Annotated in this window: 55 protein-coding genes (1 of these 55 only partly in view); 29 read left to right on the forward strand and 26 right to left on the reverse strand. The window is 50.3% G+C overall.

The annotated features are described in order from the left end of the window. Window positions 1–51: 51 nt before the first annotated feature. The 3 genes from BGK46_RS08665 to BGK46_RS08675 all read right to left on the reverse strand — a co-directional run bounded on the left by BGK46_RS08665 (window position 52) and on the right by BGK46_RS08675 (window position 3,353). Window positions 52–1,023 (reverse strand): TAXI family TRAP transporter solute-binding subunit, encoded by a 972-nt coding sequence (locus BGK46_RS08665; RefSeq protein WP_069588547.1) that lies wholly within the window; start codon window positions 1,021–1,023, stop codon window positions 52–54. A gap of 142 nt (window positions 1,024–1,165) precedes the next feature. Then, complete coding sequence (locus tag BGK46_RS08670; RefSeq protein WP_069588548.1) at window positions 1,166–1,996, reverse strand: 3-keto-5-aminohexanoate cleavage protein; 831 nt, start codon at window positions 1,994–1,996, stop codon at window positions 1,166–1,168. A 28-nt stretch (window positions 1,997–2,024) separates the two neighbouring features. Then, window positions 2,025–3,353, reverse strand: a complete 1,329-nt coding sequence (locus BGK46_RS08675) for an aspartate aminotransferase family protein (RefSeq protein WP_069588549.1) — start codon at window positions 3,351–3,353, stop codon at window positions 2,025–2,027. Between the two features lie 98 nt (window positions 3,354–3,451). Here BGK46_RS08675 and BGK46_RS08680 point away from each other — a divergent pair, with 98 nt between their 5' ends. Both BGK46_RS08680 and tcdA read left to right on the forward strand, forming a co-directional pair. Next, window positions 3,452–4,372 carry a LysR family transcriptional regulator gene (locus BGK46_RS08680; RefSeq protein ID WP_168174069.1) on the forward strand — a complete coding sequence of 307 codons (921 nt, stop codon included), beginning with the start codon at window positions 3,452–3,454 and terminating at the stop codon, window positions 4,370–4,372. 27 nt (window positions 4,373–4,399) lie between these two features. Then, the gene (gene tcdA / locus BGK46_RS08685) at window positions 4,400–5,218 is read left to right on the forward strand and encodes a tRNA cyclic N6-threonylcarbamoyladenosine(37) synthase TcdA (RefSeq protein ID WP_069588552.1); all 819 of its coding nucleotides are present in this window, start codon (window positions 4,400–4,402) and stop codon (window positions 5,216–5,218) included. Here the strand turns inward: tcdA and BGK46_RS08690 are convergent, their stop codons facing one another. From BGK46_RS08690 to BGK46_RS08725, 8 genes are all read right to left on the reverse strand, one after another. After that, on the reverse strand, window positions 5,219–6,004 hold the full coding sequence (locus BGK46_RS08690) for a substrate-binding periplasmic protein (protein ID WP_069588554.1): 786 nt from the start codon (window positions 6,002–6,004) through the stop codon (window positions 5,219–5,221). 60 nt (window positions 6,005–6,064) lie between these two features. Beyond that, a complete protein-coding gene (locus BGK46_RS08695; RefSeq protein WP_069588556.1) occupies window positions 6,065–6,829 on the reverse strand; it encodes a substrate-binding periplasmic protein in 765 nt (254 codons plus the stop codon). Between the two features lie 124 nt (window positions 6,830–6,953). Then, window positions 6,954–8,768, reverse strand: a complete 1,815-nt coding sequence (locus BGK46_RS08700; protein WP_069588558.1) for a class I poly(R)-hydroxyalkanoic acid synthase — start codon at window positions 8,766–8,768, stop codon at window positions 6,954–6,956. Between the two features lie 81 nt (window positions 8,769–8,849). Next, complete coding sequence (locus BGK46_RS08705; RefSeq protein WP_069588559.1) at window positions 8,850–9,197, reverse strand: phasin family protein; 348 nt, start codon at window positions 9,195–9,197, stop codon at window positions 8,850–8,852. 55 nt (window positions 9,198–9,252) lie between these two features. Continuing rightward, window positions 9,253–10,464 carry an acetyl-CoA C-acetyltransferase gene (locus BGK46_RS08710; protein WP_069588560.1) on the reverse strand — a complete coding sequence of 404 codons (1,212 nt, stop codon included), beginning with the start codon at window positions 10,462–10,464 and terminating at the stop codon, window positions 9,253–9,255. A gap of 14 nt (window positions 10,465–10,478) precedes the next feature. Beyond that, on the reverse strand, window positions 10,479–11,219 hold the full coding sequence (locus BGK46_RS08715; protein WP_069588562.1) for an SDR family oxidoreductase: 741 nt from the start codon (window positions 11,217–11,219) through the stop codon (window positions 10,479–10,481). Between the two features lie 501 nt (window positions 11,220–11,720). Then, window positions 11,721–12,146 (reverse strand): cysteine desulfurase sulfur acceptor subunit CsdE, encoded by a 426-nt coding sequence (gene csdE, locus BGK46_RS08720; protein WP_069588564.1) that lies wholly within the window; start codon window positions 12,144–12,146, stop codon window positions 11,721–11,723. A 22-nt stretch (window positions 12,147–12,168) separates the two neighbouring features. Continuing rightward, window positions 12,169–13,380 (reverse strand): aminotransferase class V-fold PLP-dependent enzyme, encoded by a 1,212-nt coding sequence (locus BGK46_RS08725; RefSeq protein WP_069588565.1) that lies wholly within the window; start codon window positions 13,378–13,380, stop codon window positions 12,169–12,171. A 382-nt stretch (window positions 13,381–13,762) separates the two neighbouring features. Between BGK46_RS08725 and BGK46_RS08730 the strand changes: the two genes are divergently transcribed. From BGK46_RS08730 to rlmM, 4 genes are all read left to right on the forward strand, one after another. Beyond that, window positions 13,763–14,668, forward strand: coding sequence for a transcriptional regulator GcvA (locus BGK46_RS08730; RefSeq protein ID WP_069588567.1), 906 nt, complete (start codon window positions 13,763–13,765; stop codon window positions 14,666–14,668). Beyond that, window positions 14,665–15,300 carry an alpha/beta fold hydrolase gene (locus tag BGK46_RS08735; RefSeq protein WP_069588568.1) on the forward strand — a complete coding sequence of 212 codons (636 nt, stop codon included), beginning with the start codon at window positions 14,665–14,667 and terminating at the stop codon, window positions 15,298–15,300. The genes BGK46_RS08730 and BGK46_RS08735 overlap by 4 nt, the downstream gene beginning before the upstream one ends. Next, window positions 15,300–15,680 (forward strand): DUF423 domain-containing protein, encoded by a 381-nt coding sequence (locus tag BGK46_RS08740; RefSeq protein ID WP_069588571.1) that lies wholly within the window; start codon window positions 15,300–15,302, stop codon window positions 15,678–15,680. The genes BGK46_RS08735 and BGK46_RS08740 overlap by 1 nt, the downstream gene beginning before the upstream one ends. 108 nt (window positions 15,681–15,788) lie before the next feature. Beyond that, complete coding sequence (gene rlmM / locus BGK46_RS08745) at window positions 15,789–16,877, forward strand: 23S rRNA (cytidine(2498)-2'-O)-methyltransferase RlmM (protein WP_069588573.1); 1,089 nt, start codon at window positions 15,789–15,791, stop codon at window positions 16,875–16,877. Here rlmM and xni read toward each other — a convergent pair. The 5 genes from xni to queF all read right to left on the reverse strand — a co-directional run bounded on the left by xni (window position 16,874) and on the right by queF (window position 24,149). Next, complete coding sequence (gene xni / locus BGK46_RS08750; RefSeq protein ID WP_069588574.1) at window positions 16,874–17,659, reverse strand: flap endonuclease Xni; 786 nt, start codon at window positions 17,657–17,659, stop codon at window positions 16,874–16,876. The genes rlmM and xni overlap by 4 nt on opposite strands. 77 nt (window positions 17,660–17,736) lie before the next feature. Continuing rightward, window positions 17,737–19,092 carry a nucleotide 5'-monophosphate nucleosidase PpnN gene (ppnN, locus tag BGK46_RS08755; RefSeq protein ID WP_069588576.1) on the reverse strand — a complete coding sequence of 452 codons (1,356 nt, stop codon included), beginning with the start codon at window positions 19,090–19,092 and terminating at the stop codon, window positions 17,737–17,739. A 103-nt stretch (window positions 19,093–19,195) separates the two neighbouring features. Then, complete coding sequence (locus BGK46_RS08760; RefSeq protein ID WP_069588577.1) at window positions 19,196–20,755, reverse strand: GGDEF domain-containing protein; 1,560 nt, start codon at window positions 20,753–20,755, stop codon at window positions 19,196–19,198. A gap of 73 nt (window positions 20,756–20,828) precedes the next feature. Then, window positions 20,829–23,180: a tetratricopeptide repeat protein gene (locus BGK46_RS08765; RefSeq protein WP_069588579.1), complete on the reverse strand. Its 2,352-nt coding sequence runs from the start codon at window positions 23,178–23,180 to the stop codon at window positions 20,829–20,831. A 120-nt stretch (window positions 23,181–23,300) separates the two neighbouring features. Next, window positions 23,301–24,149 (reverse strand): NADPH-dependent 7-cyano-7-deazaguanine reductase QueF, encoded by an 849-nt coding sequence (gene queF, locus BGK46_RS08770; protein WP_069588581.1) that lies wholly within the window; start codon window positions 24,147–24,149, stop codon window positions 23,301–23,303. Window positions 24,150–24,212: 63 nt separating this feature from the next. Here queF and syd point away from each other — a divergent pair, with 63 nt between their 5' ends. After that, window positions 24,213–24,761, forward strand: a complete 549-nt coding sequence (gene syd / locus BGK46_RS08775; RefSeq protein WP_069588582.1) for a SecY-interacting protein — start codon at window positions 24,213–24,215, stop codon at window positions 24,759–24,761. Then, on the forward strand, window positions 24,758–25,537 hold the full coding sequence (locus BGK46_RS08780; RefSeq protein WP_069588584.1) for a Zn-ribbon-containing protein: 780 nt from the start codon (window positions 24,758–24,760) through the stop codon (window positions 25,535–25,537). The genes syd and BGK46_RS08780 overlap by 4 nt, the downstream gene beginning before the upstream one ends. Here BGK46_RS08780 and BGK46_RS08785 read toward each other — a convergent pair. From BGK46_RS08785 to BGK46_RS08805, 4 genes are all read right to left on the reverse strand, one after another. Beyond that, complete coding sequence (locus BGK46_RS08785) at window positions 25,505–25,801, reverse strand: hypothetical protein (RefSeq protein ID WP_069588585.1); 297 nt, start codon at window positions 25,799–25,801, stop codon at window positions 25,505–25,507. The two genes, BGK46_RS08780 and BGK46_RS08785, sit on opposite strands and share 33 nt — an antisense overlap. A 66-nt stretch (window positions 25,802–25,867) precedes the next feature. Next, the gene (locus BGK46_RS08790) at window positions 25,868–26,101 is read right to left on the reverse strand and encodes a DUF2789 domain-containing protein (RefSeq protein WP_069588588.1); all 234 of its coding nucleotides are present in this window, start codon (window positions 26,099–26,101) and stop codon (window positions 25,868–25,870) included. Between the two features lie 845 nt (window positions 26,102–26,946). Beyond that, window positions 26,947–27,255 carry a DUF3301 domain-containing protein gene (locus tag BGK46_RS08800; RefSeq protein ID WP_069588591.1) on the reverse strand — a complete coding sequence of 103 codons (309 nt, stop codon included), beginning with the start codon at window positions 27,253–27,255 and terminating at the stop codon, window positions 26,947–26,949. Next, the gene (locus BGK46_RS08805; protein ID WP_069588646.1) at window positions 27,245–28,297 is read right to left on the reverse strand and encodes a DUF3549 family protein; all 1,053 of its coding nucleotides are present in this window, start codon (window positions 28,295–28,297) and stop codon (window positions 27,245–27,247) included. Before BGK46_RS08805 ends, BGK46_RS08800 begins: the two co-directional genes overlap by 11 nt. A gap of 140 nt (window positions 28,298–28,437) precedes the next feature. Between BGK46_RS08805 and BGK46_RS08810 the strand changes: the two genes are divergently transcribed. Next, window positions 28,438–28,758 (forward strand): YqcC family protein, encoded by a 321-nt coding sequence (locus BGK46_RS08810; protein WP_069588592.1) that lies wholly within the window; start codon window positions 28,438–28,440, stop codon window positions 28,756–28,758. Beyond that, the gene (gene truC, locus BGK46_RS08815) at window positions 28,755–29,510 is read left to right on the forward strand and encodes a tRNA pseudouridine(65) synthase TruC (protein ID WP_069588595.1); all 756 of its coding nucleotides are present in this window, start codon (window positions 28,755–28,757) and stop codon (window positions 29,508–29,510) included. Before BGK46_RS08810 ends, truC begins: the two co-directional genes overlap by 4 nt. Before the next feature lie 67 nt (window positions 29,511–29,577). On the opposite strand, the gene BGK46_RS08820 is transcribed toward truC, so the two are convergent. The 3 genes from BGK46_RS08820 to map all read right to left on the reverse strand — a co-directional run bounded on the left by BGK46_RS08820 (window position 29,578) and on the right by map (window position 33,525). Continuing rightward, window positions 29,578–29,955 carry a DUF3461 family protein gene (locus BGK46_RS08820; protein WP_069588596.1) on the reverse strand — a complete coding sequence of 126 codons (378 nt, stop codon included), beginning with the start codon at window positions 29,953–29,955 and terminating at the stop codon, window positions 29,578–29,580. Between the two features lie 100 nt (window positions 29,956–30,055). After that, the gene (gene glnD, locus BGK46_RS08825) at window positions 30,056–32,677 is read right to left on the reverse strand and encodes a bifunctional uridylyltransferase/uridylyl-removing protein GlnD (RefSeq protein WP_069588598.1); all 2,622 of its coding nucleotides are present in this window, start codon (window positions 32,675–32,677) and stop codon (window positions 30,056–30,058) included. A 53-nt stretch (window positions 32,678–32,730) separates the two neighbouring features. Continuing rightward, a complete protein-coding gene (gene map, locus BGK46_RS08830) occupies window positions 32,731–33,525 on the reverse strand; it encodes a type I methionyl aminopeptidase (protein WP_069588600.1) in 795 nt (264 codons plus the stop codon). A gap of 458 nt (window positions 33,526–33,983) precedes the next feature. On the opposite strand from map, the gene rpsB reads away from it, so the two are divergent. From rpsB to BGK46_RS08925, 19 genes are all read left to right on the forward strand, one after another. Then, on the forward strand, window positions 33,984–34,712 hold the full coding sequence (gene rpsB, locus BGK46_RS08835) for a 30S ribosomal protein S2 (protein WP_069588601.1): 729 nt from the start codon (window positions 33,984–33,986) through the stop codon (window positions 34,710–34,712). A 132-nt stretch (window positions 34,713–34,844) separates the two neighbouring features. Beyond that, window positions 34,845–35,687 (forward strand): translation elongation factor Ts, encoded by an 843-nt coding sequence (tsf, locus tag BGK46_RS08840; RefSeq protein ID WP_069588603.1) that lies wholly within the window; start codon window positions 34,845–34,847, stop codon window positions 35,685–35,687. An 83-nt stretch (window positions 35,688–35,770) separates the two neighbouring features. After that, window positions 35,771–36,499 carry a UMP kinase gene (pyrH, locus tag BGK46_RS08845; RefSeq protein WP_069588604.1) on the forward strand — a complete coding sequence of 243 codons (729 nt, stop codon included), beginning with the start codon at window positions 35,771–35,773 and terminating at the stop codon, window positions 36,497–36,499. Window positions 36,500–36,552: 53 nt separating this feature from the next. Beyond that, window positions 36,553–37,110 (forward strand): ribosome recycling factor, encoded by a 558-nt coding sequence (gene frr, locus BGK46_RS08850; RefSeq protein ID WP_069588606.1) that lies wholly within the window; start codon window positions 36,553–36,555, stop codon window positions 37,108–37,110. Between the two features lie 75 nt (window positions 37,111–37,185). Further along, on the forward strand, window positions 37,186–37,956 hold the full coding sequence (locus BGK46_RS08855; protein WP_069588608.1) for an isoprenyl transferase: 771 nt from the start codon (window positions 37,186–37,188) through the stop codon (window positions 37,954–37,956). 15 nt (window positions 37,957–37,971) lie between these two features. After that, a complete protein-coding gene (locus tag BGK46_RS08860) occupies window positions 37,972–38,823 on the forward strand; it encodes a phosphatidate cytidylyltransferase (protein WP_069588609.1) in 852 nt (283 codons plus the stop codon). An 18-nt stretch (window positions 38,824–38,841) separates the two neighbouring features. After that, a complete protein-coding gene (gene ispC / locus BGK46_RS08865) occupies window positions 38,842–40,038 on the forward strand; it encodes a 1-deoxy-D-xylulose-5-phosphate reductoisomerase (RefSeq protein ID WP_069588611.1) in 1,197 nt (398 codons plus the stop codon). Continuing rightward, entirely contained in the window at window positions 40,035–41,390 is a 1,356-nt protein-coding gene (gene rseP, locus BGK46_RS08870) for a sigma E protease regulator RseP (protein ID WP_069588612.1), read from the forward strand. The genes ispC and rseP overlap by 4 nt, the downstream gene beginning before the upstream one ends. Window positions 41,391–41,422: 32 nt before the next feature. After that, a complete protein-coding gene (bamA, locus tag BGK46_RS08875; protein WP_069588614.1) occupies window positions 41,423–43,855 on the forward strand; it encodes an outer membrane protein assembly factor BamA in 2,433 nt (810 codons plus the stop codon). Window positions 43,856–43,875: 20 nt separating this feature from the next. After that, window positions 43,876–44,385 (forward strand): OmpH family outer membrane protein, encoded by a 510-nt coding sequence (locus BGK46_RS08880; RefSeq protein ID WP_069588615.1) that lies wholly within the window; start codon window positions 43,876–43,878, stop codon window positions 44,383–44,385. An 18-nt stretch (window positions 44,386–44,403) separates the two neighbouring features. Further along, window positions 44,404–45,429, forward strand: a complete 1,026-nt coding sequence (gene lpxD, locus BGK46_RS08885; protein ID WP_069588617.1) for a UDP-3-O-(3-hydroxymyristoyl)glucosamine N-acyltransferase — start codon at window positions 44,404–44,406, stop codon at window positions 45,427–45,429. Window positions 45,430–45,513: 84 nt separating this feature from the next. Next, a complete protein-coding gene (gene fabZ / locus BGK46_RS08890) occupies window positions 45,514–45,966 on the forward strand; it encodes a 3-hydroxyacyl-ACP dehydratase FabZ (RefSeq protein WP_069588651.1) in 453 nt (150 codons plus the stop codon). 2 nt (window positions 45,967–45,968) lie between these two features. Beyond that, window positions 45,969–46,757, forward strand: coding sequence for an acyl-ACP--UDP-N-acetylglucosamine O-acyltransferase (gene lpxA, locus BGK46_RS08895; RefSeq protein ID WP_069588619.1), 789 nt, complete (start codon window positions 45,969–45,971; stop codon window positions 46,755–46,757). Beyond that, window positions 46,757–47,914, forward strand: coding sequence for a lipid-A-disaccharide synthase (gene lpxB, locus BGK46_RS08900; RefSeq protein WP_069588621.1), 1,158 nt, complete (start codon window positions 46,757–46,759; stop codon window positions 47,912–47,914). Before lpxA ends, lpxB begins: the two co-directional genes overlap by 1 nt. Further along, window positions 47,904–48,503 (forward strand): ribonuclease HII, encoded by a 600-nt coding sequence (rnhB, locus tag BGK46_RS08905; protein ID WP_069588623.1) that lies wholly within the window; start codon window positions 47,904–47,906, stop codon window positions 48,501–48,503. Before lpxB ends, rnhB begins: the two co-directional genes overlap by 11 nt. A gap of 46 nt (window positions 48,504–48,549) precedes the next feature. Beyond that, window positions 48,550–52,029 carry a DNA polymerase III subunit alpha gene (dnaE, locus tag BGK46_RS08910; protein ID WP_069588625.1) on the forward strand — a complete coding sequence of 1,160 codons (3,480 nt, stop codon included), beginning with the start codon at window positions 48,550–48,552 and terminating at the stop codon, window positions 52,027–52,029. A gap of 55 nt (window positions 52,030–52,084) precedes the next feature. Next, window positions 52,085–53,044, forward strand: coding sequence for an acetyl-CoA carboxylase carboxyl transferase subunit alpha (gene accA / locus BGK46_RS08915; RefSeq protein WP_069588627.1), 960 nt, complete (start codon window positions 52,085–52,087; stop codon window positions 53,042–53,044). Window positions 53,045–53,144: 100 nt separating this feature from the next. Further along, the gene (gene tilS / locus BGK46_RS08920; RefSeq protein WP_069588652.1) at window positions 53,145–54,461 is read left to right on the forward strand and encodes a tRNA lysidine(34) synthetase TilS; all 1,317 of its coding nucleotides are present in this window, start codon (window positions 53,145–53,147) and stop codon (window positions 54,459–54,461) included. Window positions 54,462–54,584: 123 nt separating this feature from the next. Further along, window positions 54,585–55,934, forward strand: coding sequence for a sodium-dependent transporter (locus tag BGK46_RS08925; RefSeq protein WP_069588629.1), 1,350 nt, complete (start codon window positions 54,585–54,587; stop codon window positions 55,932–55,934). Between the two features lie 76 nt (window positions 55,935–56,010). On the opposite strand, the gene BGK46_RS08930 is transcribed toward BGK46_RS08925, so the two are convergent. From BGK46_RS08930 to BGK46_RS08940, 3 genes are all read right to left on the reverse strand, one after another. Then, window positions 56,011–56,199 (reverse strand): DUF4250 domain-containing protein, encoded by a 189-nt coding sequence (locus tag BGK46_RS08930; protein WP_069588631.1) that lies wholly within the window; start codon window positions 56,197–56,199, stop codon window positions 56,011–56,013. Window position 56,200: 1 nt separating this feature from the next. Then, a complete protein-coding gene (locus BGK46_RS08935; protein ID WP_069588633.1) occupies window positions 56,201–56,404 on the reverse strand; it encodes a YaeP family protein in 204 nt (67 codons plus the stop codon). 61 nt (window positions 56,405–56,465) lie between these two features. Further along, window positions 56,466–56,946, reverse strand: partial view of a GGDEF domain-containing protein gene (locus BGK46_RS08940; protein WP_069588634.1) — the 3' portion only. The gene runs 374 nt beyond the window's last position; 481 of the gene's 855 nt are visible here — the last part of the coding sequence; the start codon falls outside the window, past its right edge; its stop codon occupies window positions 56,466–56,468.

Genomic DNA, 56,946 nt, shown 5'->3' on the forward strand with positions numbered 1-56,946 from the left:
ACTGATCGGCATTAAGCATTGAATGCTCGCTTTTCCTTTGAGCGTGATTGATTACTCAATCAAGCCAGCTTCACGATAGTAGCGTGCTGCGCCGGGATGAAGCGGTGCAGACAAGCCATCTTTTACCATTTCTTCTTTCTTCAGATTCGCAAAGGCAGGGTGCAAACGGCGGAAATCATCGAAGTTCTCAAACACCGCTTTCACGACGTTGTAAATCACGTCGTCTGGTACTTGAGTCGATGATACAAAGGTCGCACCGACACCGAACGTAGTGACATCGCCATCGTTACCACGGTACATGCCACCTGGGATCACGGCTTTACGGTAGTAATCACGGTCAGCAATCAGCTGTTTAGCAGCATCGTTCGCCACTTCCACTAGCACGCTATCACAGGCGGTAGTCGCTTCTTGGATTGCGCCACTTGGGTGGCCGACTGTGTAGACCATGGCATCAATTTTATTGTCACACAATGCCTTGGATTGTTCCGCCGCCTTTAGCTCAGAGATTTGGCCGAACTTGTCCATATCCCAACCCATTTGGTCCATCAATACTTCGATGGTACCGCGTTGACCTGAGCCTGGATTACCAATGTTGACGCGTTTGCCAGCCAGATCATCAAAGGTTTTAATCCCTGCGTCCGCACGTGCGACCACAGTAAAGGGTTCAGGGTGGATCGAGAAGACCGCGCGCAGATCTTTGAACTCGCCTTGGTCTTTAAACTTGCTGGTGCCTTTGTAAGCGTGATATTGCCAGTCAGACTGGGCGATACCCATATCTAGCTCGCCAGCACGGATAGTATTGATGTTGTAAATAGAACCGCCCGTACTCTCTACTGAGCAGCGAATACCATGGTCATCTTTGCTTTTATTGACCAGACGGCAGATTGCACCACCCGTAGGGTAATAAACACCAGTAACACCACCGGTACCAATGGTCACAAACTGATTTGCTTGAGCGGTTGCTGCGGTTCCTAGTGCAGCGGAAAAGCTGAGCGCAATCAGAGTTGGTTTCATCGCTTTCATGCTTAAGATTCCTTTTTAGTTAGAGGTTGCTATCCGGGCGCACCCTCGAAGATGGTATGACACTCGATGCAAATATGACAAAAAAGTGTCACCGCGCTATTTTTTCAATCTTTTAACAATATTTGCAAGCAATAGTATTGGGTTAAAACGACTGGGTCATGGTTTGCCTCAATGCTTGTACAGGTTTAGTACAATATCCCAGCTTTTCCAGCGTGTTGCGCAGTTGTGTGATCTGGTATGCGTTATTGGGGGCTGCGCGACCATGGACATCGAAGGTGTTGTTTTCAAAACCAATCCGCATATCTCCTCCTAGCAAGGCAGCCGTGGTTAAACAGGAAAGCTCACGCTGGCCAAATGCACAGACAGACCACGGAACAGTGTCATCTAAGTGACGAGCTTGATACATGGCGACGATATCTTCCGGTGTGCCTCTGGGAGGCGTTCGGTCGCGGCCCGCAACAAAAAGCAGGTGATGACCTTGCGAGGGAAGAATGTCTTGTTCTCGCAACGCGTAATAGCGTGCCAATTCTTGAGGGTGATAGAGAATAAACTGACTGTAGATGCGCGCCTCCACTGTCCAAGCAAAAAAATCTTTCACGGCTTGGTGAGCCGGTTGATGATCAGGAACAAGCTCTCTGAGCGCAAAGGAAGCGGCCTCCGGTTTGACGGCTCGGATCAGAGCCATTTGTTGCTGGGGAGAATAGCGGCCCACGGCTTCGGTGGTGAGTTGAATCACCATGCGATCGCCGACGGCATCCATCACTTGCTGATATAGCGTTTGGTTTAGCGCGGGATCAAGGCTATGAGCCCCCTGTGTATCTCGGGCGTGGATATGTGCCATGGTTGCGCCTGCCTCTGCACATTCGTGCAGGCAGTGAATAAGCTGTTCGCTGGTGACAGGCACACTCGGATGGTGTGAGGGCTGTAAGCGTGCACCATTGGGGGCAACCATGATCGTCCTTGCGTCTTGCATTCTTTTCCCCTCGTCTATCAATGTATCGTTATTGAGAAGGCAAGCACATCTCTAATGTTAGTGCTAACTTGTCGGTGATGGCCGCGATATGAGTTGATTCAATGATATAGGGCGGTGCGAGTAAGATGTGATGCCCCTGCTTACCATCAATGGTACCGCCCATGGGATAACACATCAGCCCGTTATGCATGGCGGTGTGTTTTATCGTTTGATGGAGCGCGAGATCAGATGAAAAGGGACGTTTACTGGTTTTGTCTGCTACGAGCTCCAACGCGACAAACAGTCCACGTCCGCGAATGTCGCCGACAAAAGGGTGTGAATCAAACTGATGATGTAGCGCCGTTTTAAGCGCCTCACCTTGTTTTTCCGCCGCGTCAACTAATCCTTCTTGCTCAAGTGTGGTGAGTGTTGCTAAGGCAGCGGCACATGCCGTTGGATGAGCCATAAAAGTATGGCCGTGTTGAAAAAAGCCTGACCCAGATGCAATCGCTTCATAGACTCTATCCGTGACTAAGGTCGCGCCAATGGGTTGATAACCGGCAGCCAGCCCTTTAGCGATGGCAACAATATCTGGAACGATGCCTTCATGCTCAAAGGCGAAAAAACGCCCAGTGCGTCCCGTACCGCACATGACTTCATCGAGGATCAGCAAAATATTGTACTGGTCGCAGATCGCGCGGATACGAGAAAAATAGCCAGCTTCTGCGGTCAATGCACCGGCTGTCGCGCCCACCACAGGTTCTGCGACAAACCCAATGACGGTATCTGGGCCTTTTTCTAACAGCATGGCTTCAAGCTCATTGGCCACCCGTTGACCATACTCGTAAGCGGTCTCATCGGGACCTTGATCGCGATAGGCGTAACAGGGGGCAATCAGACTGGTATCCATCAATAAAGGCGCAAATGGAGCACGTCGCCACGCATTCCCTCCCACAGACAAGGCGCCCAAGGTGTTGCCATGATAACTCTGTCGCCGAGCAATAAAATGTTGGCGCTGGGGCTCGCCGACTTCCACCCAGTACTGGCGAGCGAGCTTGAGGGCGGTTTCCATTGCCTCAGATCCACCACTGACCAAGTAAGCATGGTTGATGGAAGAAGGGGCAAGATCAGCCAGCTTTTCGGCAAGTGCTTCACTCGGTGCGGAGGTAAAAAAGCCGGTATGCGCATAAGGAATAGCATCCAGTTGACGGTGGATAGCCTCTAACACGGTAGGGTGGTTGTGCCCAAGGCAAGAGACGGCTGCGCCTCCGCATGCATCGAGATACTCGTTACCTTGAGTGTCGATTAAGTACATCCCATTACCACTGGCAATGGTAGGGGGAAGATGATGACAGTGACGGTGAAAGACATGACTCATACGAGGGCCTCAATGCAAGCGTGATAACTCAGTATGGTGAACTTGTGTTTTAAACCGCAAAGGATATATTTTCACCAGGCATGCAAAAAAGGAATGGAATGATGAATGTGCGTTTGCCGTCGATGCGCTCTCTTCAAACACTGATTGCGGTGGCTCAAACAGGAAGTTTTTCAGAAGCCGCGAAGGTATTGCATGTCAGCCAAAGTACGGTGAGCAAGCAAATACAGCAGCTCGAAGAAGGAATTGGTCAACCACTTTTTGAGCGACATGCTGGGGGAGTAAGACTCAACCGAGTCGGAGAGCCTTATTTAACTATGATATCGGCCAGCGTCAATGATATCGCCAATGCCACGGCGCAAGCGCGTCAGCAAAGTGCAAGGCATGAGTCCGTCAGCTTATTGGTGCCGCCCTCGTTTGCTAGCCTTTGGTTGATCCCTCAGTTGCCAGCGTTTAAATCGCAGCATCCTGATATTTCTGTGGTGGTCAGTGCCAGTGACTATGTGCCCCAAGGGAAAGAGAGTGAACTGGATATTTTAATCCGCTGTCAGCCTCATCAGCAGGCAGGCGCGCAAGGAGTCTGTTTGATTCACGAACACTTATCGCTTGTTGCATCAGTGACCTTGCTACCAGAGCCTTTGGATCGGACCGCGTTGTTATCGGAGGTGCCGGTTTTATCTCATTTGACGCGCCCTTCACTGTGGGAGCAATTTTGGCAACAATTTGGGCTGGCTGACAGCAATCCGCAATACGGAGCGGGGTTTGAGCACTTTTTTATGGCGCTTGAAGGCGTAAAACAACAGATGGGGATGGCGTTAATCCCTACCTTTATGGCCTCAGCCGCCCTGTCAAACGATCAGATTGTGAATCCGTTGGGGTTAAGTATCGATAGCGGCTATGGCTATTATCTTTACAGCGCGCGATATAAGCAGCGCTCACCAGCGGTTATGCACGTGATCAATTGGTTGTATGATGCCCTCAAAGGGGATCCGGCTAGACATCCCATTAGCAAGTCGGTATAACGCCTGTCTGCGCGATCAATGAAGACTATGGTTATGACACAATCCCTATCAGAATCTTATCTGCAACGTTTTGGCGGTACGGCTCGTTTATATGGACGCCGTGCGCTTGAGGTGTTTCACCAGAGCCATATTTGTGTCATTGGTATTGGTGGCGTGGGGTCGTGGGCAGTGGAATCGCTGGCACGGACAGGGATTGGGGCCATCACACTGATTGATATGGATGATGTGTGTGTCACTAACACCAATCGACAAATTCATGCTTTGAAAGCGACCATTGGGCAAAGCAAAAGCGAGGTGATGGCCGAGCGTGTGGCGGCGATCAATCCAGAATGCCAAGTGACTGTGATTGATGATTTTATCTCGCCGGATAATATTGCCGAGTATATCGACAAGCGCTTTGATTATGTGCTTGATGCTATCGATAGCATCAAGCCCAAAACAGCCTTGTTGGCTCACTGCAAGCGGCACAAAATCAAAGTCATTACTGTAGGTGGCGCGGGGGGACAGATCGATCCCACCCAGATCCAAGTGGCGGATTTGACTAAAACGATTCAAGACCCACTCGCGGCGAAGCTGCGTAACAATTTGCGTCGCTTTTACGGCTTTACTAAGACTCAAGGTCGAAAATTTGGGATTGACTGTGTCTTTTCAAGCGAGCAACTCAAATACCCACAACCTGATGGCAGTGTCTGTGAAAGCAAGACATCTGCACAAGGACCGAAGCGAATGGATTGTGCCAGTGGTTTTGGTGCGGCAACCATGGTGACGGCCAGTTTCGGGTTCGTCGCGGTGTCGCGCATTTTGCATAAATTGATCGAGGCGGATAAACGACGCCAAGCCGATTAACTACGGCTGCTCGGCGGGGATGCCGATCAGCCCATACTCTCCCATACGAAACGCACTCCAAGCGCGCTGATAGTCACCGCTCATCTTTAACTGGCGTAATCCTCGATTGAACTGACTGACCCACAGTGCGCTTTGGGGGTGTTGACGACTGAATAAGACATGTAATGGAGTCACTCGCAGCGGCTTGGGATGAAATGTGATGTGACGACTTTCATCGTTGCGAAGTTGATTACGCACCACGTCATGGATGACGTATTGATTGCCGATAATCACATCACTTTGACTGGTTAGTAAGCTTTTCACCTTCTCGAGCTCGTTCGGGTATTTGTGGATGATGACTCTGCCACCCTCTTGATTAAAGGTTTCCAGCATATTGTCTTCAATATAGTCTTCGCTAATACCGACGTTGAGACCATTGAGGCCCTCTAAAGACTGCCAATCGAAGTAGCGATTTTTGAGGTGGAAAAAGACCACAGACTCAGTATAAATGGGGGCTGAATAAATAAAGTCGCGCTCTCTTTCTGGGGTATAGCCCCAACCAACCGTGCCGTGTGCTTTCCCGGTTTGTGCCTCTATTTTGGCTTGCTGCCAAAGGACAAACTTGATCTCTATCTCCATGCCTTGTCGCTTGCCAGCTTCTTTGACGATATGCGCTAACACCCCTTGATGTGCTAATTGATCAGAAATAAATGGACGGTAGTCGCCAGACGTGAGCACCAAATTTGGCGTGGCAACACCAACCACCGGGAGGGTGAACGCGAATAAAATGATTAGCCATCGCCACATAACAACTCCTGAGTCAACGGACGTTTACCAAAACCAATATCGATAAGTCTTCAATTGAGACTATTCGGACATTTTTTGCCGTCGAAATTGATTCCAAACTGCTTGATAGCGACCATCCATTTTTATGCGTCGTAACCCTTTATTAAATGCGCGGGAATGATCGTAGCCCTGTTCAATCTGACGACTAAACAGCACATGTAAGGGAGTAACGCGAAAGGGACGAGGATGATGCGTCAACTGACGAGCTTGCTCAGCACTGAGAGCCGTTTGAATGATGTGCTGCAAAACATCTTTGTTGCCTAGCGCGAGATCGATCTGGTTATTTAGTAACGCGTGGAGTTTGTCTTCTTCTTTGGCAAATTCTTGTAACTTCACATCAATACCGGATTTTTGTAATTGGCTCAGTGTCTTGACGTCGATATATCCAAGGCCGACACCGACCGCAAGACCGGCTAAATCCTCGGGCTTTGACCAATCGAATGCTTTATCTCGGAGATAAAAGAAAACGGCACTTTCGGTATAAATGGCATCTGAATAGATAAAATCCAGTGCGCGCTCTTCGGTGAAAGCCCAGCCAACCGTACCGTCCCACTGGCCTTGCTGAGCCAGCGCCATCGACTCATGCCAAGGAAAATAACCAAAAGACACATCGAGATTAGCTTCTTCGGTGGCCAACACAATAATTTCAGATAATGGGCCTTGGTTGGGGAGGTGTTGCGAAATAAAAGGAGGGTATTCACCCGACGCCAGGCGGAGTGATTGCGCATGCGTGAGCATTGGAAGGAGCAGCAACAATGCGCATCCCCATTGCACCATCAGCCTCATACTGCCTCCTGATCGTTCTCGTGACTATGAGAGGAGTATAGTGCAGGAGAAATAAAGTGGCGGCGCCGTCGCGCTCTATGAGCCACAATTGCGCCGCCATTCTTATTATTGAGACAGTAGTTGGTTAAGCGTTAGCTTCTTCAGGTTCAGGCTCTGCTTTTTCCTCTGTGTGAATCGGCAAAACCTGACGAACGTATTCACCCGGCGCCGCATAAAGAACCGGATAGTTCTCAGAGCCGATCGCATAAGGCTCTACCTGTTCCTCTGGGCTATAGCTTCGCAGCCATTTCTCCCAATGCGTCCACCAAGAACCCGTGTGATGTGACGCGTTATCGAGCCACTCATCGGCTGAATCAGGCAGACTATCGTTGGTCCAGAATCCGTACTTTTTCTTCACAGGGTGGTTAACAATCCCCGCAATGTGACCAGACTCACCCAACACAAAGGTTTTATTGCCACCAACATTCAGTGCACCGCGATAGGTGCCTTGCCATAGGGCAATGTGATCTTCTTTGGTCGAGATGAAGTAGCTTGGCACCTTAATCTTGTTGAGATCAATCCAGACGCCACCGACTTTGACCCCTTTGTCTTGCACCAATTTGTTTTCAAGATACAAATCGCGCAGGATAAAATTGTGGGTTTTCGCCGCCACGTTGGTGCTATCGCTATTCCAATACAACAAGTCAAAATCAACGGGACTATTTCCCTTGAGATAATTCTCAATGTAATAGTTCCAGTACAGGCTGTTTTCACGAAGCAAGCTAAATGTGACGCTGAGTGAGCGGCCGTCCATATAACCACGCGCTGTATTTTGTGCTTCAATCGCTCGGATCAGGCTGTCATTGATATAGGCACCAATTTCACCCGGCTGAGAGAAGTCGAGCAAGGTGGTAAAGAAGCTCGCCGACTTGATGCGCGCCTTCATGCGTTTCGCGGCATAGTAAGCAATCGTGCAGGCCAGTACGGTGCCACCGATACAGTAACCCACGCCGTTAATCTGCGACTGTCCTGTAATTTCTTCGATAGCACTAACCGCTTTGACAGTGCCTCGCGTCACATAGTCTTCAAAGCCTATCTCTGCTTGCTCTGCAGAAGGGTTACGCCATGACATCAAGAACACGGTATGGCCTTGTTCGACCAGCCAGCGCACTAGTGAGTTTTTCTCACGTAAGTCGAGAATGTAATACTTATTAATAAACGGAGGCACCACCAAGATGGGGGTCGCGTGTACTTTCTCCGTCATAGGACGATATTGGATGAGTTCAAACACCTCATTCTTAAACACCACATCTCCTGGGGTGTTCGCTACATCGTCACCGACACGGAAGGCATTGTTGTTGGTCATGCGCACTTTCAAAATATCGGCGCTTGACTCCATGTCTTGTTTTAGCTGCTCCATACCACGAAGTAGGTTCTCGCCCTGAGATTCCAGTGTCATTTTCAACAGTTCAGGGTTGGTCGCGATATAGTTGCTTGGCGCCATAGCGTTAATCGCTTGACGTGAAAAGAAAGAGAGACGCTCACGGGTTTTTTCATCGAGGCCTTCAATAGCATCGATGGTTTGCATGTAGGTGCGCCCGAACAGCAAGTAAGACTGCTTGATAAAGTTGTACAAGACGTCTTCTTGCCATGCTTTGTCTTTGAAACGCTTGTCATCTCGCTCTTCGCTGACGACCTCTTCGGTATTGTCGCGCGCGAGCATGGCGTTTTGCCAAATTTGAAGTTGTTGTTCCCACCACTGCATTTGTACCTGTAAAAGTGCAGCGGGTTGTTGAGCCGCACCTTCCAGCAACTGAGCAGTGTCTTGCAGGCTAATTTCCTGCATGGCTTGGTTGAACGGTGTGTTTACGGCTGCCTTGCCCTGCTCAAGATCCTGCCACCATTGCTGGTTTTGTTCTTGCAGCCTGGCAAGGTAGTCCGAAAAGAAGTGATGAAACATAGTCTTGCCCTCTTAAACGGATAAACACCACAAAGGCCTGCTACCCACAAGGCAGCAGGCGCTGTTGTAGTGGCCTTGCCCTTATGCTGGGGTGCCAGTTTTCATGTTTTCGGCAGTCAACTTGTCGATATCTTCTTTGAACTCTTTGGCGATGTTTTGCAGCTTGGTGCTGTCATCCATCATTTGCTGAGACAGTTTTGTCAGCGCAGAAAGCTGCTGGCTGCTGAATGACGTCAGTGTTGATACGTCTTTCACTTCGCTTGCCGCTTTCATTTGCTCCAGACCTAGCTGGCTGTATGTGCGCATGGCATTCATTTGCAGCTCGGTAAGAGTTTCTACGTTTTTGGCTACCAATTTGTTGAAGTTAACGTATGGAGCCAAGGCTTTTTCAGATTGCTCAGAAAACGCTTTAAACATATCTGTGTACATGGTGTATCTCCTGATAGTGTTGTCTGGGATAGTTCCCAAGGTCGCAAATGTCCATTTACGCTTGTGTACGCTTGATAACCAAAGCCGTACCCATGCCGCCGCCAATACACAAAGAAGCGACGCCATAGGTTGCGCTTCTTCGGGTCAGCTCGTGTAGCAGTGTGACCACAATCCGGTTACCAGACGCGCCAAGAGGGTGGCCAAGTGCAATGGCACCGCCATTCACGTTTGCACGCTCCAATAAAGCATCCGGAGTGATTTGATGGTGTTGTGCTAATTGATGAACCACACCGAGCGCTTGGGCTGCAAAGGCTTCATTCAGCTCAAACAAATCGATGTTGTCGATAGTCAGGTTGGCCTTATCGAGCGCGGCATTGACCGCACCAACTGGACCAAGCCCCATAATGCTCGGGTCAATACCGTGCTGCGCGTAAGCAGTAATTTCAGCAAGCGGTGTCAGGCCGTGTTTGGCGACGGCAGATTCAGAGGCAACAATGACGGCACTGGCGCCATCGTTGATGCCAGACGCATTGCCTGCAGTGACCGTTCCTTCTTTATCAAAAGCTGGACGTAGCTTGGTGAGTCCTTCTAACGTGGCATCAGCCTTTGGATATTCATCGGTATCAAAGGTGAGTGTTTGCTTACGTTGTTTGACTTCAATGGGCACAATTTCTTGCTTGAAATGACCCGCTTCGATTGCCGCAATCGCTTTTTGCTGACTGCTTAGTGCGAAACTGTCTTGTTGCTCACGGGTAATCCCGACTTCTTTGGCAACGTTTTCGGCTGTCACGCCCATGTGATATTGGTTGTACACATCGGTAAGGCCATCATTGATGAGCAAGTCTTTCATCGCAAAATTGCCCATCTTTTGTCCGGTGCGTAGATTGCCTGCCGCCGCAAACGGGATCTGTGACATGTTTTCCACCCCCGCAGCGACTACAACCTGTGCGTCTCCTGCGCGAATGTGCGTCACAGCATCCATAATTGACTTCATGCCACTGCCGCAAACCATATTGACAGAATAGGCGGGCACGCTAGCTGGAATGTCTGCGTAAATGGCGGCTTGACGGCCAATACCCATGCCTTGTCCTGCACTGACCACATTACCGACGATGACTTCATCGACAGCGTCGCCACTGAGCGATCCAGCCTGTAGTGCGCCTTTGATTGCATGAGCGGCCAATTGACCTGCTGGGATATCTTTTAGCGAGCCTGAAAAGGCGCCAATAGCAGTACGTTTTGCTGCTACGATATAAATGCGTTCCATCATCGTTCCCTGATTTATTGCATGTATAAGCCGCCGTTTACCGACAGCGTTTCACCTGTAATGTAAGCACCTGCATCGCTGGCGAGATAGGTCACAGCCGCGGCGATTTCTTCAGGTTTAGCAAGGCGTTTCATCGGTATTTGATTGGTGATGGACTCTAGAACGTCATCACGCATGGCGGTGACCATAGGTGTTGCTGTGTAGCCAGGGGCCACCACGTTGACGGTCACGCCGGCGCGAGCACCTTCGGCAGCCAGTGACTTACTGAAGCCCATCATGCCGGCTTTGGCTGCAGCATAGTTGGCTTGGCCGAACTGGCCCTTTTGGCCATTAACCGATGAAATATTAATGATACGTCCGCCGCCTTTTTCACACATCGCGGCGAACAAAGGTTGGGTAACGTTAAAGAGGCTATTGAGGTTGGTATTAATGACGTCATGCCATTGGGTGGCATCCATCTTTTTAAAGACGCTATCGCGCGTGATGCCTGCGTTATTCACGAGCACATCGACAGTGCCTTCTTCTTCAAGCAGTTTGGCGATACGTGTTGCACACTGCTGAGTATCTGTGACATCGAGTTCAAAAAGGCGCACTTGCTCTGAATTGAAGCCTTTCTCTTCAAACCATTCTTGAGCGCAGCTTTGGCCGCCGGTGAAGTGGGTCGCAATCACGCGGTATCCTTCTTGAACCAATTGTTCTGTGATCGCTGAACCAATACCGCCTTTTGCGCCGGTAACTAATGCCAGTTTCTTCATGTATGACTCCATTCACTACAACAAGCAAATTAAACGAGATGCCTGAAGCCGCATCTGGAACCACTCACGCCAGAATTACAGTCATCCTTATTGTCTGTGAGTAACAGCAAGACCTATGCCAATAATGATTAATATCTTCTGTCACTGTTGCTGGGCAGTCTATCGTTAAGGTGTGACCCTTTTATGACCGCCGATAATTAACCTAACGAATCTGAGAAATTACGCAAAGTAAAAACGCGTTCTTTTATCTATTCGAGATCTATGTCAATGATTAACCGCAAAAATGAAATCAAATGTAAATGATGTGTTTGTTTTTGGTTTTTTATTTGATCGATTATTAGCAGTTATAACGACTCAATTATTGGCAATGTTATCGATTGCATTTGGGCGGTCTTAAGATAGCTTAGTGGCTAAATATGAATGGATTATTAGGCAATTGAGTGGGTGGGTAAACAGGCTTTTTGCTGTGTTTATTGTTGCTATCCGCCTGTTTACGCTTGATTATTTAATCTCGGAATGGATATGTTGCACGATGGCGTGCAAGCCATTGGTGCGTGATTCACTGAGGTGGTGTGCAAGCCCGGCTTGCGAGAATACCGCATTTAAATCTAGCTGAGCGATCTGTGCGTGGTTTTGGCCGTTCACACAGGCGAGAACCACGGCTAGCAGTCCTTTTACAATACGCGCATTGGAGTCGGCGGCAAAGTAGTGCGTTTCCGCGTCTTTGTGGTGCAAAAACCACACATCACTTTCACAGCCCGATACTTGGCTCGCAGCCTGTTTTTGCGCGTCAGTGAAGGTCGGTAAACGTTTTCCCCAGATAATAAGCTGGCGATATTTGTCTTCCCAGTTGGTGTGTTGTGCCAGCATCTCGGCAACGGTGTGTTGGTCGAGCTCACTGCCAAATGGGTGAGAGGGTAAGTCCATCGTGAATCCTATTAATTAGCGATTAAACACCGAGTAAATATAACGTTTTATCCAGTGCCGTCAGGAAGCGGTCAATGTCTTCTTGGCTATTATAGGCACCCAACGATACACGGACTGTGCCCTCTACATTGAGCGCCTTAATAAACGGATGCGCACAGTGATGGCCCGAACGCACCGCGATATTTTGTTGGCCGAGTAGCTCAGCAATGTCCGCGTGGTGCTCGCCATCCACCACAAAAGACACCATAGTACTATGCGGTTGTGGACAGATAAGCTGAATGGCAGGACGTTGCTTCAGCCCCTCGACAAGAGCTTGATAACAGGTGCTGAGATGAGCGTCTATTGCGCGCAAGTCATATTGTGTTAACCATTGGATGGCGGCTGCCAGTCCAATCGCTCCAGCCGCATTTGGGGTGCCGGCCTCAAAGCGAGCAGGGATCGGGGCGAGAGTATGCTGCTCAAAGCTTACGTCAGTGATCATCTTGCCTCCGCCGTGAAAAGCGGGCAGTGCGGCGAGGCTATCTTGTTTGCCATAAAGTACGCCAATCCCGGTTGGCCCGTATAGTTTGTGGCCGGAAAACACGTAAAAGTCTGCATCAAGCTCGGCCATGCTGATGGGGTCATGAACCACACCTTGTGCACCATCAACGATCACAATTGCACCATAACGATGCGCCATGGCGGTCATCTTTTCGATAGGATGGCGGGTACCCGTGACATTGCTGACATGGCTGACGGCAACAATCCGCGTGTGAGTATTCAGTGCTTGTTGGTACGCATGTAAATCGAGCTGACCGGTGTGTGGACAGCAGGGGATTTTGACTAAGGTCGCGCTAGTGCGTTCACAGACTAATTGCCATGGAATCAGGTTGGCATGGTGCTCCATTTCACTGACCAAGATTTCATCCTGCGCAGTGAAATGTTGGCTCAGGCTGTAAGCCAATAAATTGATCGACTCGGTAGCTCCTCGGGTCCAGATGATCTCGTTGGGTTTAGCATCAATAAATGCCGCCACATCCCGACGCGCTTGTTCGAACTTCTCGGTCGCAGTGAGTGACGCTTGGTGCTGGCCGCGATGCACATTGGCTAACGGCGACGCATAAAAATCACTGATGGCATCAATCACTGCTTGGGGCTTTTGTGCTGTTGCGGCACTGTCGAGGTACACCCAGTCCGGATTTTTGCAGGCAGGAAATTGGGCGCGTAGTGCGTGAATATCGAAATGTTGCGTCATAGTACGAGCTGTCCAAACTGAATCTTACTTATGATCCCTATCTCTTGGCTGGAACTCAAGTAACTTTATCGCTCAGAGGGCGTATCGCGCGGATAGGCGTTATCAAACAGACAAAAAAAAGCACTGAGCAAAGCTCAGTGCCAACAAATATGTAATGACAGACAATGTCAAAATACAGGAAGTTAAAAGTGGTAGATACGACTACCTGTCTAACCAGTGTTAGACAAATGCAAACACAACATCGCAACCACGGAAACAGTCTTAAATAGAGAGACGTCACTTGTGGATGCGGGGTGCACTATAGGAGGTTGCTGGTATATCAGCAATCGACAATTTATAATGCCAACGATTAGAAAAACTAATAACTAGAGGTGAGCTGTTTATGGCAAGGCGTCTCCCACCGCTGAACGCGCTTCGAGTGTTTGAGGCCGCGGCGCGACATTTAAGCTTTACACGGGCTGCCGAAGAGCTTTTTGTGACTCAGGCTGCAGTTAGCCACCAAATCAAAGCGCTGGAAGAGTTCCTTGGCCTTAAGCTCTTTCGGCGTCGCAACCGATCTTTGCTGCTAACCGAAGAAGGTCAGAGTTACTTTCTTGATATTAAAGATATTTTTTCCGAGCTTTCCTATGCGACCGATAAAGTATTGGAGCGAAGTGCGAAAGGGGCGCTCACCATTAGTCTTCCGCCGAGTTTTGCTATTCAATGGCTAGTCCCGCGTTTAGCTGATTTCAATAAAGCGCATCCCGATATCGATGTTCGGATAAAAGCAGTTGATTTGGAAGACGGATCACTGACGGATGATGTGGATGTGGCTATTTACTACGGCCGAGGGAATTGGTCGGGGCTACGTTGCGATCTTTTATACCAAGAGTGCCTACTGCCGGTTTGCTCACCCTTGCTGCTCGAGTCCGGTAAGCCGCTGACTTGTCCTGATGATCTCAAACACCATGTGCTACTGCATGACCGCTCACGCAAAGAGTGGAAAGCATTTGCGAAAGCGCATCAACTGACGGATATCAATTTGGAACATGGGCCTATCTTTAGCCACTCTTCCATGGTGTTACAAGCGGCAGCCCACGGCCAAGGTGTCGCACTAGGTAATAATGTGTTATCTCAACCTGAATTGGCTTCGGGACGACTTGTGCATCCCTTTGAACAAGTGCTCAAAAGTGACAATGGCTTTTATTTGGTTAGCCAACAGCGTGATGCGGAAACCGGTCGGATTGCGGCATTTCGAGAGTGGATGCTAGAAACGGCTGCGAAAGAGCAGGAGAAGATGAATTTATGACAGAACTTTTGATTGATGGTGAGCAGACAGCAACGGATTGGATTATTTTTGCTCACGGTGCGGGCGCGGACAAAGATCATGAATTTATGGCCGATATGGCAGCACGATTGAGCGAGCATACTTGTGTGGTACGGTTTAATTTCCCTTACATGGATAAGCGAAAAGTCGATGGTAAAAAACGCCCGCCAGACCGTGCGCCTGCTCTGCTGAGCTGTTTTGAAGCTGTGATTGAGCAGGTGAATGGTCTGCGTCCTGCGACCAGCCGTTTATGGCTGGCCGGTAAATCGATGGGGGGCAGAATGGCCAGTCATTTAACCGAAAATCCAAGTGTTTCAGGTGTCCTCTGTTTGGGTTTTCCGTTCCATCCGCCGGGCAAACCTGAAAAATACAAGGGCGAACATTTAGCGTCAGTCACTCGTCCTGTATTGATTTTGCAAGGTGAGCGAGACACCTTTGGCCGCCAAGAAGAGGTGGTGAGTTATTCACTATCGCCCAGTGTCGAGGTCGCGTTTTTGCCCGATGGCGATCATAGCTTTAAACCTCGCAAAGCCTCGGGACTGACAGAGATGCAAAATCGCCAAACCGCCGTTTCGCATCTGTGTCAGTTTATTCACCAACAAGGAGCAAATTGATGAGGCGTCAGCATTGGCTTATCTCAGGGGCGCTCGGTGCCGGATTAGCGGTGGCGCTCGGCGCATTTGCCGCACATGGCTTGAAAACGACGCTCAACGACTATGAGCTCGCGATTTTTAAAACCGGCGTCAATTATCAAATGTGGCACAGTTTGGCGTTGTTGTGTCTTGGGGCGGTTGCGCCTCAACTGCCTGAGCGCTGTGTAGTTACAACGGGTATCGCATGGTGGGTCGGGATACTCTGTTTTAGTGGCAGCTTGTATCTTTTGGCATTGACACACATGACTTGGCTCGGGCCTGTCACCCCGCTCGGTGGGCTAAGCTTTTTAGTCGGCTGGGGCGCATTGGCGTTTGGAGCATGGCGCGCGGGTCGCCAGTAAACCAAAATCGTCAGGGTTGGCATTTCTTTCCTAACCGTTTGGCATATATAATGCGCAGCTTGTTTTTTGTCACGGTAATCGTGACGGTGACCCAAACCAGAGGAAGTCATGAATCAGGTTTTGCTTTACTGTCGTGCAGGGTTTGAAAAAGACTGTGCGGCGGAAATTCAACAAAAAACCACTGAGATGGGTATTTACGGATTTCCGCGAGTGATTAACAACAGCGCCTATGTGCTGTTTGAATGCTACCAAGACGGTGAGGCTGAGCAGATTGTCCGTGATCTGCCGCTCGATTCCCTGATCTTTGCCCGGCAAATGATTGCGGTGACCGCATCGCTCTCTGATCTGGATCCGGACGACCGAATTTCTCCGATTTTGGCTGTTGCGGATGCACTGCCCAAAGCGGGAGACTTACGAGTGGAGACGCCGGATAATGACGAGGCGAAAGCCTTATTGAAGTTTTGTCGTAAGTTCACCGTTCCATTGCGTCAGGCACTGCGAAAGCAGGGCGCGATGTTAGCAAAAGACAATCCTAAAAAGCCGGTTATTCATCTTTGCTTTATCGCGCCGGGGACATGCTTTGTGGGTTACTCATTGACCACCAATAACTCACCGCATTACATGGGCATCCCGCGCATGAAATTTCCTACCGATGCGCCGAGTCGCTCGACTTTAAAGTTAGAAGAGGCGTTCCATCACTTTATTCCTAAAGAAGAGTGGGATACGCGACTCGCGCCCGGATTATGGGCGGTCGACTTGGGGGCTTGTCCCGGCGGGTGGACTTACCAGTTAGTGAAGCGTTCGATGTTTGTGCATGCGGTTGATAACGGCGCGATGGATGAAAGCTTGATGGAAACTGGCCAAGTATTCCATCATGCCGAAGATGGCTTTAAGTTTGAGCCCACGAGAAAAAATGTGACTTGGTTGGTCTGTGACATGATCGAAAAACCTTCCCGCGTCGCTCAACTCATGGGGGAGTGGTTGATTGCAGGATGGGCGAAAGAGGCCATGTTCAACTTGAAGCTTCCCATGAGCCGTCGATATGAGCAGGTTTCTTATAACCTCGACACCTTGGGTGAGTTTTTAAAGCAGCACAACATTCCCTACGAGATGAAGGCGAAACACCTTTATCACGATCGTGAAGAAATCACCGTGTACTTGCGTCGTGTAAAACGTCAACACTCGTTGAATGGTTAGGCACTGACTGTGGTCGGTTGAAAGCGGATATCCTGTAGGTTAAAACCCAGTGGGATATCCGTTTTTAGTTGTGCCACGGCCTTACATTTGCGTGCGAGATCGTGGTGACCATCTAACTTCTTCGCCCACTTATCAGCCAGATCGTTAGCCGAGAGTATGGCGTCCAAATTACCGTACTGGGACAGTAAACTGGTTGCGCTTTTCGGGCCAATACCCGGTACGCCGCTGATCTCACTGCTGCTGATGCCGGCGAGCCCCCAAAAATCACACAACTGTTCAGGGCGAACGCCAAAACTCTTTTCCACAAATGCTAAATCAAGCCAGCGATGTTGGAAATAATCTCGCACCCGCAATGTGGGCTGTAAGAGTTGGCAATAGCCTTTATCGGTGGAAACAATGGTGACTTGCTCGCGATGAGCCGCGACTTTTAATGCGAGCGTTGCGATCATGTCATCGGCTTCATCCCCTTGTGAGAGCAAGGAGTCTACACCACGCTGCCAGAATGCATCTTGAATGGTGTCCAACCCTTGTTCGAGGTCGGAAGGCATGGGTTTCCGGCCCTGTTTGTACTCAGGCAGAATATCGGCACGCCAACCACGATCTTGGCCGGTATGATCGAAAACGGCAACGATATGGCTGGGCTCACTGTGACTGATGATTTTATCGAGTGTTTTCAGGCAGGTCTGTGTGGTTGCCTCAAGGGTATGAGTGTCGGGCTGGGCGGCATGAACGCGACGGATCAGGTTCATGGCATCAATGATAACAACGTGAAGCTTGGACATAGACTTAACCGGTAACAATGAGCAGCATGCTGCCCATTGTACCAGTTTACACGGGTGGGCAAAGCCGCCCGATGGGATTAAGAGACGATTTGATAGCAAGGCACATACTCAGTGCCCGGCAATTTCATTCGTTGCTGATCGACAAAGCTTTGCAGCAGCTTATCCATTTTCGCCATCAGCACTTTATCGCCGTCAATTTTAAACGGGCCATGTTGCTCAATGTTGCGGATCCCCTCATCTTTAACGTTACCTGCCACAATGCCTGAAAACGCTTGGCGCAATGCTGATGCCAGCAGTTCAGGACGTTGATTCATATGTAGATTCAGGTTCGCCATGTTGTCATGGGTCGGTGCAAAAGGCAGTTGGAATTCTGGCTCGATTTTGAGTGACCAGTTATAGGAATATGCATCTCCAGTAGCTTTACGGTGTTCTTTTACCGCCGGCATCGCATTTTTCATTAAACGCGCGGCTTTGGCCGGATCGTCAATCACAATTTCATAATATTGGGTCGCTTGGTCGCCAAGGACTTCGCGAATGAAGGTGTCGATATTGCGGAAATAGTCTTCGCTTTCTTTTGGCCCAGTTAGCACAATGGGTAGTGGTTGTTCACGGTTCTCTGGGTGCATCATGATACCGAGAATGTAGAGCAGTTCTTCTGCGGTCCCTGCCCCGCCAGGGAAGATAATAATGCCGTGGGCGATACGGACAAAAGCTTCAAGGCGTTTTTCGATGTCAGGCATGATCACTAGTTCGTTGACCATGGGGTTCGGTGGCTCCGCGGCAATAATAGATGGCTCAGTGAGACCGATGAAGCGACTATCGTAGATACGCTGTTTCGCGTGTCCAATCGCGGCGCCTTTCATTGGCCCTTCCATCGCGCCGGGGCCACATCCTGTGCAGATGTCTAGTTCACGTAACCCCAGCTCATGACCAACCTCTCGGGTGTATTGGTACTCAATATCATTGATTGAGTGACCGCCCCAGCAGACCACGAGATTAGGATCGACCCGCGGCCGCAGTGTTTTTGCGTTGCGTAAAATGCCGAATATCAGGTTGGTGATATGGGGAGAGCTGGTAAGGTTAAGTGTCGGGCTGTGCTCGAGCTGAACATTGACATGGATAATATCGCGCAAGACGGAAAACATATGCTCTTGAATACCGCGAATAATTTTGCCATCGACAAACGCATGATCGGGGGGATTGACCAGCTCTAGTTTGATCCCCCGCTCGCGACGCAATACGCGGATCTCAAAGTTGGTATGCTTTTCTAGCAAGGCTTTGGAGCTGTCGGTGTGGCTGCCTGAGTTCAGAACGGCCAGTGAGCAATTTCGATAAAGTCGGTATAAGTCGCTGCTTGCACTCGCTTTAAGACGATCGACCTCGATTTGAGAAAGCAGGTCCATGGTGCCGATAGGGCTAATGTGTGTGATCATAGCGACAACCTCTTGAAGACAAATTAGGAAGGGCAGAGCGGTGCTATAAAAATCAGTGTGTTAATTAAAAATACACACAGGTTGGCAGATTGACCAGAAAAAATTAACACCAAATGATTTGGTTGCGACCGGCGTTTTTCGCTTGATAGAGGGCTTGGTCGGCACGCTCAAGCACATGCGTTGGCGTGTCTGAGCCGGAGAACAGCGTGGCGCCAATCGATGCTGTAATCGAAACGCGCTGGTTTTTGAATTTCAGTGGCAACTGACGAATGGTATGACTCACATTCGCCAAAATGTCGGTTCGAGTTTTTTCATCCGCATCAGGCAGTAAGACCACAAACTCTTCGCCGCCAAAGCGAGCGATAAAGTCGGTATCACGCAGACACTGATAAATACTGCGCGCGATAATCTTGAGGGCCTTATCACCGACAAGGTGACCGAATTGGACATTCACCTCTTTGAAGTGATCGATGTCGATCACCGCGAGACAGAAATCATGCTGATATTTGCGCCATAGACGGTATTCATGCTCCAGACGGTCGTGCAACGCTGCGCGGTTGTATACACGGGTGAGCGGATCGAGTAACAGCTTACGCTCTTGGTCGCCCAAGCGGCGTCTTTGATCCATGGTTTGCTCGGCGACCGCGTTCAGTTGGTTTTGATTGTGCGCCAATTGCTCAACCAAAGACTGCTCGCGGTTTTTTAGTGCTTCATTCTCGTCGGCGAGCGCTTTGAGATCGGCCAGCGCATGCGCTAACGAGCGACTTAGTGCAGTGGCATCGGCGCTAGGTGCACTCAGATCGCGTTCAATGTTAGCGATAGTGCCACCCAGCAAGGTATCAATACGCTGGTGGTCTTGGCGCAGGCTATGGGCATGATCGTAGGCGCGGGTATTTTGTTGACTGATCGCAATCAGATTATCATTCACTTGCGCGAGAAATGCTTGCGAGGCCCGCCGTTCGGCGTGTGTCGCCTCAAGGATAAGCTTGAGCGATTCTAACGTGAGTGCAATGATGGTCGCAGGTGAGAGTGCGTCGAGTAGCTGCTGACGAATATCGAGCAAGCGTTGACCTGCCTCCCCGTCGAGATCAAGTTCAGTGATCAGGTTTTGCAATTCATCGGCAACACGGCGAATTTGATCCTGTTCGAGGGTGGTCTCCGAGTGTCGAGCGCTGGGACGTACCGCTTGCAAAGTGACAGCGCGCTCATACAGTTGGAGTAACTTGATCAACTGCTGGGTGCGGGGGGGTTGATCGTCCGCCGGCTGAGATAAAAGATCGCGCAAATCGCGCTTCAGTTGTGCCGGTAAGCCGGGTACGCGCTTTAGTGTTTCGCCACAGGCATGAAACTGCGCACTAAGATGCGACTCGACTTTCTTTTGTGTCATATCGTGCTGACCCACCATGCGTTCTATAATCGCTAACCGCGGGATCAGAGGGCTGACATCCTGCGTAACATGTAACAGCTCACGGAATTCAGCCAACTTTTTATCGAGTAGCGAGCTTTTTCCGGTACAGGTTGCGACAAAGCGAGTCACCAAGCGCTTGAGAATATGGATCTCACGACGTGATTTTAAGGCCAAGTCCCGATACGCGTATGGCGTATCTTCTTGGACCGCAGACGCGGTGCCTGCCGTTACCGGCTGTGGATTGGACTTATTCATTTCTCGGGGATACACCTGACAACATTTGCGATGACGCAACAGGCGGCGGGGTTCGCCAGCCAAACGTCTCTAGCTATACCGACTTATTGCTTCGATCATCAATAATTAACCCTCGCTTTTTATCAGATTCGTGATCCGTCTGCCAGTTAATTGATGTGTTCGCTGACGTTTTAACCTTCACTAATCCGGAGTCAATACCGCGCAGGCAGGCATGTCGTAAGTTGGTATTGACGAAGCTGGCGGCAGGCGCGGTATCAATGGCGCTTAAATGTACCCAATGGCTATCACCACTTTGATCCGCGAGCTCGCATGCCTTATTGGTGGCCGTGAGGAGAATTTCAATCAATTCCTGATCGTTGATCGAGGTATACGCTCGCGGCAAGAAAGGGTACTCAGCCAGCCCGACACAAACCTGAGTCGAGAGGCTGATATTTGCGGATAGCGTATCATCCTGATCATTGTCGTCGGGTTGCTGATGATAATGTGCGACAAAATCTTCAATCAAAGATTGAACAAAATGGGCAAGGGCGTCGGGTTGGGCATCTTCTTCCCAGTTGGTTTCAATATAAATGAATAAGGCATCGGCAAAGTGATATAGGCGACCGGTTCCCGTGACTTTATCGGAGAGGTATTCACCCAGCTGACGTTCGATATCCTGCGCATATTGATAGCCATGGTGCAAAAATAAATCCTTTAAAAAGGCGACATCAAACATTGCGAACCGTAGCCGGTCACTGAGTGGCTGGTGGATCATGTCGTTTAAGTACCATTGCTCAAAATTAGCATTACTTTTTTCTAACGAACGGGGCAGCTTGGCATTGAGCATCCGTAGGTTGCGTAGCCCAGTACGAGGATGGGCATAAAAATCGTCACGCAATTGCTCAAGCTCGATTTGGCGCATCACGGCGGCTCGGTGGCGCAAATAGACGATGACCAGCAGCACACCAAGGCTACCGAGCAAGAAATAGTTAACTTTTTGCAAATGGATCTGCTCTTGACGCGCGCCATCGAGTTGACGCTGTAGTTCGTCCATTTGCAATTGGCGCTCGACCACACGTTGCTGTTGTTTGAACGTATCGGCCTGGCTTTGTTGCTCGGTTTCGGTTTGACGGGCGCGTAAGCGTTCGTACTCGCGTTGCATGGCGAGTGCCTGTTGATACTGCCCCTGAGCTTCCAACGCCGCGGATAAAGCCTGATAAGCTCGCGTGACGGTGGCGAGGTCTTGCTGGGCTTGGGCCTGTTCAAGCGCAGTTTGGATTTCTTTTTCGGCCAGTTTGGGTTTAGACAGGGCTAAATGAATTTGCCCTTGCAACAGGATTGCTTGGGTTGTGAGCTGCGAGTTGGGCATTGCACCGGCTAAGCGTAACGTATCTTGAATATAGCGGTCGCTTAATGGGTAGTGAGATAACTCGAAATAGGTTCTTGCAATGGCAAAGTGAACCTCGGCCAGAGGCTTAGGTCTGGACAGGTTTTGCTCAATTTCAAGCGCGTTAAAGTAATGCACTAATGCAAAGTTATAACGCGCTTGTTGTTCGTAAATCGCGGCCAATAAACGCTGGGAAGCGGAAAGCTGACGGCTCAGTGAAAAGTGTTCAAAAAACGCTGCTGCTTGGTTAGCGTGCTCGAGGGCTTGTTTGAGCACGCCTTGCTGAAAGTACAATTGCGCAAGTTGCATGTTAGCGCGAGCGATGAGCGCGGTGTACTCATTTTCACTGGCTATCCAAAATGCACTAAGCAACTCGGTCAATGCGCTTTCATGCTGTTTTTCATCGAGTAGGAAAGCCCCCAATGAGAGTTGAAACTCGACTTTATCACGTAGGTTTTCCGGGTGCGTGGATAATTGGCTACGTGCACGCTCATACGCGATGAGCGCCGTTTCACTGTCTGCTGTGGCGGCGAGAATATTGGCGCGCAACAAGGCGCTGTTAAAACGCACGTCGTGGATGTTGAGACTGTTATCAGGGAGCGCATTCAATGCCGCATCGACCTCATCCAGTTTATGCAATGCCTGTTTATCATCGCCGACTAAATGCCAAGTAAGGGACGCTTCGGTCAGCATCACTTGCACCAGTGTGTGTTTGAGTTCGTGTTCTTCGACGACTTGATAGGCTTTTTGTAATGCCGCTTTGGCTTCTAGCGGTTGCTCAAGGTGTGCGTAAGCACGAGCACTGATCAGATAGGCGTACACCGTATGCAAGGGGGTGCGAATTGAGCGATCGGTATCGTTATTGACGTGAGAGCGGTTCGCACCCGTAGTGAGTCGTCGCTGCGCTAAGAAACGGTTACTGATCTCTAACGATTGCTCAGGCGCGGTGGCTAACAGTTCTTCTGCATTGGTTAGTACAGGCGAGGAATGGATAGAAGCCAACGCCATGGACGACGTTAACCATAAGAGCAGGCCTAGGAAGGGGCGGCTAAAGCGCATGCGCTATCCTCAAAAATGCGTCTGAACAAAAATGAAGGCTGCCAGTTTGAGGCAGCCATGTCTGCGCGCTGACTCAACGTTGCGGCAAATATGCCGCAACGAGACGTCGCTGAATCATGGTTACTGACGTGCGAGTCGGTTATTTTCGCTCGGCGTTTTACCCATGTTGGTGCGATAAGGGTTGATGTCGAGTCCGCCGCGACGTGTATAACGCGCGTAAACCGTGAGCTTTTCTGGCTGACAAAAACGCATGATGTCCATGAAAATACGTTCCACACATTGTTCGTGGAATTCGTTATGTTCACGGAAGGACACGAGATAACGCAGTAGCTTCTCGCGGTTAATCTTTTTCCCTTTATAGGCAATGCGCACCGACCCCCAATCAGGCTGGTTGGTGATCAGGCAATTGGATTTTAGCAAGTGGCTGTGCAGCGTTTCTGACACAATCGCCCCTTGCGCGGCGCCATCGAGCCAATCAGGATTAAAAGTATAATCATCAATACTGATATCTTGATGGTCGATGCACTCACCGGCCATTCCAGCAATGGTTTCGCCTTCCAGTTCACTCAGTGGCGAGAGGGTCACATCCACCTCTTCGCCTGCACAGGCAGACAAATCCTTCTGAAGTGCATCGGCGACTTTTTGCCAGCTCTCGAAGCGGGTTTGATTGAGGCTGTTTAAATACAGTTTAAACGATTTAGACTCAATCAAGTTTGGGCTCGAAGCGGGTAGGCGTACCTCACCGATGGCCACTTGCGGAAGGCCGTTTTGGTTTAACCAAGACAGCTCATAAAGTGTCCAGGTATCATAGCCGGTAAAGGGCACAGTCTCATTGCTAAGGCCAATGGCTTGACGATTCAGCTCACGCGGGACCGCGCGTAGCTGTGACGGGTCGTATTGCGTCGGGTAGTCAGTGTGTTGGCCTAGCGACAGACCGGCTAGGGCATCGGCATCTTGGTAATTGCTCATACGGATTTGCCATCGATTCAAGTAGAATGGGTAAAGTTTACTGAATCTTGCTATAGGTTGCTAATGGAGAACACATTACATAACGCCCTTTGGGCGCTAGCCCAGAAATATGTTGCCAAATGGCGAAAGGAGCAGCAGTGCTTGCCGTGCACGGAGGCGTATTTAGGCTTAGCGTCACCATGTGTCGAGAGCGAAAATGCCCACCAAGTGCAATGGCAACCGGTTCAGCGTGATACCTTGGCAGACTTCACCAACGTGGAGCACGCGATTGAGTTACGTCTGCACAGCGACATTAAAGACTTTTATAACTTTATGTACTGCGCAGATTTGCCGGTGCACTTTGGCGGTGAGCGCTTCAATTTACTGCAGGTGTGGAGTGAAGATGACTTGGCCCGCTTACAAGAAAATATTCTTGGGCATTTAATGATGCAGCGTCAGCGTAAATGCTCCCCGAGTGTTTTTATTGCGACCACTGATGATGAAATGACGATTATTGCTATTGATAATGTCACGGGCCAAGTGGTGAAAGAAGTACTCAATAAAGGATCGCGAGAGGTGTTGGCGGACGATGTTGAGCAATTCATTGAGGCGTTAGAGGTGGATGTATCATGATCCTTACCGAGCTAACCTTCGAGTGCTTCGACAATACAACGGTGAGCGCGGTTGACCGCGCGATTAATGGCCTGATGGATGCGTTGCGTTATAACGGTCAGGTGTTGGGGCGTGAATTCCCGATACTGATGCAAGAAGGGCAGTTTCAGCTTCGGGTTGTTTGTCCGGATGAAGATGCGTTGCAGCCAAAATTTAATAGCCCTCAAGTCAAGCGAGCATTGAATCAACTGTCCGAGGCGTGTCTGACTCAGCCTAAGGTGCGTCTTTTAGGTCGCGACCTTAACTCCGAACAAGCGGCGCCAAGTACGACACCGAGTTGGCAGGTGTTATATACCACGTTTGTCCACACCTGCTCACCGTTACGGTGTGGTGATACCTTGCTGCCGATTCCTTTATATCGCTTACCCGCGACCTTTAATGGTGACCACAAATCTGTGATCAAGTGGCAAACGGAATGGCAAGCGTGTGATGAATTGCAGATGGCAGGTGCCAGTGATGCGGAGTTTGCCGGGCTTAACGAGCTAGAAAACCCGCAAACTCGATTGTTCCAACGTGGCTGGGATTTGCGTGGACGGATTGAATACCTCACGGGTATACCCACGTATTACTATCAATACCGTGTCGGTGGTAAAGATAAGGACAGTGAGCTAGCGCGCCCTTGTCCTAAATGTGGTGGACAGTGGCGATTGGAAACACCACTGCACGATATTTTCTTGTTCAAGTGCGAGGCTTGCCGTTTGGTCTCAAACCTTTCGTGGGACTTCAAGCTCACTTAAGCGCTCTTCCAATTCGCTCAGACGAGCCGTCAGTTGGGAGACTTGCTGCTCGAGCGCCGCAATTCGCATTGCCTCTGAAGGAGCAGTCTCCGCCTCGGCCATGTCGGGAAACGGTGAATTAGATTTGGCACTTTTTACCGCTTGAATAATCAGGGGCAACGGCACCGGGGTATCAAGCTGTGCTTTCAGCTTTGCCACGGTGACTGATTGCCCTTTTTGGACCAAGGTGTGGATTGCGCGTTCTAGTGCCGCTTGATAACTCATCGTGATTCTCAATCTCATTAATACGTGCGCTTGGCTAACTCGCTGCCGCGCTGACCTCGTCGTAATCTAAGATTTTCTCAACAAAGCATCAAGGGTGTCGACTTGTTCGGCCCAATCGGCATCCTCTTGTAACGCTTCATGGATAAAAGCCCGTTGGGCGGTGTTCCAAAACGGCGCATCTACCAAAGATTGACCATCGACCAGACAATGGCTTGTTAAGAAATGCTCGATAGCCTGCTGGTCGCTTGCTAGGCCTAATTGCTCAAACAAGTGCGTTAAATCGTGCTGGAAAGTTTCCATTGTCGCTCCTCACACCTAGTCTATGCATCCATTATTTGACTATAGCAATCCTCTAGACAGCTTGCCTTGTACTCTGGCAGGGACAAAGTGCTGGTTCGCTTGTGAGATATCTCTTACAAAGGCGTGGGAGAAAAGCAGAATCGTACCGGGTTAAACGAGAAGGGGTTGGCTTTTAGTTTAACAAAAACAATAGTTTATGTTTTGTTTTATAAGATTGGGATAAAATTGAGACATCGCGAACGTTGTGATGCCTTGTGCCAAAGGCTCAGTCGCGTAATCTTATCGGTGTCGGAAGGGAACTGACACAGGGAACAGGAATCACCAAGGACTCGGTACCTCAGGATGAGGCAGTACTTCAGGATGAAGCGCTGGCAAGGATTGCAGAAGGACATCGGATGGAACCGTTCTCTACAAGCAGGAAGCTTGTACGTCAGGAAGACTTAGGACAACCCAGGATGGGGGCTTAAGGAATACTTCAGGACGAAGTCATGGACACCTCCAGGATGGAGAGCTTATCGAAAACGGGAATTTCGGTTTGTCAGGATGACGAAAGGACACCTCCAAGACGGAGAGACATGGAACGACGCTGAAGGAATCGGCGACTGATCAAGGAATGATGCAGGGAGCACCTTTTAGTAGCAGGATAGCTGCAAGTAAAACTCTCGGGCGCGGCGCAAGCTGCGCCCTTCCTTTTTGTAGCCGGTAAACATGAGCGGTTACCCCATCTTTTCCGGTGACTCCCTGTCACGTACTACTCGCGTGTCGCGCGACGTATGCATCATACTGTTACTCTAGTACAGCTTATCCATTTGCGCGAATATGGCGCGATTGTGTGGGTATGGGCCTTATTGTACAGGCATGGTATGGACCGGTGTGTCGATGCTTTTTAAGCGAAATCCTCGCAACTGCGCATGGCCGGTATAGCTATCTTGCCCGGTCGATGAAAATTCAAACCAGTAATGTGTTACCCAGCGCCAGCCCTGATCGGTGTGTGTGAGCCGATGCTTACCGCGCGCAATCGATAACACCTGAAGCCCCATATGTTGGCAATAATGCTGAATGTATCGATGCGCGTGCTCGCTTTGCCGCCGCTGCTGCCAAAACAGCATCGCGACGACAAAGACGAGTAATAGGGTAACAAGATCAGTGATCATGATGGGGTTGCTTCACTGCCGATTGCAGACGAGCCATCGCCTGAGTCAGTGCCGGAGAGGTATTGCCATGCAAGCGGCTTAATAATGCACCGCGAAGCTCAGGCATCATCACCAGATCGGCATAGATTTGTTGGAATAGCGCCGGGTCATGTTGGTCGGCAATCGCAATTAAAAAGGTATCCAATACCGCATCATCGGTTAATCCATCCCAGCACCGCCCTGCGATGGCGACAAAGATCTCTTGATGGTGGAGTGCGCGTTTAGCTAATACGGCACGGATCAATTGATCGCGCTGTGTTTTTGGTGCACCCGCATGGGCGCGCAATAATGCGCTAACGAAAAAGAGGTCGACTTCTTGGCTCTCACACAAATCGCTAAATAGCGTGCGCAAGGTGGCAGCAAGCTTGTCGCTCAAGGTGCAGTGCTCCAAGCACCCTAGCAATGCATATTGCGGCGTGGTTGGCATATTGGCGATCGCTTTTCTTACTCGCGTGGCATTATTTTGCTCGTGCATACGCACGCAAATATCTGCCAAGCCTTGTAGGCCAACGCCTTGCCAGTTATCCCAGCCGAGTTCACCGTTTAAATAGTGTTGAGCTTGTTCGTAATATTGGCTCGCGGGACGACCTAGCGAGTAGGTGAGCGAAGCATGAAACATCGCCATCTTGTCATCTGTTGGGGTGAAGGTGTAAGGGTTGTTAGCCAGCTTCTCACGCTGCGCTTTGTTCGGCGTTGCGCTTAAATTCTCCCCCATGGCCGCACTGACATATTGCAGAAAGTCGCCCATCGCGGTGTGACTGAGTAGGCCTCGCTCATCCAGTGGCATTTTCAAAAACCATACCCAAGGTGCGCCGCCCTTTGGCCAGAACGCGACAGCCATATGCGCATGATGGCGCAGAGGGTAAGGGTAAGGTTGTTGGTTCGCCTCAACGGCACGAAACTCGGCATCGTCGAGAAGACAAACACGTCGGCCTAAGTCGTAGACGCTAAACTGACACTGGGCATGATCAAAAAGGGTGCTCAGCGCGTGAAAAGATTCCATGATATCCGCTCGCTGTTTTCGCTTGATGGGCGGGAGTATATCAGTTTTCACCCAGCAGATGCTTGCCTTGTGCGTGTTGTCTTTGGCTTGATCATGGTATGCTTCGCGGTTTCCATAAACACTAAGTGATGAGGGTATCAATGAGTCTTCACTTTCAATGTATCCAACTTCTTGATGAGTTGGAGCAAGTGCTAAATGATCACGCGCTATGGCAAACGACGCCACCGTCGGCTGAGCGTCTCGCGAGCACTGAGCCTTTTGCTGTCGATACCTTGGCATGTCACGAATGGCTGCAATGGATTTTTGTACCCAAGATGCGTGCACTGATTGATGCTGGGCAGACTTTACCGCGTAACTTTGAAATTTCACCTTATGTGGAAGAAGCAATGAAAGAGCAAGCGGGACATCGTGAGGTGGTCGCTGTGGTTGTGCGGATTGATAGTTTGTTTGCCGATCAATGACAGACCTGCCGCTTAGTATTTTATATCAAGACGATCACTTGGTGGTGGTCAATAAACCTGCCGGTATGCTGGTTCATCGCTCTTGGTTGGATAAAGGTGAGACCCGTTTTGTGATGCAAACGTTACGGGATCAAATTGGCCAACATGTCTATCCACTCCACCGGCTTGATAAACCCACCTCTGGTGTCTTGGTGTTTGCCCTTTCCAGTGACGTTGCCGCGGCAATGATGCCACAGTTTGCCAACAACCAGATTAAAAAGGGCTACCATGCCATCGTCCGAGGCTGGATAACAGACGCCGGCCGGCTTGATTATCCGCTGGTGGAAGAACAAGACAAAATTGCTGATAAGCATGCCAGCCAGGCGCCGGAAGCCAAGTCGGCGATCACCGACTATCAGCCATTAGCGAAAATAGAGTTACCGATCGCGACGGGGCGTTATGCGACCAGCCGGTATAGTTTAGTCGCCATGCAGCCGCATACCGGTCGCAAACATCAGTTGCGTCGACATATGCATCATCTCAGTCATCCGATTATTGGCGACACTACCCACGGCGATGGACGGCATAACCGGGTTTTTCGTCACCACTTTGATTGTCATCGTTTACTGTTGCACGCAAGCCAGATGTGTTTTGAACACCCTGTGTCTGGTGAGTCTCTAACGGTGACGGCGCCGATTGACAACCAGTGGCAAGCGCTGATGGAGGCGTTTGCGTGGCAATGGCCTGATAACGCGGATTTAATGGGAAATTAGCAGGGCGTCGTGCCGAACAGCACGACGCATTGTTAGGCTGTATGAGCGCTGGAGCTGCCTGCGCTGATTAGAGTTTTTCCAGCTCAGATTCAATTTCAGCAATTTTACTGGCGACGACTTTCTCAAGATGACGTAAATCGGTCAGGATCTTCTGTTTTACATCATGTTCGGCTTGTTCTTGTTGGACGATTTGGTCCAGCTCATCAATCACCAGTGATAAGCTGCGATTGATCTCTGTGACTTCACGAAAGCGCCCCGTACCACTGTCCACGACCACATTTTTACGCTGGCGTGGATATTTAAACTTCATGCTCTTGGCGAACAACTCGCCTTTTTGCTTTTCAAAATAGATCTTCAGCGTGTCATAACTGGCTTCTTGGCGCAGTGAATAACGCTCGATTTTCTCTGGATGCTCAACGCCGATATTTTTTAACTGTTGGTACATAACCACCTCATAAGTTGACGTCGTACACGCTGTGAGCCAGCGTTTCGATACAGGGCTCAGTGTAGCCCGTCAGCTACACCAATTACCGTGACCACTTTGGCTATTTTGCTTGCGATAGCGTCTTCTCTAGCGCGGTTTTTAGTTGCGCTTGATGTTCAGATGTCAGGGCTTGGTTTTGGGCATCCGTTACAATAAAAAAGTCTTCTGCCCGCTCACCAATGGTCGTGATCTTCGCTGCATGAACACTGACGCCTTGCCGCGCAAACACGGCACCAACGCGGGCCAGCAAACCCGGTGTATCGAGGGCTACCAGCTCCATCAAGGTGCGGCGTCCATTTTTGGTTGGTAAGAAAAGGACCTGAGTTTTGACGGTAAAGTGTTTGAGCTTTTGTGGCGCTCGACGACGCGGAATGGTGATCTTGCCCGTTTCTTCAATGGCCTTGGCGACCCCTTCGATAATCCGGGGATGACGGTCGAGGGGAATCGCCTCGTCATTTTGATCCATGACCATAAAGGTATCGAGTGCATGTCCATCTTTGCTGGTCATAACCTGTGCATCATGGACACTCAGGTTTTTCTTATCTAATGCGGCAACCACGCGCGCAAATAAACTGGGCCTATCTTGGCAATAAACAAAGATTTCGGTTCCGCCTCGGGTCGCCTTTTTGCTCACCAACACCAAAGGTTGGTCACTTTGATGGTGGAGCAAATGTTCACTATGCCAAGCGATTTGCTTGTGGGTATGGCGGAGAAAGTAATCGGCTTTAAAGCGTTGCCAAAGCAACTCAATATCACGCGGGCTGTGCCCTTGCTTGCGCAGCATGGCGGCTGCTAAGTGTTGGTTATGGCGGATCCGTTCACGGACATCCGGCGGATTCTCTAGTCCGCGGCGCAAGGCTTTTTGCGTCGAGTAATAGAGCTCTGCGATCAATGTGCGTTTCCAGCTATTCCATAAGTCAGGGTTGGTGGCATTGATGTCGGCGACGGTCAAACACACTAGCAGGTCAAGCCGCTCCTCATCGCGCACTTCTTTGGCAAAGTCGGTGATCACGTCGGGATCGTAAATATCGCGACGTTGTGCAGTCACGGACATCAGGAGGTGGTTTCGCACCAGCCAACTGACAATATTCGCTTCAGGGCGAGATAAGCCGTGCTCAAGGCAAAAGTCATGGGCTTCGATGGCACCAATTTCGCTGTGATCGCCGCCGCGCCCTTTGCCTATGTCATGAAAGATAGCTGCGATTAGCAGTAACTCGCGGCGTGCGAGTCGAGGGAAAATATCACAACAAATGGGGTGACGTTCTCGGTTGGCCTCATCGTCAAAAAGGCGCATGTGTTTAAGCAAGCGAATGGTGTGCTCATCCACGGTATAGACGTGGAACAAGTCGAACTGCATTTGTCCGACGATCTGACTCCACTGCGGCAGGTAGGCTGACATAATGCCGTGGCGGTGCATCAAACTAAAGGCTTTATGCAGCGCATTGGGGTGGCGCACCAAGGCCATAAATTTTTCGCGAGCGTCTTGTTGCTGACACAAAAAATGGTTAAGCCGACGACGTGCCGTGCGCAGTTGACGAAGGGTCGGCGCCGATATGGCATCTATGGTGGTGTCATCAGCTACATGGAGCATCATATCGAGAATGGTGTCAGGGCGTGCTTGAAATAGTGCCGGTTTGCGCGCTTCGATCGCATTGCCTTGGCGCTGAAAATCGTCACTCAGAATGTCGATTTGGCCCGGGCGGCCATTGTCGATAATCACTTGATCGAAGATTTGCAGCAACATCTTGTTAAGCTCGCCGATCCGACCGAGCGTGCGAAAGAAGTCTTTCATCATTTGCTCTACCGCACGATTTCCCTCGCCACGATAGCCTAGCAATTTGGCAACGGAGGTTTGGTGCGCGAAGGTCAGTCGGTTGTCATAGCGGCGCAGTTCTAAATGAAGCGCGAAGCGAATCCGCCAGAGTACGTTTTGGCACTCATTCAGTTCGCGATACTCGGCATCAGTCAGAAAGCCATAGTGACTCATCTCACGCAGGCTGGTGGCGCCAAAATGGCGTCGGGCTATCCAGGCGAGGGTGTGGATGTCGCGCAGTCCACCGGGGCTTGACTTCAGATCTGGCTCCAGCTTGTAGGCGGTGTCATGATAGCGGCGATGGCGGGCTTTCTGTTCTTCCACTTTCGCGCGGTAAAAACGCTCGCTGGGCCAAAAGTCATCCGCATGAACGCGGTGTTCCAGCGCATTGAATAGCCGCTCGCTGCCGCATAATAAGCGTGCTTCTTGCAGGTTGGTTGCCACCGTCAGATCGTCGAGCCCGACACTGATGCACTCATCGACCGTGCGCACGCTGTGGCCCACTTCAAGTTTGAGATCCCACAATAAGGTCAGTAATTCACTGAGTTTTTGTTGCTGGTACCCGTCTAATGGCCCTTGGCAAAGTAATAGCAGATCAATATCAGACAGGGGGTGGAGTTCACGCCGACCGTAGCCACCTACTGCAACCAAGGCGAGATGAGGGTGCTGGTCAAAACCAAAATGCTGCCAAAGCCTCTGCATCAGCGCATCCATGTAGTCGCTACGCTGATAGACCAGTTCAGGCACCGGAACATTGGCGAGGAAGTCTTGCTTCTGTTGCTCAAGGAGGTGCTGAAATTGGGCTTTGAGTGCCACTGGGCTCAATTGGTCTTGGGTCAAACTTTGTGGTGTGATCACTGTGTCTGTCATGGCGTTCCTTTGCGCATAAAAAAGCCGGAGCAAGCCCGGCTTTTATCAGAGTCTTAGTGGTTGATATGACGTGGGATGGTTTCTTCTTCACGAAGGGTTAAGATTTCCACCCCAGTTTCGGTCACCAGCAGGGTGTGCTCCCACTGCGCTGACTTCTTGCCATCAATGGTATAAACCGTCCAACCATCGTCTTCATCAAGCACGGTACCGTATTTACCTGCATTAATCATAGGCTCAATGGTAAAGCACATGCCAGGTTTGAGGATGGTTCGGTCGTTGTTTTTGTAGTGCACCACTTGTGGATCTTCATGGAAGCTCGCACCGATACCGTGTCCACAGTACTCTTTAACGATCGAATAGCGAGTGTTGCTGCTTTTGATGAATTTTTGGATAGCAGTACCAATGTCACCAACTGTAGCGCCCGGCTTCACCTTTTTGATGGCATGATAAAGGCTTTCTTGGGTGACACGGCAAAGGCGCTTGTCTTCCAAAGAGACCTCACCAATCAAAAACATTTTCGATGTATCGCCGTGATAGCCATCCTTAATAACGGTGACGTCGATGTTGACGATATCGCCATCTTGGAGCACATCTTCGTCACAAGGGATCCCGTGACAAACCACGTGGTTGATAGAGGTACACATGGATTTAGGGAAGCCGTGATAATTCAAGGTAGCGGGTGTGGTGCCCTGCACCTCAGTCATATATTTGTGCGCGATGTCATCCAGTTCACGCGTAGTAACGCCTGGCTTTACATGTGGGGCCAGCATTTCCAGCACTTCTGCGGCCAACCGACCGGCAACGCGCATTTTTTCTATTTCTTCTGCTGTTTTAATTGGAATCGTCATTTTGCTTTCTCACTTAATTCGTCTCGCTCATCGAGGCAATGAGCGTCAGAGCGTGAGGGACCTCACACCCTGATAAGTCAGGCATGCGCTGCTTTGACCTGCTACGCTTTGGTCACCGGTAGCGCGGAGCAGACACATTGAAGTGGGCACATGGTATCAAGCTGGGCGGTTTCTGGAAACCAGAACCACACCTTTCGCCGGTTGGACAGTGGTGCGGCAATACGACAAACCGGCCTTCGCTTGGGCAATTTATCTGGATTTTTGCCTACTTTATGTGGTATAAAGCGCGCCGAAATCCGTCATTGTGATCAATCTGTTTTTGTCAGGTTTCATCTTGATGGCATTTCACTAAACACTTTTTATTTTAAATCACACACATATCGTCACATTGTCCGGGGTGCCCTGTGCGGGTCGGTCAAATGGGATATGTGGAGGCCTAACCCCAAGAGGAAATTATCATGGCTACTGTTTCAATGCGCGACATGCTCAAGGCGGGCGTACACTTCGGTCACCAAACCCGTTACTGGAACCCTAAGATGAAGCCTTTCATCTTCGGTTCTCGCAACAAAGTACACATCATCAACCTTGAGAAAACTGTACCAATGTTTAACGATTCTTTGGCTGAACTGTCAAAAATCGGTGAGCGTAAAGGTAAAGTCCTGTTCGTTGGTACTAAGCGCGCAGCAAGCGAAGCGGTAAAAGCGGCAGCAGAAAACTGCGAGCAGTTTTATGTGAGCAACCGTTGGTTGGGCGGCATGCTGACCAACTGGAAAACCGTGCGTATGTCTATCAAGCGTCTGAAAGACCTGGAAACCCAGTCTACCGACGGTACGTTTGAAAAGCTGACCAAAAAAGAAGCGCTGATGCGCACTCGTGAGATGGAAAAACTTGAGAAGTCTCTGGGTGGTATCAAAAACATGAACGGCCTGCCTGATGCAATGTTCGTTATCGATGCGGATCACGAGCACATTGCTATCAAAGAAGCGAACAACCTGGGTATCCCAGTATTTGCGGTAGTAGATACTAACTCTAACCCAGACGGCGTTGACCACGTAATCCCAGGTAACGATGACGCAATCCGCGCTATCCAACTTTACCTGAACGCAGCGTCTGACGCATACAAAGAAGGCCGTAGCCAAGACATCGTTGCGCAAGCAGAAGACGAGCTGGTTGAAGTCGCTGAGTAAGACAACAGCTCCTTGTGAGCGTTCTTAGCCATCAGCGTGTCATCTTTCATGCTGTAAGCTAAGTATGGTTAGCAGGGGCCGAAGTCGGGCCCCTGTTTTTTACCCAAATAGTTTCGAATCGAGGATTGAACAATGGCAACTGTTACCGCTGCCCTGGTTAAAGAACTGCGCGAGCGCACCGGCGCTGGCATGATGGAATGTAAAAAAGCACTGGTTGAAGCGAACGCAGACATCGAAGTCGCGATCGAAAACATGCGTAAAAGTGGTGCGGCTAAAGCAGCGAAAAAAGCTGGCCGTGTTGCTGCTGAAGGCGTGATTCTGGTTAAAGAAAACGAAGGCAAAGCAGCGATCGTTGAGATCAACTGTGAAACTGACTTCGTTGCTAAAGATGCTAACTTTGCTGCATTTGCTAACCAAGTGGCTGAAACTGCTTTGGCAGAAGGCCTAGAAATCGACGCGCTGAAAGAAAAATTCGAACAGCAGCGTGCTGAGCTAGTTGCAAAAATCGGTGAAAACATGGACATCCGTCGTGTTTCATTCATCGAAGGCGCGAAAGTAGGTTCTTACCGTCACGGCGACCGCATCGGTGTGGTTGTAGCTGCAAACGCTGACGAAGAAACCATCAAGCACGTTGCTATGCACATTGCTGCATCTAAGCCTGAGTACGTTAACCCAGAAGACGTGCCAGCTGACGTGGTTGAGAAAGAAAAACAAATCCAGGTTGATATCGCGATGCAGTCAGGCAAGCCTGCTGAAATCGCAGAGAAAATGGTTGTTGGCCGTATGAAGAAATTCACCGGCGAAATCTCTCTGACTGGTCAAGCATTTGTTATGGACCCAGCGCAAACTGTGGGCCAAATGCTGAAAGAAAAAGGTGCCGAAGTGACTAACTTCATCCGCTTTGAAGTGGGCGAAGGCATCGAGAAAGAAGAAGTAGACTTTGCTGCAGAAGTAGCTGCTGCACAAAAAGGCTAATTTTTCTGATTCAGGCCGCGGTATTCGCCGCGGCCTTTCCATAACCTTCTTCCCTAACTTAGTGCCTAATATAAGGTAGTGACATGACTACAAATCCTAAGCCTGCATATCAACGCATTTTACTTAAACTCAGTGGTGAAGCCCTGCAGGGCAACGATGGATTCGGTATCGATCCAACTGTGCTAGACCGTATGGCACAAGAAATTAAAGAATTGGTCGAGTTAGGTGTTCAGGTCGGATTAGTCATCGGCGGCGGTAATTTATTCCGTGGCGCTGGTCTTGCCGAAGCGGGAATGAACCGTGTTGTGGGCGATCACATGGGTATGCTGGCCACCGTGATGAACGGTTTGGCAATGCGTGATGCACTTCATCGTGCCTATGTGAACGCACGAGTGATGTCCGCCATTCCACTTAATGGTGTGTGTGACAGCTATAACTGGGCTGAAGCGATTAGCCAGCTTCGTAATGGCCGTGTGGTGATTTTCTCTGCCGGAACGGGCAACCCTTTCTTTACCACGGATTCAGCGGCGTGCCTACGCGGCATTGAAATTGAATCTGACGTGGTGATCAAAGCAACAAAAGTCGACGGCGTATACAGTGATGACCCAACCAAAAACCCAGATGCTGAGCTTTATTCAACCTTGAGTTACCAAGATGTACTCGAAAAAGAGTTGAAAGTAATGGATTTGGCCGCATTTACGTTAGCACGCGATCACCAAATGCCGATCCGTGTGTTTAACATGAATAAGCCGGGCGCCTTACGCCGTGTCGTGATGGGTGAAACAGAAGGCACTCTGATTACTAACAGCTAAGCCGATTTAGTGGCATAATCGGACAGTAAAATTCAATCGCAAGGATACCTCCAGTGATTAACGATATTAAAGCAGACGCCAAAGCGCGTATGGATAAAAGTGTAGAAGCGCTTAAACACAATCTTTCAAAACTTCGCACCGGTCGTGCCCACCCAAGCTTGTTGGAAGGCATTACGGTTGAATACTACGGTGCACCAACACCGTTGAAGCAACTCGCCTCTATCGTTGCTGAAGATGCACGAACCTTGGCGATTACTGTTTTTGACAAGCAAGTGGCACAAGCCGTTGAAAAAGCGATCATGACTGCAGATTTGGGCCTTAACCCAGCATCAGCAGGTACCGTGATTCGTGTGCCGCTTCCTCCATTGACGGAAGAGCGTCGTAAAGAGATGGTCAAGTTGGTGCGCGCAGAAGGTGAACAAGGCCGCGTTGCGGTGCGTAATATCCGCCGTGACGCTAATAGTGACCTTAAAGCACTGTTGAAAGACAAAGAAATCTCTGAAGATGACGAGCGCCGTGCACAAGATGAAATTCAAAAGCTGACGGATGCTGCGGTGAAGAATGTTGATGCGCTTCTTGATGCAAAAGAAAAAGAGTTGATGGAAGTCTAAATCTCATTAGACTTTACCACCAATGTCAAAGCGCTGTGCGTGCAGTACAGCGCTTTTTATTTGCCAAGGAGAAACATGAGTTCCCAGTCTCTTGATGCGCAGCTCGAGTCTGCCGCCCTACCGCAGCACATTGCCGTTATCATGGATGGAAACGGACGTTGGGCAAAGGCGCGAGGCAAAGCCCGTGTATTTGGGCATAAAGCCGGTGTTAAAGCAGTGCGTAAAACGGTGAAGGCGGCGTCGGAGCTTGGGGTAAAAGCCCTAACCTTGTTTGCGTTCAGCAGTGAAAACTGGCGTCGGCCAGAAGATGAAGTCAGTGTGCTGATGGAGTTGTTCATCAGTGTGCTTTCTCGCGAAGTCAAACGCTTGAACAAAAATGGTGTCCAACTTCGCGTTATCGGTGATACCTCTCGATTTAACCCATCGCTACAACAAAAAATTGCCGAAGCTGAAGCTTTGACCGCAAATAACGATCAACTCGTGCTCAATATTGCGGCTAACTATGGTGGGCAATGGGATATCACTCAAGCGGCACGTCGTGTCGCAGAGCAAGTCGCGACTGGTCAATTACAGGTCAGCGATATCACAGAGCAAGATATTGCTCGTCAATTGATGCTATCTGACTTACCCGATGTGGATCTAATGATCCGCACCAGTGGCGAATGTCGCATTAGTAACTTCATCTTGTGGCAAGCCGCCTATGCCGAGTTGTATTTTACAGAACAATATTGGCCCGATTTCAACGAGCAAAGCCTGTTCGATGCGGTCGCTTGGTATGTCAATCGTGAACGACGCTTTGGCTGTACCGGCGAGCAAATCAAAGCCATGCTAACAACCGATAAGTAACCACGAGGAATCAGTTTGCTCAAACAACGTGTTTTAACCGCGGCCTTGTTAGTCCCTTTGGTGGTCGCCGCTATCTTTTATTTGCCTTTTCCCGCGTTTGTTGCGGTGATTGCTGCTGTGACGCTGCTCGGGCATTGGGAGTGGACACAGTTTGTGTCCACCTCTTCAAGACTGCTCACCTTTATCGTTCCAGCTGCGGCAGTGGCACTATCCATTTATAGTCTCCCTTTTAGTGCCTATGCGCTGAGCCATTTAGCGGTGGCGCCCTTTTCGGTAGCAGCAGTAGGGGCGGCATGGTGGTTGTTTGCCACTGGGTTGGTCTTAGCCTTTCCTAAATCCGGAGCGCTTTGGACGCACAGCCGCTTACTGCGCCAGCTATTCGGTCTTTTGACCTTATTGCCTTTTATGTGGAGCGTGTTGATCTTACGCGCCGCAGACTATCAGTTTTCCACCTATTACGGTGCAAAACTGGTGCTTCTGGTGTTTGTGTTGGTGTGGTGTGCGGATAGCGGTGCCTACTTTGCGGGTAAAGCGTTCGGTAAACATAAAATGGCACCGGCAGTGAGCCCCAATAAAACCCTAGAAGGCTTGCTTGGTGGGCTCGTGGCCGCCGTTGCCGTGACATGGGCCGGTGCGCAGCTTCTCGATATTCATTTTGCGAGCGTGGGCGCGCTGCTTTGTATCGCTGCAGTCACAGCGTTAGCGTCGGTGCTGGGCGATTTGGCAGAGAGCATGTTTAAGCGTGTCTCTGGCGTGAAAGACAGTGGGAATTTATTACCTGGCCACGGCGGTATTTTGGATCGAATTGACAGTTTGACCGCTGCATTTCCCGTTTTTACCGTGCTGTATTTCGCGTTTGCGAATTAAGTAAAACGAGCGTATCACATGCAAAAAATCACTGTATTAGGTGCCACTGGCTCGATCGGAACCAGTACGCTTTCTGTGGTTGAGGCTAACCCTCAACAGTTCGAAGTGACCGCACTGGCGGCCAATACCAATGTGGAAAAGATGACTCGCCTTTGCTTGCATTGGCGGCCGCGTTTTGCGGCCATGGCCGATGAGAACGCTGCATTGGAATTGGCGCAAGCGCTGAAAACGAAAGGGCTTAACACAGAAGTGTTGGCCGGAGAGCAAGGTTTATGCACGCTCGCATCTTTGGCTGAGGTGGATATGGTGATGGCAGCCGTGGTGGGGGCGGCAGGCTTGATGCCGACCATGGCTGCGGTGAAAGCGGGTAAGCGCGTTTTGCTTGCCAATAAAGAGGCCTTGGTGATGTCAGGGCAATTCTTTATTGATGCAGTTTACCAATATGGGGCAGAGCTATTACCTATCGATAGTGAGCACAATGCGATATTCCAGTGCTTACCGCAGGTTGTACAAGCTAACCCTGGCCGCTGCGATCTGAGTGCTGCTGGCGTGAGCAAAATCTTGCTCACAGGCTCAGGGGGGCCTTTCCGTTATCGTGAACCTGAGACCTTGCATACCGTGAGCGTAGCGGAAGCAGTTGCTCATCCCAATTGGTCGATGGGACCAAAAATCTCCGTTGATTCCGCTACCATGATGAATAAAGGCTTGGAGTATATTGAAGCACGCTGGTTATTTAATGCACGTGCCGATCAGCTCGAGGTTGTGATTCATCCCCAATCGGTTATTCACTCGATGGTGCAAATGAGCGATGGTTCGGTACTCGCCCAATTAGGCACCCCTGATATGTGTACGCCTATCGCCCATGCGATGGCGTATCCATCACGTGTGACGACGTCGGTTGCACCGCTCGACTTTACCCAAGTTGGCGAATTTACCTTTATGGCACCGGATGCCCGCCGTTATCCTTGCTTGTCTTTGGCGATTGAGGCGTGCCAGCAAGGGCAGGCGGCGACAACGACACTCAATGCCGCCAATGAACAGGCGGTGGATGCCTTCTTAAAAGGCCAGATAGGCTTTATGGACATCGCACGGATTAATGAGGCGGTGTTATCACAAAGCACACTTCGCTCGCCATCAAGCTTGGATTGCCTGCTGGAGCTGGATAGAATGGCGCGAATTACGGCTAAGGAGCACATTGCTAAGGTTGCAAAATGAGTGCATTTCTATGGAACGCAGCGTCATTTATCGTCGCTCTCGGTGTGTTGGTGGCCATTCATGAGTATGGACACTTTTGGGTCGCGCGCCGCTGTGGCGTAAAAGTTGAGCGCTTTTCGATTGGTTTTGGGCGCGCACTATGGCGCTGGCGGGGCAAAGACGATACCGAGTATGTCATTGCCGCCATTCCGTTAGGTGGTTATGTCAAAATGCTCGACGAACGCATTGAGGCGGTCGCTGAGCATGACAAACCACGTGCATTCAATAATCAACCGCTGTGGCAACGCAGTGCAATTGTCGCCGCAGGGCCTATTGCCAATTTTCTTTTTGCGGTGGTCGCCTATTGGTTGATTTTCATGATGGGGATCCCAGCGGTTAAACCCGTCATTGGTCAAATAACCCCCAACTCCATCGCTGCAGAGGCCGGAATTGAACCGGGTATGGAACTTACCCATATTTCGGGCGTCGAAACCGCAGATTGGCAGGCTGTTAATTTCTCACTCATCAACCATATCGGTGATGAGCAGATGACCATGACAGCAAAGCCCGATGTGGCATCCAGTTATAGCCGGGACTACAGATTGGATTTAACCGCGTGGCAGTTTAATCCAGAGACTGAGTCTCCGCTGACAACCTTAGGGATCACCCCTTACCGTCCTGCGATTACACTCGATGTGGCCCAGGTGGTGGAGGGCAGTGCTGCTGCGAAGGCTGGTATTGCGTCTGGTGACACCTTAGTGGCGATTGATGGCAACAGATTACAAGCGTGGTCTGAACTGGTTGAGGCGGTACAAGCAAGCCCGAATCAACCACTGCAGGTGACGGTGACGCGCGCCGGGCGTGAGCAGGTGTTAAACCTAACACCGGATGCGCGTGAAAGTAATGGCAAGGTCACCGGGTACGCAGGTATTGCGCCGCAAATGGCACCTTGGCCGGAGGCTTATCGTTTTACGCAGCAATATGGGCCGCTGGCGGCGATCCCTGAGGCAGTCAGTAAAACCGGACAAGTTATCAGCCTCACCGTCAATATGGTGAAAAAGCTGATTGTTGGGGATGTGGGTGTCAATAACCTGAGCGGGCCGATTTCTATCGCCAAAGGCGCAGGGATGACAGCTGAGATCGGATTGATCTCATTTTTAGGGTTTATGGCGCTGATCAGCGTTAACCTCGGCATTATCAATTTGCTACCTCTACCGGTCTTAGACGGCGGGCATTTATTGTTCTTTGGTATTGAAGCGGTAACACGCCGGCCTGTACCAGAGCGCGTACAAGACTTTGGGTATCGCATCGGCGCTGCCGTGTTGATGATGGTAATGGCAGTGGCATTGTTTAACGACTTCGCCCGACTTTAAACGGTTAGTATTCAAGGATAAGTCAGAAGCACATGGCGATGAAAAAACTATTAATAGCGTCTCTTTTAGTCAGTAGCAGTGTGGCGCATGCGGATACATTCCAAGTCAGCGATATCCGCTTTGAGGGCCTACAGCGAGTTAGTTTAGGGGCAGCATTGCTCTCTATGCCGGTGCGTGTTGGAGACAAGGTGGATGATAGCGATGTCGCGGATGTCATCAATGCTCTGTTTGCGTCGGGTAACTTTGAGGATGTGCGGGTTTATCGTGATGATGATGCACTCTTAGTGAAAGTGATCGAGCGCCCAACCATTGCCAGCATTTCGTTTTCAGGCAACAAAGCCATCAAAGAAGAGCAACTGAAAGAAAACCTGACCGCATCAGGGTTGCGTGTAGGTGAGGCGTTAGACCGCACCAAGCTCAGCAAGATTGAAAAAGGCTTAGAAGATTTCTACTACAGCGTGGGAAAATACAGTGCATCGGTGAAAGCCGTGGTCACACCCTTACCACGTAACCGTGCGGATCTGAAATTTGTCTTCACCGAAGGTGTTTCTGCAAAAATCGAGCAGATTAATTTTGTGGGCAACCAAGTCTTCAGTGATGAAGAGCTGCGCGATAATTTCGACTTGCGTGTTGATGTTCCTTGGTGGAACTTCTTGGCTAACGAGAAATACCAAAAGCAAGTGCTCGCGGGTGACTTGGAAAAGCTACGCAGCTACTACCTAAATCGCGGCTATTTGAAGTTCCGCGTTGAGTCGACCCAAGTGGCGATTTCTCCGGATAAAAAAGGTGTATACATCACCTTAAATGTTAACGAAGGCAAGCCCTATCAAGTGGCAGATCTAAGCTTCCGTGGCGATCCTGAGAATGAGGAGATCTACCGCTCGCTAGTGAACTTTACCCGAGGTGATACCTATAACGGGGACAAGGTCACAGCGTTGGAAGAGGCGATTAAACGCCACCTCGGTGAAACCGGCTTTGCCTACCCGAAAGTGAGTACCATGCCGACGTTTGATGATGAGAATCAGCAAGTGTCGCTGACGGTCAACGTTGAGCCGGGCAAACGTATTTATGTCCGAAACATTCGCTTTACCGGTAATACCACCACCAAGGATGAAGTGCTGCGCCGTGAGATGCGTCAACTTGAAGGCACTTGGCTTAATGCTAAAGCCGTGAGTCGTGGTAAAGAGCGTCTCAACCGAACCGGTTTTTTCCAAAGTGCTGAAGTAGACACCAAGCGGGTTCCTGGCACCGACGATCAGGTCGATGTGAATTATAAGGTTAAAGAAGCCAACTCGGGCAGCATCAACTTTGGTATCGGCTATGGTACCGAATCAGGAGCGAGCTTACAGCTGGGCCTGCAGCAAGATAACTTTGCCGGCACCGGTAATCGCTTTGGTATTAATGCCATGGTTAACGATTACCGCAAGAACCTGACGCTTGAGTATCGTGACCCCTATTTTACTCTCGATGGTGTTAGCCTCGGGGGCAAGGTGTTCTATAACGAGTTTGAGGCGCGAGACGCTAACATCGTCGAATACACCAACCAAAGCTATGGGTCGAAATTGACGTGGGGCTTTTGGACCGATGAACTGAACTCAATTGATTTTGGGTTGGGCTATACCCACAACAAAATCGAAAATCTAGGTAAGTATTACCAGATCGATGAGTTTATGAAGCGCCATGAAGACCATAAGAACCATAATGATGGCCTAGAAGTGGATGACTTTGACTTATCCGTTTCATGGACGCGTAATAATCTCAACCGTGGTTATTTCCCTACGGCAGGTAACTATCAGCGAGCTTCTTACCGAATGACAGTGCCGGGCTCTGACGTCCAGTATTTTAAAATGCAATATGATATCCGCCAGTATGTGCCGTTAACTCAAGAGCATGAGTTCACGCTGTTGATGCGCGGTCGCCTTGGTTACGGCAATGGCTATGGCCAAATCAATGGCCAAGATCATATGTTGCCGTTTTATGAAAACTATTACGCGGGTGGTTTCTCGACCTTGCGTGGCTTCCGCTCAAATACAGTGGGCCCCAAAGCGGTATATGAGGCTGGAGGTTCAACACAGCCCGGCAGCGATGACGTCGAGAAAAATGAAGGAAGCTACGGTTCGAGTGACTCCGTGGGCGGTAACGCCATCGCTCAAGGTAGCCTAGAGCTGATTGTGCCTACACCGTTTGCCTCTGCAGAAGCGCGTCAGCAAATTCGTACCAGTGTCTTTGTGGACGCCGCCTCAGTGTGGGACACCGAATATGACGTCGCTGCTGCAGAGAAATACAGTGGTATTAGCAATATCAAAGATTACTCGGATCCATCCAATATCAGTGCCTCTTACGGGGTAGCCCTACAGTGGATGTCACCGATGGCACCTTTGGTATTTTCAATTGCAAAACCTATTACAAGCCAGCCTGGCGATGATGAAGAGTTCTTTACCTTCACTATCGGGCGCACATTCTGATCATCAGAAAGGAGACTATTGTGAAATCATTTTTGAAAGCAGCGGGACTTAGTGTCGCAATTCTGACCACGTCCATGTACGCATCAGCGGCTGATGCTGCACAGAAAGTGGGCTACGTATCGACTGGGGCGGTGATGTCTCAGCTGGCTCAAAAAAACAACCTAAACGAAAAACTGCGTGCTGAATTCAAAGACCGTGTAGCGGAAATTGAGCGCATGAAAGAAAAGCTCTCAGAAGGGGTTGAAAAGCTGAAACGCAACGGCGAGCTGATGAGCGAAGATGAGCGCATCAAACTGCAGCGTGAACTCCAATCGATGGAGTCGGACTACAAATTAAAAGTAAAAGCGTTACAGGAAGATCAACGCAAGCGTGGTGGCCAAGAAGAGTCTAAACTGGTCAAAAAGCTAAAAACCGCCATCGATCAAGTGGCTGAGCAAGAAGGTTACGACATTGTATTGGATGCCAATGCCATCTTGTACGCTAACCCAGGCGACGATCTCTCTGAAAAAGTCATTAATGCAGTAAAATAACAAACAATCGAGGAGCCCATGGTTTCGATTACTCTCGCTGAATTAGCGGAAAAACTGGACGCTCAGCTCCACGGAGACGGTGCTGTAACAATAACCTCGCTAGCAGGGATGAATTCAGCGAGAGAAGGGCAAATCACCTTCTTATCGAGCCCGAAATACCGCAAACACTTGGCGCAGTGTCGCGCCAGTGCGGTGATGCTAAAAGAAGCGGACGTGTCATACTGCCGAGGCAATGCCTTGGTGGTTGCTGACCCTTATGTGGCTTATGCCAAAGTGGCCCAAATTTTAGATACCACACCTGCCTGTGCCACTGACATTGCGCCGACGGCGGTCGTTGCCGAAGATGCCATTCTGGGTGAAGGCGTGGCGATTGGTCCTAACGCGGTGGTCGAGTCCGGAACCTTAATTGGTGATGGCGTGCAGATTGGTGCGGGCTGTTTTGTCGGTAAAGGCGCCAAACTGGGGGCGCGAACCAAACTTTGGGCCAATGTCACCATTTACCATGATGTGGTTGTGGGTGAGGACTGCTTGGTGCAGGCGGGAACCGTAATCGGTGCGGATGGCTTTGGCTACGCGAATGAAAAAGGTAAGTGGATTAAGATCCCGCAGCTAGGTCGTGTTGTGATTGGTGATCGGGTCGAAATCGGTGCGTGTACGACCATTGACCGTGGTGCATTGGACGATACCTGCATTGCTGATGGCGTGATTATCGACAACCAGTGTCAGATTGCGCATAATGTATCGATCGGCGAAAACACGGCAGTGGCTGGTGCAACTGTGATGGCAGGCAGCCTAAAAGTAGGTAAGCACTGCATCATCGGCGGCGCCAGTGTGTTTAATGGCCATATGGAAATCACAGACAACGTTACCATCACAGGTATGGCGATGGTAATGCGACCGATTACTGAGCCGGGCATGTACTCGTCCGGCATTCCGTTACAGCCCAACCGCGAGTGGCGGAAAACAGCCGCGCGTGTGCTCAAGATTGACGAGATGCACAAGCGGCTAAAAGAGCTCGAAAAACAGCTCGATAACCAAGCTTAACGCAACAGATTGCAGGCCCGCCTCAAAAACGCGGGCCGTTTTGCGTTAAAGAAGTCAGTATTGGATTTGAACGGGAATACTACCTTGACTCGCGAAAATAAAGTGTTACACATCAACGAAATCAAAGAGCTGCTACCACATCGCTATCCGTTTTTGTTGATCGATCGCGTTACCGATTATGAAGAAGGCCAATACCTTCACGCGATAAAAAATATTACCGTGAATGAGCCTCAATTTACCGGCCACTTTCCTCAGTTGCCTGTGTTTCCTGGCGTATTGATCCTTGAATCAATGGCGCAAGCCACTGGCTTGCTGGCATTTAAGACATTCGGGAAGCCAAAAGACAACGAGCTATACTATTTTGCAAGCGTTGATAACGCGAAATTCCGCCGTCCTGTCACACCGGGAGACCAACTGGTCCTCGAGGTGGAGTTTATTAAAGAGCGCCGAGGAATTGCTGCCTTTACCGGAGTAGCGAAAGTAGACGGAGACGTTGTCTGCTCGGCGGAACTGAAGTGCGCAAGAAGAGAGATCTAATTGTGATCCACGAAACTGCCTATATCCACCCGACCGCCGTTGTAGAAGACGGGGTGACATTGGGAGAAAACGTTAAGATTGGCGCATTTTCTTTTATCGGAGAAGGTGTCGAGATTGGTGCGGGTACCGAAGTCATGACGCATGTCGTGATTAAAGGTCCTACGCGTATCGGCCAAGATAACCGCATCTATCAATTCGCATCGATCGGTGAAGCGTGCCAAGACCTGAAATATGCGGGTGAGCCCACGACGCTAGAAATTGGCGATCGCAACACTATTCGTGAAAGTGTCACCATGCACCGTGGTACGGTACAAGACAAAGGTGAGACTAAAGTTGGCAATGATAACCTATTCATGATCAACGCCCACGTGGCACACGATTGTGTGATCGGAAATCACTGTATTTTTGCCAACAATGCGACCCTAGCCGGTCATGTACACATCGACGATTACGTCATTGTGGGCGGCATGTCTGCGATTCACCAATTCTGTGTGGTGGGTAGCCATGCGATGTTGGGGGGCGGTTCTATTGTGGTCCAAGATGTCCCCCCCTATGTGATGGCTCAGGGGAACCACTGCGCGCCTTTCGGCATTAACGTGGAAGGATTGAAGCGTCGCGGATTCGAGAAAGCATCGATTCGTGCGATTCGTGCGGTTTACAAGAACATGTATCGTTCCGGTAAAACCCTTGAAGAGGTCAAACAGACGTTGGCTAGCCAGGTCGAGGACGATCCTGCCTTGGCCCTGTTTGTTGATTTCTTTGAACGTTCAACACGAGGCATCATTCGTTAATGTTGCCCAGCGAACGTCCATTACGAGTGGGAATTGTCGCCGGAGAAATCTCCGGCGATGTTTTAGGTGAAGGCCTTATCAAGGCAATTAAGGCCCAATACGGCAATGTAGAATTTGTCGGTATTGGTGGGCCGCGCATGATTGCGCAAGGCTGCCAGAGCCTATTTGATATGGAAGAGCTTGCTGTAATGGGGCTGGTTGAAGTGCTCGGCCGTTTGCCCCGTTTGCTGAAGGTTAAAGCGAGCCTCGTCAAACACTTCACTACCCATCCCCCCGATGTGTTTATCGGTATTGATGCGCCTGATTTCAACTTACGTCTCGAAGCATCGTTAAAACAGGCCGGCATTAAAACGGTTCACTATGTCAGTCCCTCGGTCTGGGCATGGCGTCAAAAGCGTATTTTTAAAATTGCGGCCGCGACCGATCTTGTCTTGGCGTTTTTGCCGTTCGAAAAAGCGTTTTACGATAAGTTCAACGTCCCTTGCGCGTTTGTCGGCCACACCATGGCTGATAGCATTCCCATGCAAGTCGATCAGCGCGAGGCACAACAAGCGTTGGGGCTGGATACCAACAAACGTTGGTTAGCCGTCTTGCCGGGAAGTCGTGGGAGTGAGATGGCAATGTTGGCGCCGCCATTTTTGCAAACCTGCCAGCGTCTGTCACAGAAGTATCCAGATCTCGGCTTTGTGGTTGCCTTGGTGAATGATGCACGCCGCGCACAATTCGAGCAGGCGTGGCAAACCCATGCGCCGGAATTGTCATTTACCTTGGTGAATGATACGGCAAGGCAAGTGATCAGTGCTTCTGATGCGGTGTTGCTGGCCTCTGGTACCGTTGCCCTTGAGTGTATGTTGCTGAAGCGTCCCATGGTTGTAGGCTATAAAGTGAAGCCTTTGACTGCGTGGCTAGCACGGCGTTTGCTCAAAACGCGCTATGTGTCTTTGCCCAATATCCTCGCCGATGCCCCTTTGGTGCCCGAATTATTGCAAGAAGAGTGCGAGCCTGAGGCGCTGGCAGCAGCTGTTTCACGTATGTTGGATGGCGATAACCAAGCCTTGCTTGAGACTTTTACACAGCTGCATCAAACCATTCGTAAAGATGCGGACGCCTCTGCAGCCTCCGCAGTATTAGAGTTAGTAAAAAATCATGACAGATGAGGTATTTGTATACCCTGACGCACGCTTGATTGCTGGCGTGGATGAAGTTGGGCGAGGTCCTTTGGTGGGCGCGGTTGTCACAGCGGCTGTTATCCTCGATCCGAATCAACCGATTGAAGGGCTCACCGATTCAAAAAAGCTGAGTGAGAAAAAACGTCTCGCGTTGTACGATGAAATCAAAGCCAAAGCCTTGGCGTGGTCGGTAGGGCGCGCAGAGCCCGAAGAAATTGATCGCTTAAATATTCTTCAGGCCACTATGGTCGCGATGCAACGCGCTATTGCAGGCCTTGCCGTTACTCCCGATTACGCATTGATTGATGGTAATCGTGTTCCCTCGCTCCCGATGCCGGCGCAAGCGGTGGTGAAAGGCGACTTACGCGTCGCCGAGATCAGTGCGGCGTCGATCTTGGCGAAAGTAGACCGTGATAGAGAAATGGCTGAGTTGGACATCGCCTATCCGGCCTATGGATTTGCCCAGCATAAAGGCTATCCTACCAAGGCGCATATGGCCGCATTGAGTGAGCATGGCGCTTTACCAATGCACAGAAAAAGCTTTAAACCGGTTAAACGCGCCCTTGGTTTAGCGTAAGTGACGGCGCTTTATCATTTCCAATCCCTAGATAGTAACGAGTTTTATGTCTGAGCCACGTTTCGTCCATTTACGTATTCACAGTGATTTCTCCATGGTCGATGGGTTGTCCAAAGTCCCGCCACTGGTTAAGAAAGTGGCCGAAATGGGCATGCCTGCGATGGCCTTGACAGACTTTAGCAACCTTTGTGGGTTGGTAAAGTTCTATAACACCGCGAATAATGTGGGTATGAAACCTATCATTGGTGCCGATTTTAAGGTGCAGTCGGAGGCGTTTGGCGATGAATTATGCCAGCTGACCCTTCTTGCCGCGGATAAAGCGGGGTATAAAAACCTCACTTTACTGATTTCCAAAGCTTACTTGCGCGGCCATGTTCAACATACGCCAGTGATCGACCAAGAGTGGCTGGTAGAACACGCTGACGGGTTGATTGTATTATCTGGCGGTTGCCGAGGAGACTTGGGCAAAGCCTTACTGAAAGGCAATAAGGCGCTTGCTGAAGAGTGCGCCCGTTTTTATCAAGCCCATTTTCCCAATGCTTATTACATGGAGCTCGTTCGCACTGGACGTCAGGATGAAGAAGTGTACTTGCACTTTGCGGTCGACTTTGCCACCGAGCACGACCTGCCTGTGGTGGCGACGAACGAAGTGTGCTTTATCTCGCCCGACGAGTTTGACGCCCACGAGATCCGTGTGGCCATCCACGATGGTTATACGTTAGACGACCCACGTCGCCCGAAAAACTACAGTGCCGAGCAATATCTGCGCACTGAGCAAGAGATGTGCGAGCTCTTTGCGGATATCCCAGAAGCATTGGCAAATAGCGTGGAAATTGCCAAGCGCTGTAATGTGCCGGTCAGACTTAATGAATACTTCCTGCCGAACTTCCCAACCGAAGGGATGGAGATTGATCAGTACTTGGTCAAACGCTCCAAAGAAGGCCTAGAAGAGCGACTGGCGTTTCTTTTCCCCGATGAGAAAGAGCGCGCCCTCAAGCGACCTGAATACGACGAGCGCCTTGACCGTGAACTCGGTGTGATTAACCAAATGGGCTTCCCTGGTTACTTTTTGATCGTGATGGAGTTTATCCAATGGTCAAAAGATAACGATATTCCGGTGGGACCCGGACGGGGTTCAGGAGCCGGCTCCTTGGTTGCGTACGCCCTTAAAATCACTGATTTGGATCCCCTAGAGTTCGATCTGCTTTTTGAGCGCTTCTTGAACCCAGAGCGGGTTTCCATGCCCGACTTCGATGTCGACTTTTGCATGGATAAGCGTGATTTGGTGATCGATCACGTGGCCGAAATGTACGGCCGGGATGCGGTATCCCAGATCATTACTTTCGGTACCATGGCGGCCAAAGCGGTGATCCGAGACGTGGGTCGTGTATTGGGTCACCCCTATGGGTTTGTTGACCGTATTTCTAAATTGGTGCCGCCCGACCCGGGCATGACGTTGGCAAAGGCGTTTGAAGCTGAACCGCAGTTGGTTGAGGTTTACAACGCAGACGAAGAAGTCAAAGCGTTGATCGACATGGCCCGCATGCTCGAAGGGGTGACACGTAACGCGGGTAAGCACGCGGGCGGGGTGGTGATTTCACCGACGACGATTACGGACTTTGCACCGCTATATTGTGACAGTGAAGGGCACCACCCTGTCACCCAGTTTGATAAAAACGATGTTGAAACGGCCGGTCTTGTGAAGTTTGACTTCTTGGGGCTGCGGACGCTGACCATTATCGACTGGGCGCTGGGAATGATTAACCCTCGCTTACAAGCGCAAGGCAAAGATCCTATCGATATCGCGGCGATTCCGATGGCCGACCAAGCATCATTCGAGATGCTGCGTAAGGCAGAGACGACAGCTGTGTTCCAGCTGGAATCGCGGGGCATGAAAGAGCTGATCAAGCGTCTCCAACCGGACTGTTTTGAAGACATGATCGCACTGGTGGCTCTGTTCCGCCCAGGCCCATTGCAATCAGGGATGGTGGATAACTTTATCGACCGTAAACACGGACGAGAACAAGTCTCTTATCCCGATGAAAAGTGGCAACATGAGTCACTGAAAGAGACCCTTGAGCCGACCTACGGCATCATCTTGTATCAAGAGCAGGTGATGCAAATTGCCCAGATCTTAGCCGGGTATACGCTCGGCGGCGCCGATTTGCTACGTCGTGCGATGGGTAAGAAAAAACCCGAAGAAATGGCCAAGCAGCGCGACATCTTTGAAAAAGGCGCGATCGCAAACGGCATTGATGGCGAACTTGCCATGCGTATCTTTGACTTGGTGGAAAAGTTTGCCGGTTATGGTTTCAACAAATCACACTCCGCCGCTTATGCCTTGGTCTCTTATCAAACACTGTGGTTAAAGGCGCATTATCCGGCTGAATTCATGGCCGCCGTTATGACCGCGGATATGGATAACACCGATAAAGTTGTCGGACTGGTGGAAGAGTGCCGTCGCATGAAACTAACGGTACTCCCCCCAGATGTGAACGCGGGTTTGCACCGCTTTACCGTCAATGACAAAGGGGAGATTGTCTACGGTATTGGCGCGATTAAAGGGGTGGGTGAAGGGCCGATCGACAATATAGTTGCGGCGCGAGAGCAAGATGGCTACTTCCGTGACTTATTTGATTTCTGTGCGCGCATTGATACCAAAAAAGTCAATAAGCGTGTGATTGAACGCTTGATTCGCGCAGGCGCCATGGATAGGCTTGGCCCTCATCGAGCGGCAATGATGGCATCACTCGATGACGCTATTCGCGCGGCCAGTCAGCATCATCAAGCCGAGTCTTACGGACAAACCGATATGTTTGGTGTCCTCACGGATGCACCGGAAGAGGTCGAGCACGCCTATGCGAATGTGGCACCTTGGCCAGATAAAGTGTGGCTGGAAGGGGAGCGAGAAACCCTAGGGCTGTATTTGACCGGCCATCCCATCAATAGCTATCGTAAAGAGCTTAAACACTATGTGACATGGCGATTGGAAGACGCGCATGCCACCAAGCGTGATGTGGTGTCTACGGTCGCCGGTCTTGTGATTGCGGCGCGTGTCATGACCACCAAGCGCGGTTCTCGTCTTGGGATCTTAACCCTCGATGATCGTTCGGGTCGTATGGAAGTGATGCTTTTTTCTGACGTACTCGACAAATATCTCGATCTGGTGGAGAAAGACAGAATTCTGGTGGTCTCAGGACAGGTCAGCTTTGATGACTTCAATGGTGGGCTTAAAATGACGGCCCGTGAAATCATGGACATCAGTCAAGCGCGAGAAAAATATGCGCGCTGTTTGGGCATCTCTATCATGGAAGAGCAAATTGATGCCCCGTTTTTTGAACGGTTTCATGATACGTTGGCACCGTACCGTTCAGGGACTGTGCCAGTGAATCTTTATTACCAGCGCCGTGATGCACGGGCGCGGTTACGTTTAGGGGCGGAGTGGCGAATTACCCCCGCGGATGAACTGATCGATAATTTAAAAGGCTTGCTTGGCGACGAGCAGGTCGAATTAGAGTTTAACTAAGCTTAGCTGGTGACGCATCGCGTACACTGGCGGTGACCAATAGGATTCTCTTGGTATGAGTCTTAACTTTTTAGAATTCGAACAACCGATCGCAGAGCTAGAAGCTAAAATTGAAGCCCTTCGCGCTGTCTCCAAGCGTGGCGGAGAAGATGCGGTTAATCTTGATAAGGAAATTGAACAACTGGAAACCAAGAGTCTTGAGCTTACGCGCAAGATCTTTGGTGATTTAGGGGCATGGCAAGTGGCACAACTGGCGCGCCACCCTCAACGTCCTTACACCTATGATTATGTCGATCTTATCTTTCACGAATTTGACGAGCTGGCGGGCGATCGCGCCTATGCGGATGACAAAGCCCTAGTAGGCGGTATTGCACGCTTAGAAGGGCGTCCAGTGATGGTCATCGGTCACCAAAAAGGCCGTGATACCAACGAGAAGGTAAAGCGTAATTTTGGTATGCCAAAGCCTGAAGGATATCGCAAAGCATTACGCTTGATGAAAATGGCAGAGCGATTCAACATGCCAGTGATCACTTTTATTGATACTGCCGGTGCTTACCCAGGCGTGGGGGCAGAAGAGCGTGGTCAGTCAGAAGCCATTGCACGTAACTTGAAGGAAATGGCGGGCCTGACCGTGCCGGTGATCTGTAATGTGGTTGGTGAAGGCGGCTCAGGCGGTGCCTTGGCGATCGGTGTTGGTGACTACGTCAATATGCTCCAGTATTCAACATACTCAGTGATTTCGCCCGAAGGCTGCGCCTCTATTTTGTGGCGTGATTCGGCCAAAGCACCACAAGCGGCAGACGCAATGGGTATGACTGCGCCACGCTTGAAAGAGCTGGGCTTGATTGATGCTGTGATTGAAGAGCCTCTAGGTGGTGCGCATCGCGATATGAAAGCGACGGCACAAAGCATTAAACAAACCTTGATTAGCCAGCTCGCGGATTTGGAAGCATTGGATACTGAAAGCCTACGCGACCGCCGATATCAGCGTTTGCTCAGTTATGGTTACTGCTAATTACCACTCGGCAATCGAGCACAATGAAAGGGCCTAATGGCCCTTTTCTTTTTGCTACGCGCCAGCAACAATAGGCGCAGACTCACAATAACAGATGCTTATGCTCACCCAATACCTGACAGACACACTGGCGCCGCTAACGGCTCAGCCACGACAAATTCTTTTAGCCCTGAGTGGGGGATTAGACTCTCGGGTACTGCTGGATCTATTGGCCAGTTATCGCGACCAGCATCCGCAGCACGACTATTCCGTGTGTCATGTTCATCATGGTTTGCAGGCCGATGCCGATAAGTGGGCGACACAATGTCAGGTTTGGGCGGAGCAAGCGGGTTTTTCCTTCATCCTAAAACACGTCACTCTCGACCCTGAGTTAAGCACAGAGCATGCAGCTAGAGAGGCACGCTATCAAGCCTTTCAAGAGTTACTCCAACCCCATGGACTCGTTCTTACCGCGCAACACAGTGATGATCAAGTCGAGACCTTCTTTTTGGCATTGAAGCGAGGAAGTGGTCTGGAAGGATTGGCGGGAATGCCCACTGTGAGAAAACTCGGCAAAGGGCTCTTAGTCCGTCCTTTGTTGGCAGCGTCACGGGCGCAATTGCATCACTACGCGCGTCAAAAAGGGTTGGCATGGGTGGAAGACCCGAGCAACCAAGATACACACTTTGATCGTAATTTTATCCGTCAACAATGGCTCCCAGAAGCTGACGCGCGTTGGCCGGGGTTTCGCACTGCCGTGCAACGCACGCAGCAATTATGCCAAGAGCAAGCGGCACTCTTAGCAACATTTGTCGCCCCTTTGGTCGAAAACGCCATCGATACGGACAACAGTTTGTCTTTGGCACATCTTCCTCTTGCGGATCTTGCTCTGTGCCGGGCGATGTTACGACACTGGTTGAAGTACCATGATCTGATTTTAACTCAGGCCCAGCTTAATACGCTGATCCAGGATGTGGTGCAGGCAAGAGCGGATGCTAACCCGCAACTGTCGGTTGATGGAAAGACCATTCGTCGTTATCAGCAGCGTTTGTATCTTATTGCTGACTCCGTGGATGTCACTGCATGGCAAGGTAAACTGACGCCACAATCGCCACTACATTTGCCGGATGGATTAGGGCGTTTGGTGCTTCTTCCTTATACAGAGCGCGCGCAAGGATTGGCATTAGGTCCTTTGCCACAGTCTTGGATATCGGTGCAGTTTAATCCCAGCGGGTTAAGCGCCCATCCTGCCGGGCGGCAAGGCCGTCGTAAACTCAAGAAGCTTTATCAAGAATACGGTATTCCAAGTTGGCAGCGGCGTCGCTTGCCAATCCTTTGCGACGAGCGTGGTGTAATCGCCGTGGCGGATTGCTTTGTGAGTCAATCCGCGGTCGGGAAGGTATGGCGTTTAGTCTGGGAGCGGGAAAACACTGCTTAACTTATCCCTTACCCGCCAATTATCTGCCTGCTCATAAAACCACCAGTCAGATAAACGACACTTGCTAAATTTGTCCGAATTACTTAATGTACTAGTCTAATGATACATTGAGGTAAAGAAGTAATGGCATCGAGTCGTGAATTATTTGGCACCCGAATAGGCTTTGTCCTTGCTGCAGCCGGCGCGGCTGTGGGACTAGGCAATATTTGGGGGTTCCCAACGCAGGCGGCGAGCAACGGGGGCGGCGCTTTTTTATTAGTCTACTTACTGATGATCTTACTCGTTGCTTTTCCCATGTTGGTGGTGGAGATGGCGATTGGTCGGCATGGCCGCGCTAACCCGTTGGACAGCATGCGTGCGCTGAGTGATAACCCTCTTCTGAAGCGTTTTGGCAGTGGCGTAGGGCTGATTGGCTTGGCTGTACCTTGTATGGTTTTGGCGTTTTACAGCATTGTAGGCGGATGGTTAGTCTCTTTTTTATTGGCTGCAGTGGCAGACATTTTCCAGTTTTCAGACGCATCCGCTTGGTTAAAAGGCTTCTCAGCATCACGTAATCTCTTTGGGGCGGTGGTGTTTTATGTGCTCACCATTGTGATCGTACAGGCGGGGGTTAAGCAGGGGATTGAGCGTTGGTCAACCCGTCTCATGCCCGCGCTGTTTGTCCTCTTTGCTGCGATGTTTGTCTATATCATGACGCTACCCGGTGCGACAGAAGGCTTAAAGCACTACCTGATCCCCGACTTTAGCAAAGTGATGGACAAAGATTTGCTATTAGCAGCCATGGGACAGGGCTTCTTCTCTCTGACGATTGGCGGGTGCTCCATGCTGATTTATGGCTCGTACCTTAGCCACAAAGAAAACCTGCCGAAAATGGCACTGAGTGTCACTTTGGTCGATACCGCAGTGGCGGTGATTGCCGGGCTAGTAGTGTTGCCAGCGATGTTTGTTGCCATGCATCAAGGCGTTGAGATTTACGCGCAAGACGGCAGTTTGCTCAGTGCCGATACCTTGGTGTTTACTGTGTTGCCTTTATTGTTTGAAAGTTTAGGCGCGGCAGGCCCGTATGTGTCTCTCGTCTTCTTTTTGCTGATGACCATCGCTGCCCTGACATCCTCGATTTCTATGCTGGAGTGTCCTGTAGCGCTGGCCAGTGAGCGCTTGGGCTCAAGCCGGAAAATCACCAGCTGGGTGTTAGGGGGGGTGATTGCGCTCTGCAGTGCGGTGATTGTGTTTAACTTCGGTGCGCTATTTGGTTTAGTTGCGAAGGTGGCGACCCAATATTTCCAACCCTTTGCGGCGCTACTTTTCTGCCTATTTGGTGGTTGGATTTGGTCGCGTGATCGCAAGCTAGCGGCATTGCGCGAAGGTTATGATGATATTGAGCAGAGTCTGTTCTGGAAAATCTGGCCTGTGTATGTGAAGTTTGTTTGCCCTGTATTGGTAGCCACAGTGTTGTGGGTCTCTCTTGGCTAAAGGCCAAATGATGACACTAAAAAAGCGGACATCGGTCCGCTTTTTTATCGCTGCTTAACAGGCAAGGCGAGATGAGTTAACGGAACTGTTTGGCGTCTTCTAAATACGTAAAGCCAGCATCCGCTAAGCGCGCACACAAGGTCTCGCGGTCGATATCATAGTAACGTACTAAGTCCTCTAAACTGGCAAACTCATCGCGTAGCTTCATGTTAATAATGCTCATGAGCATGACAGGATCCATCGAGGCATAGTTTTTCAAATCCATCTTAATCCTCGTGATCGCTAATCAATAAATTGGCAGCAGCAAATGCGGCTTGTTCACGACGAGCTGGCGAAACACTCTCGTCACTTGCGACATCATTTAATGCTTTCAGCGCGCAGCTGATAGCGGCAGGAATGTAGCCTTGTTCGCCACTGCCAATCTCGGCATAGCGCTGGCGGATGAGTTCACAGCAATCTGCAACTTTCATAATGGATCTCCTCAATAGTACTGCACGCACTATAGCGAAAGGAGAGGCGTTGAGAAAAGGGTTAGCGAGCGCGTTTTTGGCGATACATGCTCTGATCGGCACGCTCATAAAGCGAAACGCTGTTATCGCCTTTACGATATTGGGCATAGCCAACCGAGGCGCTGATATCGTGCGCGCTGAGTAATCGGTCATTGGTGACCAGATGTTTGACTCTATGGGTGACATTGGCGACTGAATCATCACCGGCGGGCTGTAGCAAGACCGCGAATTCGTCACCGCCTAAGCGATAACAGCGGTCGCTACCACGCACGGCCTCTTTGACCAGCAGCGAAAAACGACGAAGCACTTTATCACCGTCTAGGTGGCCATAGTTATCATTGACTTGTTTAAAGTTATCCATATCGAACATCATCATGACCAAGCCAATATTTTGCCGCTCACAAACGGCAACCGCGTGCTGCAAATCCTGCTCAAAGCTGGTTCGGTTGTGCAGTCCGGTTAATCCATCCAGCAGTGCCATGTTCTTTACACGGGTATATTCA

Origin of the sequence: Salinivibrio sp. SS2 (assembly GCF_001722075.1) — a bacterium.
Taxonomy (GTDB): Bacteria; Pseudomonadota; Gammaproteobacteria; order Enterobacterales; family Vibrionaceae; genus Salinivibrio; species Salinivibrio proteolyticus.

What these genes read in the sequence shown, in the direction of transcription:
- BGK46_RS08665 (WP_069588547.1), bottom strand. Translation starts at nt 1,023, where the DNA reads ATGAAAGCGATGAAACCAACTCTGATTGCGCTCAGCTTTTCCGCTGCA.
- BGK46_RS08670 (WP_069588548.1), bottom strand. Translation starts at nt 1,996, where the DNA reads ATGCAAGACGCAAGGACGATCATGGTTGCCCCCAATGGTGCACGCTTA.
- BGK46_RS08675 (WP_069588549.1), bottom strand. Translation starts at nt 3,353, where the DNA reads ATGAGTCATGTCTTTCACCGTCACTGTCATCATCTTCCCCCTACCATT.
- BGK46_RS08680 (WP_168174069.1), top strand. Translation starts at nt 3,452, where the DNA reads ATGATGAATGTGCGTTTGCCGTCGATGCGCTCTCTTCAAACACTGATT.
- tcdA (WP_069588552.1), top strand. Translation starts at nt 4,400, where the DNA reads ATGGTTATGACACAATCCCTATCAGAATCTTATCTGCAACGTTTTGGC.
- BGK46_RS08690 (WP_069588554.1), bottom strand. Translation starts at nt 6,004, where the DNA reads ATGTGGCGATGGCTAATCATTTTATTCGCGTTCACCCTCCCGGTGGTT.
- BGK46_RS08695 (WP_069588556.1), bottom strand. Translation starts at nt 6,829, where the DNA reads ATGAGGCTGATGGTGCAATGGGGATGCGCATTGTTGCTGCTCCTTCCA.
- BGK46_RS08700 (WP_069588558.1), bottom strand. Translation starts at nt 8,768, where the DNA reads ATGTTTCATCACTTCTTTTCGGACTACCTTGCCAGGCTGCAAGAACAA.
- BGK46_RS08705 (WP_069588559.1), bottom strand. Translation starts at nt 9,197, where the DNA reads ATGTACACAGATATGTTTAAAGCGTTTTCTGAGCAATCTGAAAAAGCC.
- BGK46_RS08710 (WP_069588560.1), bottom strand. Translation starts at nt 10,464, where the DNA reads ATGGAACGCATTTATATCGTAGCAGCAAAACGTACTGCTATTGGCGCC.
- BGK46_RS08715 (WP_069588562.1), bottom strand. Translation starts at nt 11,219, where the DNA reads ATGAAGAAACTGGCATTAGTTACCGGCGCAAAAGGCGGTATTGGTTCA.
- csdE (WP_069588564.1), bottom strand. Translation starts at nt 12,146, where the DNA reads ATGGACTTACCCTCTCACCCATTTGGCAGTGAGCTCGACCAACACACC.
- BGK46_RS08725 (WP_069588565.1), bottom strand. Translation starts at nt 13,380, where the DNA reads ATGACGCAACATTTCGATATTCACGCACTACGCGCCCAATTTCCTGCC.
- BGK46_RS08730 (WP_069588567.1), top strand. Translation starts at nt 13,763, where the DNA reads ATGGCAAGGCGTCTCCCACCGCTGAACGCGCTTCGAGTGTTTGAGGCC.
- BGK46_RS08735 (WP_069588568.1), top strand. Translation starts at nt 14,665, where the DNA reads ATGACAGAACTTTTGATTGATGGTGAGCAGACAGCAACGGATTGGATT.
- BGK46_RS08740 (WP_069588571.1), top strand. Translation starts at nt 15,300, where the DNA reads ATGAGGCGTCAGCATTGGCTTATCTCAGGGGCGCTCGGTGCCGGATTA.
- rlmM (WP_069588573.1), top strand. Translation starts at nt 15,789, where the DNA reads ATGAATCAGGTTTTGCTTTACTGTCGTGCAGGGTTTGAAAAAGACTGT.
- xni (WP_069588574.1), bottom strand. Translation starts at nt 17,659, where the DNA reads ATGTCCAAGCTTCACGTTGTTATCATTGATGCCATGAACCTGATCCGT.
- ppnN (WP_069588576.1), bottom strand. Translation starts at nt 19,092, where the DNA reads ATGATCACACACATTAGCCCTATCGGCACCATGGACCTGCTTTCTCAA.
- BGK46_RS08760 (WP_069588577.1), bottom strand. Translation starts at nt 20,755, where the DNA reads ATGAATAAGTCCAATCCACAGCCGGTAACGGCAGGCACCGCGTCTGCG.
- BGK46_RS08765 (WP_069588579.1), bottom strand. Translation starts at nt 23,180, where the DNA reads ATGCGCTTTAGCCGCCCCTTCCTAGGCCTGCTCTTATGGTTAACGTCG.
- queF (WP_069588581.1), bottom strand. Translation starts at nt 24,149, where the DNA reads ATGAGCAATTACCAAGATGCCGATGCCCTAGCCGGTCTGTCGCTAGGC.
- syd (WP_069588582.1), top strand. Translation starts at nt 24,213, where the DNA reads ATGGAGAACACATTACATAACGCCCTTTGGGCGCTAGCCCAGAAATAT.
- BGK46_RS08780 (WP_069588584.1), top strand. Translation starts at nt 24,758, where the DNA reads ATGATCCTTACCGAGCTAACCTTCGAGTGCTTCGACAATACAACGGTG.
- BGK46_RS08785 (WP_069588585.1), bottom strand. Translation starts at nt 25,801, where the DNA reads ATGAGTTATCAAGCGGCACTAGAACGCGCAATCCACACCTTGGTCCAA.
- BGK46_RS08790 (WP_069588588.1), bottom strand. Translation starts at nt 26,101, where the DNA reads ATGGAAACTTTCCAGCACGATTTAACGCACTTGTTTGAGCAATTAGGC.
- BGK46_RS08800 (WP_069588591.1), bottom strand. Translation starts at nt 27,255, where the DNA reads ATGATCACTGATCTTGTTACCCTATTACTCGTCTTTGTCGTCGCGATG.
- BGK46_RS08805 (WP_069588646.1), bottom strand. Translation starts at nt 28,297, where the DNA reads ATGGAATCTTTTCACGCGCTGAGCACCCTTTTTGATCATGCCCAGTGT.
- BGK46_RS08810 (WP_069588592.1), top strand. Translation starts at nt 28,438, where the DNA reads ATGAGTCTTCACTTTCAATGTATCCAACTTCTTGATGAGTTGGAGCAA.
- truC (WP_069588595.1), top strand. Translation starts at nt 28,755, where the DNA reads ATGACAGACCTGCCGCTTAGTATTTTATATCAAGACGATCACTTGGTG.
- BGK46_RS08820 (WP_069588596.1), bottom strand. Translation starts at nt 29,955, where the DNA reads ATGTACCAACAGTTAAAAAATATCGGCGTTGAGCATCCAGAGAAAATC.
- glnD (WP_069588598.1), bottom strand. Translation starts at nt 32,677, where the DNA reads ATGACAGACACAGTGATCACACCACAAAGTTTGACCCAAGACCAATTG.
- map (WP_069588600.1), bottom strand. Translation starts at nt 33,525, where the DNA reads ATGACGATTCCAATTAAAACAGCAGAAGAAATAGAAAAAATGCGCGTT.
- rpsB (WP_069588601.1), top strand. Translation starts at nt 33,984, where the DNA reads ATGGCTACTGTTTCAATGCGCGACATGCTCAAGGCGGGCGTACACTTC.
- tsf (WP_069588603.1), top strand. Translation starts at nt 34,845, where the DNA reads ATGGCAACTGTTACCGCTGCCCTGGTTAAAGAACTGCGCGAGCGCACC.
- pyrH (WP_069588604.1), top strand. Translation starts at nt 35,771, where the DNA reads ATGACTACAAATCCTAAGCCTGCATATCAACGCATTTTACTTAAACTC.
- BGK46_RS08855 (WP_069588608.1), top strand. Translation starts at nt 37,186, where the DNA reads ATGAGTTCCCAGTCTCTTGATGCGCAGCTCGAGTCTGCCGCCCTACCG.
- ispC (WP_069588611.1), top strand. Translation starts at nt 38,842, where the DNA reads ATGCAAAAAATCACTGTATTAGGTGCCACTGGCTCGATCGGAACCAGT.
- rseP (WP_069588612.1), top strand. Translation starts at nt 40,035, where the DNA reads ATGAGTGCATTTCTATGGAACGCAGCGTCATTTATCGTCGCTCTCGGT.
- bamA (WP_069588614.1), top strand. Translation starts at nt 41,423, where the DNA reads ATGGCGATGAAAAAACTATTAATAGCGTCTCTTTTAGTCAGTAGCAGT.
- lpxD (WP_069588617.1), top strand. Translation starts at nt 44,404, where the DNA reads ATGGTTTCGATTACTCTCGCTGAATTAGCGGAAAAACTGGACGCTCAG.
- lpxB (WP_069588621.1), top strand. Translation starts at nt 46,757, where the DNA reads ATGTTGCCCAGCGAACGTCCATTACGAGTGGGAATTGTCGCCGGAGAA.
- rnhB (WP_069588623.1), top strand. Translation starts at nt 47,904, where the DNA reads ATGACAGATGAGGTATTTGTATACCCTGACGCACGCTTGATTGCTGGC.
- dnaE (WP_069588625.1), top strand. Translation starts at nt 48,550, where the DNA reads ATGTCTGAGCCACGTTTCGTCCATTTACGTATTCACAGTGATTTCTCC.
- accA (WP_069588627.1), top strand. Translation starts at nt 52,085, where the DNA reads ATGAGTCTTAACTTTTTAGAATTCGAACAACCGATCGCAGAGCTAGAA.
- tilS (WP_069588652.1), top strand. Translation starts at nt 53,145, where the DNA reads ATGCTCACCCAATACCTGACAGACACACTGGCGCCGCTAACGGCTCAG.
- BGK46_RS08925 (WP_069588629.1), top strand. Translation starts at nt 54,585, where the DNA reads ATGGCATCGAGTCGTGAATTATTTGGCACCCGAATAGGCTTTGTCCTT.
- BGK46_RS08930 (WP_069588631.1), bottom strand. Translation starts at nt 56,199, where the DNA reads ATGGATTTGAAAAACTATGCCTCGATGGATCCTGTCATGCTCATGAGC.
- BGK46_RS08935 (WP_069588633.1), bottom strand. Translation starts at nt 56,404, where the DNA reads ATGAAAGTTGCAGATTGCTGTGAACTCATCCGCCAGCGCTATGCCGAG.